The organism is Exiguobacterium sp. s133 (genome assembly GCF_018618595.1).
In the GTDB taxonomy this organism is placed as follows: domain Bacteria; phylum Bacillota; class Bacilli; order Exiguobacteriales; family Exiguobacteriaceae; genus Exiguobacterium_A; species Exiguobacterium_A oxidotolerans.
The window spans coordinates 461,112-518,782 of sequence record NZ_JACSMK010000001.1 but is presented as its reverse complement, the minus strand read 5'-3'; the positions used below and the strand labels follow the sequence as shown (position 1 = coordinate 518,782).

52 protein-coding genes and 1 other annotated feature (2 of these 53 cut by a window edge) are annotated in these 57,671 nt (G+C 45.7%); of the genes, 43 read left to right on the top strand and 9 right to left on the bottom strand.

The annotated features are described in order from the left end of the window. On the top strand, positions 1 to 1,126 hold the 3' portion of the coding sequence (locus KNP96_RS02565) for a DRTGG domain-containing protein (protein WP_029331154.1). Its footprint begins 185 nt before the window's first position; 1,126 of the gene's 1,311 nt are visible here — the last part of the coding sequence; its start codon lies beyond the left edge, outside the window; its stop codon occupies positions 1,124 to 1,126. A gap of 35 nt (positions 1,127 to 1,161) precedes the next feature. Here KNP96_RS02565 and KNP96_RS02560 read toward each other — a convergent pair whose 3' ends face one another. Next, positions 1,162 to 1,470, bottom strand: coding sequence for a YtpI family protein (locus tag KNP96_RS02560; RefSeq protein ID WP_088837614.1), 309 nt, complete (start codon positions 1,468 to 1,470; stop codon positions 1,162 to 1,164). Positions 1,471 to 1,537: 67 nt separating this feature from the next. Here KNP96_RS02560 and KNP96_RS02555 point away from each other — a divergent pair, with 67 nt between their 5' ends. Beyond that, positions 1,538 to 2,476 carry a DHH family phosphoesterase gene (locus KNP96_RS02555; protein WP_214768731.1) on the top strand — a complete coding sequence of 313 codons (939 nt, stop codon included), beginning with the start codon at positions 1,538 to 1,540 and terminating at the stop codon, positions 2,474 to 2,476. 58 nt (positions 2,477 to 2,534) lie between these two features. Here the strand turns inward: KNP96_RS02555 and KNP96_RS02550 are convergent, their stop codons facing one another. After that, complete coding sequence (locus KNP96_RS02550; RefSeq protein WP_088837612.1) at positions 2,535 to 2,729, bottom strand: YtzJ family protein; 195 nt, start codon at positions 2,727 to 2,729, stop codon at positions 2,535 to 2,537. 163 nt (positions 2,730 to 2,892) lie between these two features. Between KNP96_RS02550 and dnaE the strand changes: the two genes are divergently transcribed. From dnaE to KNP96_RS02495, 11 genes are all read left to right on the top strand, one after another. Next, positions 2,893 to 6,063: a DNA polymerase III subunit alpha gene (gene dnaE, locus KNP96_RS02545; protein WP_214768729.1), complete on the top strand. Its 3,171-nt coding sequence runs from the start codon at positions 2,893 to 2,895 to the stop codon at positions 6,061 to 6,063. Between the two features lie 101 nt (positions 6,064 to 6,164). Further along, positions 6,165 to 6,683, top strand: a complete 519-nt coding sequence (locus KNP96_RS02540; protein WP_214768727.1) for a FadR/GntR family transcriptional regulator — start codon at positions 6,165 to 6,167, stop codon at positions 6,681 to 6,683. Between the two features lie 21 nt (positions 6,684 to 6,704). Further along, positions 6,705 to 7,565, top strand: a complete 861-nt coding sequence (gene accD, locus KNP96_RS02535; RefSeq protein WP_088837609.1) for an acetyl-CoA carboxylase, carboxyltransferase subunit beta — start codon at positions 6,705 to 6,707, stop codon at positions 7,563 to 7,565. Then, the gene (gene accA / locus KNP96_RS02530) at positions 7,552 to 8,487 is read left to right on the top strand and encodes an acetyl-CoA carboxylase carboxyl transferase subunit alpha (RefSeq protein ID WP_029331147.1); all 936 of its coding nucleotides are present in this window, start codon (positions 7,552 to 7,554) and stop codon (positions 8,485 to 8,487) included. The genes accD and accA overlap by 14 nt, the downstream gene beginning before the upstream one ends. Before the next feature lie 147 nt (positions 8,488 to 8,634). Then, positions 8,635 to 9,603: a 6-phosphofructokinase gene (gene pfkA / locus KNP96_RS02525; protein ID WP_088837608.1), complete on the top strand. Its 969-nt coding sequence runs from the start codon at positions 8,635 to 8,637 to the stop codon at positions 9,601 to 9,603. Positions 9,604 to 9,688: 85 nt separating this feature from the next. Further along, a complete protein-coding gene (gene pyk / locus KNP96_RS02520) occupies positions 9,689 to 11,437 on the top strand; it encodes a pyruvate kinase (protein ID WP_088837607.1) in 1,749 nt (582 codons plus the stop codon). A gap of 57 nt (positions 11,438 to 11,494) precedes the next feature. Beyond that, complete coding sequence (locus tag KNP96_RS02515; RefSeq protein ID WP_029331144.1) at positions 11,495 to 11,965, top strand: DUF441 domain-containing protein; 471 nt, start codon at positions 11,495 to 11,497, stop codon at positions 11,963 to 11,965. Positions 11,966 to 12,179: 214 nt separating this feature from the next. Then, positions 12,180 to 13,292, top strand: a complete 1,113-nt coding sequence (gene citZ / locus KNP96_RS02510) for a citrate synthase (RefSeq protein ID WP_214768725.1) — start codon at positions 12,180 to 12,182, stop codon at positions 13,290 to 13,292. A gap of 66 nt (positions 13,293 to 13,358) precedes the next feature. Then, on the top strand, positions 13,359 to 14,633 hold the full coding sequence (gene icd, locus KNP96_RS02505) for an NADP-dependent isocitrate dehydrogenase (RefSeq protein ID WP_029331142.1): 1,275 nt from the start codon (positions 13,359 to 13,361) through the stop codon (positions 14,631 to 14,633). Positions 14,634 to 14,659: 26 nt separating this feature from the next. Continuing rightward, positions 14,660 to 15,592, top strand: a complete 933-nt coding sequence (gene mdh / locus KNP96_RS02500; protein WP_088837605.1) for a malate dehydrogenase — start codon at positions 14,660 to 14,662, stop codon at positions 15,590 to 15,592. Between the two features lie 317 nt (positions 15,593 to 15,909). Continuing rightward, entirely contained in the window at positions 15,910 to 17,049 is a 1,140-nt protein-coding gene (locus KNP96_RS02495) for a zinc-dependent alcohol dehydrogenase (RefSeq protein WP_214766562.1), read from the top strand. A gap of 243 nt (positions 17,050 to 17,292) precedes the next feature. On the opposite strand, the gene KNP96_RS02490 is transcribed toward KNP96_RS02495, so the two are convergent. Further along, on the bottom strand, positions 17,293 to 17,718 hold the full coding sequence (locus KNP96_RS02490; RefSeq protein WP_214768723.1) for a divergent PAP2 family protein: 426 nt from the start codon (positions 17,716 to 17,718) through the stop codon (positions 17,293 to 17,295). A gap of 223 nt (positions 17,719 to 17,941) precedes the next feature. On the opposite strand from KNP96_RS02490, the gene KNP96_RS02485 reads away from it, so the two are divergent. From KNP96_RS02485 to KNP96_RS02425, 13 genes are all read left to right on the top strand, one after another. Continuing rightward, positions 17,942 to 18,649: a response regulator transcription factor gene (locus tag KNP96_RS02485; RefSeq protein WP_029331139.1), complete on the top strand. Its 708-nt coding sequence runs from the start codon at positions 17,942 to 17,944 to the stop codon at positions 18,647 to 18,649. Beyond that, positions 18,646 to 20,379 carry a two-component system histidine kinase PnpS gene (pnpS, locus tag KNP96_RS02480; RefSeq protein WP_088837602.1) on the top strand — a complete coding sequence of 578 codons (1,734 nt, stop codon included), beginning with the start codon at positions 18,646 to 18,648 and terminating at the stop codon, positions 20,377 to 20,379. Before KNP96_RS02485 ends, pnpS begins: the two co-directional genes overlap by 4 nt. Before the next feature lie 213 nt (positions 20,380 to 20,592). Then, entirely contained in the window at positions 20,593 to 23,187 is a 2,595-nt protein-coding gene (gene polA, locus KNP96_RS02475; protein ID WP_088837601.1) for a DNA polymerase I, read from the top strand. A gap of 21 nt (positions 23,188 to 23,208) precedes the next feature. Further along, positions 23,209 to 24,039, top strand: coding sequence for a DNA-formamidopyrimidine glycosylase (gene mutM, locus KNP96_RS02470; protein WP_088837600.1), 831 nt, complete (start codon positions 23,209 to 23,211; stop codon positions 24,037 to 24,039). Continuing rightward, complete coding sequence (coaE, locus tag KNP96_RS02465; RefSeq protein ID WP_088837599.1) at positions 24,036 to 24,626, top strand: dephospho-CoA kinase; 591 nt, start codon at positions 24,036 to 24,038, stop codon at positions 24,624 to 24,626. The genes mutM and coaE overlap by 4 nt, the downstream gene beginning before the upstream one ends. 164 nt (positions 24,627 to 24,790) lie before the next feature. Then, positions 24,791 to 25,831: a glyceraldehyde-3-phosphate dehydrogenase gene (locus tag KNP96_RS02460; RefSeq protein ID WP_088837598.1), complete on the top strand. Its 1,041-nt coding sequence runs from the start codon at positions 24,791 to 24,793 to the stop codon at positions 25,829 to 25,831. 262 nt (positions 25,832 to 26,093) lie between these two features. Continuing rightward, positions 26,094 to 26,480, top strand: coding sequence for an adenosylmethionine decarboxylase (gene speD / locus KNP96_RS02455; RefSeq protein ID WP_029331133.1), 387 nt, complete (start codon positions 26,094 to 26,096; stop codon positions 26,478 to 26,480). A gap of 104 nt (positions 26,481 to 26,584) precedes the next feature. Further along, positions 26,585 to 26,953, top strand: coding sequence for a hypothetical protein (locus KNP96_RS02450; protein ID WP_088837597.1), 369 nt, complete (start codon positions 26,585 to 26,587; stop codon positions 26,951 to 26,953). Positions 26,954 to 26,966: 13 nt separating this feature from the next. Beyond that, positions 26,967 to 27,449, top strand: a complete 483-nt coding sequence (gene nrdR / locus KNP96_RS02445) for a transcriptional regulator NrdR (RefSeq protein ID WP_088837596.1) — start codon at positions 26,967 to 26,969, stop codon at positions 27,447 to 27,449. A 67-nt stretch (positions 27,450 to 27,516) separates the two neighbouring features. Beyond that, on the top strand, positions 27,517 to 28,872 hold the full coding sequence (locus KNP96_RS02440; RefSeq protein WP_088837595.1) for a replication initiation and membrane attachment family protein: 1,356 nt from the start codon (positions 27,517 to 27,519) through the stop codon (positions 28,870 to 28,872). Positions 28,873 to 28,884: 12 nt separating this feature from the next. Then, positions 28,885 to 29,802 (top strand): primosomal protein DnaI, encoded by a 918-nt coding sequence (gene dnaI / locus KNP96_RS02435; RefSeq protein ID WP_214766556.1) that lies wholly within the window; start codon positions 28,885 to 28,887, stop codon positions 29,800 to 29,802. A gap of 323 nt (positions 29,803 to 30,125) precedes the next feature. After that, complete coding sequence (gene thrS / locus KNP96_RS02430; protein WP_088837593.1) at positions 30,126 to 32,066, top strand: threonine--tRNA ligase; 1,941 nt, start codon at positions 30,126 to 30,128, stop codon at positions 32,064 to 32,066. A gap of 201 nt (positions 32,067 to 32,267) precedes the next feature. After that, positions 32,268 to 33,464, top strand: coding sequence for a glycoside hydrolase family protein (locus KNP96_RS02425; protein ID WP_251132185.1), 1,197 nt, complete (start codon positions 32,268 to 32,270; stop codon positions 33,462 to 33,464). 156 nt (positions 33,465 to 33,620) lie between these two features. Here the strand turns inward: KNP96_RS02425 and KNP96_RS02420 are convergent, their stop codons facing one another. Beyond that, the gene (locus KNP96_RS02420; protein ID WP_088837592.1) at positions 33,621 to 35,096 is read right to left on the bottom strand and encodes a catalase; all 1,476 of its coding nucleotides are present in this window, start codon (positions 35,094 to 35,096) and stop codon (positions 33,621 to 33,623) included. Between the two features lie 432 nt (positions 35,097 to 35,528). Between KNP96_RS02420 and infC the strand changes: the two genes are divergently transcribed. The 10 genes from infC to KNP96_RS02370 all read left to right on the top strand — a co-directional run bounded on the left by infC (position 35,529) and on the right by KNP96_RS02370 (position 45,159). Then, entirely contained in the window at positions 35,529 to 36,059 is a 531-nt protein-coding gene (infC, locus tag KNP96_RS02415; RefSeq protein ID WP_029331126.1) for a translation initiation factor IF-3, read from the top strand. 27 nt (positions 36,060 to 36,086) lie between these two features. Further along, a complete protein-coding gene (rpmI, locus tag KNP96_RS02410) occupies positions 36,087 to 36,281 on the top strand; it encodes a 50S ribosomal protein L35 (protein ID WP_012371058.1) in 195 nt (64 codons plus the stop codon). A 37-nt stretch (positions 36,282 to 36,318) separates the two neighbouring features. Further along, on the top strand, positions 36,319 to 36,678 hold the full coding sequence (gene rplT, locus KNP96_RS02405) for a 50S ribosomal protein L20 (protein WP_088837591.1): 360 nt from the start codon (positions 36,319 to 36,321) through the stop codon (positions 36,676 to 36,678). A 119-nt stretch (positions 36,679 to 36,797) separates the two neighbouring features. Then, positions 36,798 to 37,280, top strand: a complete 483-nt coding sequence (locus KNP96_RS02400) for a dUTP diphosphatase (RefSeq protein ID WP_214766554.1) — start codon at positions 36,798 to 36,800, stop codon at positions 37,278 to 37,280. Positions 37,281 to 37,292: 12 nt separating this feature from the next. After that, positions 37,293 to 38,375, top strand: coding sequence for a M42 family metallopeptidase (locus tag KNP96_RS02395; protein WP_159173066.1), 1,083 nt, complete (start codon positions 37,293 to 37,295; stop codon positions 38,373 to 38,375). A gap of 3 nt (positions 38,376 to 38,378) precedes the next feature. Beyond that, on the top strand, positions 38,379 to 39,134 hold the full coding sequence (locus tag KNP96_RS02390; protein ID WP_214766552.1) for a TrmH family RNA methyltransferase: 756 nt from the start codon (positions 38,379 to 38,381) through the stop codon (positions 39,132 to 39,134). Positions 39,135 to 39,178: 44 nt separating this feature from the next. Continuing rightward, positions 39,179 to 39,394, top strand: a binding site (T-box leader). 48 nt (positions 39,395 to 39,442) lie between these two features. Next, positions 39,443 to 40,465, top strand: coding sequence for a phenylalanine--tRNA ligase subunit alpha (gene pheS / locus KNP96_RS02385; protein WP_029331121.1), 1,023 nt, complete (start codon positions 39,443 to 39,445; stop codon positions 40,463 to 40,465). A 12-nt stretch (positions 40,466 to 40,477) separates the two neighbouring features. Beyond that, the gene (gene pheT, locus KNP96_RS02380; RefSeq protein ID WP_214768721.1) at positions 40,478 to 42,874 is read left to right on the top strand and encodes a phenylalanine--tRNA ligase subunit beta; all 2,397 of its coding nucleotides are present in this window, start codon (positions 40,478 to 40,480) and stop codon (positions 42,872 to 42,874) included. A gap of 163 nt (positions 42,875 to 43,037) precedes the next feature. Beyond that, positions 43,038 to 44,450 (top strand): ABC transporter permease, encoded by a 1,413-nt coding sequence (locus KNP96_RS02375; RefSeq protein ID WP_214768719.1) that lies wholly within the window; start codon positions 43,038 to 43,040, stop codon positions 44,448 to 44,450. A 4-nt stretch (positions 44,451 to 44,454) separates the two neighbouring features. Next, a complete protein-coding gene (locus tag KNP96_RS02370; protein ID WP_088837586.1) occupies positions 44,455 to 45,159 on the top strand; it encodes an ABC transporter ATP-binding protein in 705 nt (234 codons plus the stop codon). Positions 45,160 to 45,208: 49 nt separating this feature from the next. Here KNP96_RS02370 and KNP96_RS02365 read toward each other — a convergent pair whose 3' ends face one another. The 4 genes from KNP96_RS02365 to KNP96_RS02350 form a co-directional block, all read right to left on the bottom strand. Then, positions 45,209 to 46,390, bottom strand: coding sequence for an MFS transporter (locus tag KNP96_RS02365; RefSeq protein WP_088837585.1), 1,182 nt, complete (start codon positions 46,388 to 46,390; stop codon positions 45,209 to 45,211). After that, complete coding sequence (locus KNP96_RS02360; RefSeq protein ID WP_214768716.1) at positions 46,387 to 46,824, bottom strand: MarR family winged helix-turn-helix transcriptional regulator; 438 nt, start codon at positions 46,822 to 46,824, stop codon at positions 46,387 to 46,389. Before KNP96_RS02360 ends, KNP96_RS02365 begins: the two co-directional genes overlap by 4 nt. A gap of 78 nt (positions 46,825 to 46,902) precedes the next feature. After that, positions 46,903 to 48,288: a sensor histidine kinase gene (locus KNP96_RS02355; protein ID WP_214766544.1), complete on the bottom strand. Its 1,386-nt coding sequence runs from the start codon at positions 48,286 to 48,288 to the stop codon at positions 46,903 to 46,905. Beyond that, positions 48,272 to 48,934, bottom strand: coding sequence for a response regulator transcription factor (locus KNP96_RS02350; RefSeq protein WP_088837582.1), 663 nt, complete (start codon positions 48,932 to 48,934; stop codon positions 48,272 to 48,274). The genes KNP96_RS02355 and KNP96_RS02350 overlap by 17 nt, the downstream gene beginning before the upstream one ends. A 133-nt stretch (positions 48,935 to 49,067) precedes the next feature. Between KNP96_RS02350 and KNP96_RS02345 the strand changes: the two genes are divergently transcribed. Further along, positions 49,068 to 50,537, top strand: a complete 1,470-nt coding sequence (locus KNP96_RS02345; RefSeq protein WP_088837581.1) for a UDP-N-acetylmuramoyl-L-alanyl-D-glutamate--2,6-diaminopimelate ligase — start codon at positions 49,068 to 49,070, stop codon at positions 50,535 to 50,537. A 14-nt stretch (positions 50,538 to 50,551) separates the two neighbouring features. On the opposite strand, the gene rnhC is transcribed toward KNP96_RS02345, so the two are convergent. Beyond that, positions 50,552 to 51,478 carry a ribonuclease HIII gene (gene rnhC, locus KNP96_RS02340; protein WP_088837580.1) on the bottom strand — a complete coding sequence of 309 codons (927 nt, stop codon included), beginning with the start codon at positions 51,476 to 51,478 and terminating at the stop codon, positions 50,552 to 50,554. Positions 51,479 to 51,598: 120 nt separating this feature from the next. On the opposite strand from rnhC, the gene zapA reads away from it, so the two are divergent. The 6 genes from zapA to KNP96_RS02310 all read left to right on the top strand — a co-directional run. Beyond that, positions 51,599 to 51,835: a cell division protein ZapA gene (zapA, locus tag KNP96_RS02335; RefSeq protein WP_012371043.1), complete on the top strand. Its 237-nt coding sequence runs from the start codon at positions 51,599 to 51,601 to the stop codon at positions 51,833 to 51,835. A gap of 3 nt (positions 51,836 to 51,838) precedes the next feature. Continuing rightward, on the top strand, positions 51,839 to 52,387 hold the full coding sequence (locus KNP96_RS02330; protein ID WP_088837579.1) for a CvpA family protein: 549 nt from the start codon (positions 51,839 to 51,841) through the stop codon (positions 52,385 to 52,387). A 45-nt stretch (positions 52,388 to 52,432) separates the two neighbouring features. After that, positions 52,433 to 54,148: a DNA polymerase/3'-5' exonuclease PolX gene (gene polX / locus KNP96_RS02325; protein ID WP_088837578.1), complete on the top strand. Its 1,716-nt coding sequence runs from the start codon at positions 52,433 to 52,435 to the stop codon at positions 54,146 to 54,148. Then, the gene (locus KNP96_RS02320; protein ID WP_214768714.1) at positions 54,149 to 56,515 is read left to right on the top strand and encodes an endonuclease MutS2; all 2,367 of its coding nucleotides are present in this window, start codon (positions 54,149 to 54,151) and stop codon (positions 56,513 to 56,515) included. A 10-nt stretch (positions 56,516 to 56,525) separates the two neighbouring features. Continuing rightward, positions 56,526 to 56,933, top strand: a complete 408-nt coding sequence (locus KNP96_RS02315; RefSeq protein WP_029331108.1) for a DUF350 domain-containing protein — start codon at positions 56,526 to 56,528, stop codon at positions 56,931 to 56,933. Between the two features lie 188 nt (positions 56,934 to 57,121). Then, positions 57,122 to 57,671 carry the 5' portion of a YitT family protein gene (locus KNP96_RS02310; protein ID WP_034800851.1) on the top strand. Its footprint extends 344 nt past the window's final position, so 550 of the gene's 894 nt are visible here — the first part of the coding sequence; the start codon lies at positions 57,122 to 57,124; its stop codon lies off the right edge, out of view.

The window sequence follows — 57,671 nt, the reverse complement described above, 5'->3', positions numbered from 1 at the left end:
GAAAAAACAGAAAGAAAATATTGAAAAACTGACGTTTGCAGAAGTTGTCAACATCGTTGACGGACAAGTTCTCGGCGGACGGAACGGTCTACACAAGACGTTAACAAAATTCGTTATCGGTGCGATGAAGTTAGAGGCGATGATGCGATACATCGACGTCGATAGTCTCGTCATTATCGGTAACCGAGAGAAGGCGCATGAACTGGTTCTCGAGGCGGGAGCGGCAGTCTTAATCACAGGCGGTTTCGATACGACGGAAGATGCGAAGCGCTTGGCAGATGAAATGGAACTTCCTATCATTTCGACGTCGTACGATACGTTTACGGTTGCGACGATGATTAACCGGGCGATTTATGATCGCCTGATCAAAAAAGAGATTTTGCTCGTTTCCGATATTTTGATTCCGTTGCATGATACCTTTTATTTACAGACGAACGACCCGATTTCAAGATGGCATGAATTGAACGAACAGACGAAACACAATCGGTATCCTGTCATCGATGAACAGATGAAGGTCGTCGGCGTTGTCACGGCGAAAGACATCATTGACCGACCGCATGATTGGCCGGTTGAAAAAGTCATGACCCGCCATCCGATCACGGTCGGTATTCGGACGAGCGTAACGAACTCGGCGCACCAGATGGTTTGGGAAGGGATCGAAATGTTGCCGGTCATCGACCAGTACGGCAGGTTGCTAGGCATCATCAGTCGGCAAGATGTCTTGAAGGCACTCCAACTCGCAAATCGTCAGCCGCAAGTCGGCGAAACGTTTGATGATTTGATTACAGGGCAAATTAAGACGGCGGAAGATGATCGTGGGCAGTACCTGTCGCTTGAAGTCTCACCGCAGATGACGAATTTCATGGGGACGGCGTCGAGTGGCGTCCTGACGACGCTGCTTGTCGAGGGTGCGACACGGATGTTACGGCATATGAAGAAGGGTGACCTCGTCATCGAAAATGTCAGCATCTACTTCATCAAGCCGGTCCAGATTGAAAGTACGATTACGATTCGGGCAAATGTATTTGATGTTGGCCGGAAGTTCGGTAAAGTCGACGTCGAGATGTACCAAGGAACCCAAATTGTTGCGAAGGCACTTGTGACCTCACAATTGATCGACCGATAAATGACCAAATAAAAAAGACGGAGAATCCGTCTTTTTTACGATTGTTCCATTTCGCGAACAACATAAGGATAGATTTTTCGATAACGAATGAAACCTGCGATGAATGAGGCGAGACCAACTGCGATTAAAATCGAGCAGACGATTTTACCCGTCAACGTCGTTAATCCGTCGCCAGACAGAAATTGATTGGCTGCGAACAAGATGACGAATAGGCTGAGCCAAATGCTTGCTTGGGTGTTAAATAAAAATTTCCGATTCGTACTCTTCGTATGGAATGCACGACGCTTAGCGAGTAAATAGCCTCCTAGCGACAAGACGATTAACAAGATTAGAACGAATTGCATGGGGATGACCTTCCTTTCTTTTTCGTATCTGTTTGTATCATATCAATATTTAGAGGAGCTGTGCACTGTGAAAGAACAAATCAGACAATTGATTGAAGACGCATCGACGATTATTATTCATCGGCATGAACGACCGGATCCGGATGCGCTTGGAAGCCAGTTCGGGTTACGTGAAGTCTTGCAGCAACAATTTCCGGAGAAAAAAATCTACGCCGTCGGTAAGATGGCAGACTCCCTATCGTTCATGGGGAAGCTCGACGCAGTGGAACCGAAAATGTATGAAGAAGCACTCGTCGTCATTTTAGATACGGCGAATGAAGCACGAATCGACGGTCATGTTGCGATGACAGGGCGTCACGTCATTAAGATTGATCATCACCCGGACGAAGATGCTTATGCAAAAGTCCAACTCGTCGATCCGACCGTCAGTTCGACATCGGAATTACTTGTCCATCTGTTGAATGACTGGGGATATCCTATCCCAGCGGCAGCGGCGATTCAATTTTATGCAGGAATCGTCGGGGATACAGGACGCTTCCAATTTAGAGGGACGACGAGCAAAACGTTTGCCGTCGCAGCACAACTGCTTGATCTCGAAATCGATACAGATTGGCTCTATCGCAACATGTATCAAACGGAACTCGTTGCACTTCATTTGCAAGGATATGTCCTGCAACATATCCAGTTGACGGATGCAGGCGTCGGTTATGTCGTCTTGACGCAAGAGACGTTAAAACGTTTCGATGCGACGGTCGAACAAGCTTCGTTGCTCGTCAATAGTTTTGCCGGTCTTAAAGGAATGAAGAGTTGGGCGTTATTCCTCGAGACGGAAAAAGAGGTCCGCGTGCGTATTCGTTCAAAAGGACCCGTCATCAACGAAGTAGCGAAGGAGTTCCGGGGCGGTGGACATCCGATGGCGTCCGGCGCGACAATCGATCGCTTGTCAGAAGTGGATCAAGTCGTCGCCCGTCTCGACGCAGTCGCACGAGACTTCCGCTTCGAATGAAAAGAGGCTGCTCGCTATCATCCAAATTCGGATACATAGCGGACAGCCTTTTGTGATCTCAGTGCGTCGTTGTCTCTTCTTGCGGAATAAACCAAATTCCGCGTTCTGTATGGTCTTCGATGACATTGAGTTCTAACTCTTTAACAGACTTCCGAATGCGTTCGGCGATTTCTTCTGTTTCAGTAAAGGCAGTGACACCGAGTTTGAGTTGCTCGACTTTTTCACGGGCAATCTGGCTACGATTTAAAATCATCAGAAACACTCCTTCCTTCCGCGTCATGATATTTCTATACTTATTGTATCGAATATTGAGTAAGAAGGCGATAGTCAGGAGTCGCTAGATATGAATGTTCTGAAAACTTTTACCATGCAAAAACTTATAATGGATGAAAGAAGTAGAAAAGGAGGGAGGAAATATGATGCAATTGAACGTACGAACGGCCTACAGCCCATTGCAGAGTATGATTCGTCTATCACCGTATCTCGACGAGTTGAAGCGAAGGGGAGCCTCAACTGCGGCGATTTGCGAGACGACACTAACGGGGGTTCCGGCGTTCGTTTCTGAATGTCAAAAACGGGATTTGCTTCCGGTCGTCGGTTATGAACAAGACATGAAGGAAATCGATGAATTCAATATTTTATGGTACGCCAAAACAGGTCGGGGATTACAGATGTTATACCGATTAGCCAGTGGACAGGAAACAGAGGAGTGCAGCGAATTAATCGCAATCCTTGAGCCGAAACGTCAAGCGACAGAAGATGAAACGCGACTTCGGCGTCAAGTCGTGAATTGGATGGGGTATGCCAAAAATGCGACGGTCTATTTAGGTGTGAAAATGGCGCGCTCGACTGTCGAACGGGACAGCAGGGAGCGTTACCGGGTAGTTGCCCAAGAGTTAGGACTGGAAACCATCCCGATCGATCCTGTCCGCTACTTGCGTCGTGACGACGCAGATGCCTACCAGGCACTCCGAGCGATTGACGAAGGGACACCGTTTCAAGAACAAAAAGTGAATCGACAAGCACATCTCAAGTCGGATGAAGAATTACGCGAACATTTTACCGAGCACGAACAACGTCTCTTGAAACAGTGGGCGCAGACGCAAGAAACACTTACATTACCGAAACAGTCGAGACCGTTGCCACGTGTCGCGGATGACTCAATGGGGAAACTACGTCAGCTTGCACGCGACGGATTACTGGCACACGGTCTAGTTGATGAGACTGCGGAGGCGAGACTCCGTTACGAGCTCGACGTCATCGAAACAACTGGATTTGCTGACTACTTTTTAATCGTCGAGGATTTAGTACGGCATGCGAAAGCGGTCGGCATTCGTGTCGGTCCCGGGCGTGGGTCGGCTGCCGGGTCGCTCGTCAGTTATACATTAGGCATTACGACGGTTGATCCGTTGAAATATGGGTTGCTGTTCGAACGTTTCTTAAATCCGGAACGCATCACGATGCCGGATATCGATATCGATATTGAGGACGAACGCCGCGAGGAGCTACTGGATTATCTCGTTGACCGATATGGTCGAAGTCACGTCGGTCAAATCGGGACGTTGTCGACCCTTGGTGCAAAAGCATCACTTCGAGATGTCGCCCGTGTCCTCGAGTTTTCAAAAGATGAGACGGATGCTGCGGCGAAGCAAATCGCTAAAGAAACGACCTTACAAGGAATCGAACAAAAGCAAACCATCTACCGCTGGTTCTCCGGAAGTGAGAAGCGGCGCCAATTGTTACACCTCGCCCAAGAAATCGAAGGATTGCCAAGACAGCGGTCGATTCATGCAGCCGGTGTCGTCATCGGCTCGGAAGACTTGATTGAGACGACGCCGCTCGATACAGGATCGAGCGACCGGTTCGTCACCCAATATTTGATGAAAGCACTCGAACAACAAGGTCTCTTGAAAATCGATTTACTAGGACTCAGGAATTTGACGCGTCTTCGACAAATGGAACAGTTGATTCGGCGGGAACGTCCCGATTTTTCGATGGAAGAGCTTCCGGAAGAAGATTCGGCAACCCTGCGTTTATTTGCACGAGGGGATACGGATTATATCTTCCAGTTTGAATCGAACGGGATGAAGCAGACGTTACGTGAAGTCAAACCGACCCGTTTTGAAGATTTAGTCGCGACGATGTCACTCTTTCGGCCGGGGCCGATGAAATTCATCGATCTATATGCGAAACGAAAGGCGGGACAACCTTATCAAACGGTTCATCCGATTTTAGTGGAAGTACTAGAGACGACATACGGTGTCATCGTCTATCAAGAGCAAATCATGGAAATCACGCGTCGGGTCGCCGGATTTACACTGGCGCAAGCAGATTTATTACGTCGGGCGATATCGAAAAAAAATAGTGCGTCGGTCGAATCAGAGAAAGTGCGTTTTTTAGAAGGTGCCGTTCAGAATGGTCTTGCGCAAACGACTGCTGAGACACTGTATGATCAAATCGAACGTTTCGCGGGCTATGGCTTTAACCGGAGTCACGCAGTCGCCTATACGAAGATTAGTTATGCGTTAGGTTATATGAAAGCTCACTATCCACAAGTTTTTTCCCTTGTGTCGATCGATCAACCGGAACGACTTGTCCGGGCGATGCGGGACAAGCGTTTGCCAGCTTTACCACCTGATATTTGGATTTCAGACTATCGTTCGACTCTGGAAGGAAAAGGCATCCGACTCGGGATTCAAGTGTTACGTGGAATATCGGAACGCGATTTCAAAGCTTTGAAAGAAGCAGCGAAATCATCGCAGACAATCACGACGTTACTGACGACCGTCGGCTGGGGAAAAAAAGAACGCGCTAAAATCGAATTGTTACTCTATGGTGGAGCATTCGACCGTGCGACACATGGCGACCGGGGATTAGCGGAACAAGAAGTCCTTGATTACTTTACGATGGCTTCGAATACGTTGTTACCGGACGAATTAGCAAGCCTCGGTAAGCGGGCAACGACAAAAGCGGTCACACGTACTGCGACGGACTGGGCGCGGCTCGAACGTGAAGCACTTGGATTCTGGTTAACCTACTCACCTTTGATGACAGCGATGACACCCCAAGTCGAGACGACGCACTTTCATGATGTTTCAAGCGAGATGGAAGAATCCGTCTATCTTGTGTGTTATATCGAGCAGCTGCGGGAATTTAAGACGAAACGTGCACAATCAATGGGCGTCATGCAAGCCGTTGATGGGTATTCGAACGAAGAGGTCGTCATTTTCCCGAAACAGTACGACATGTATAAACGATCGTTGTATGTCGGAAACGTGTTGTTGATCGAAGTGAAGGTGCAAGACCGGGCAGGTGAACGGCAGTTCGTGTTAGAGCGGTTACGTCCGCTTGGTCAAGATGTCTTGTTCATCAAGTTACCTTCTAAAAATGAGCTGGCTCCTCTTGAACGTGTACTTGAAATCGCACCGGGTGACATTCCGGTCGTCGTCCGCTATGCTGACACGAACGAAACAAAGACGTTGCCGGGTTTATATGCGATTCGTCATGAAGAAGAGCTGTTCGCGCAATTACGGATTCAATTTGGTGAAGCGAACATCATCTTAAAAAATGTCCCCCGATCAAACTAGTAGTAGGTAATAAGATTTGTTATAATAAGGGGTAATTGGTCTGACCAATGCCACCTAATTTTATGTAATGACGGGTACGTCAGAAAGGTGGTGCCGTAAAAATGGAGAAAAAGCGAAACGCTTTTGAAATGAACATCGCGGCAATTAAATTGATGATTGAGCAGGATGGATTAGTTCCGGGAGATCGGATCCCATCTGAACGTGAGTTGGCTGATCGACTAGCAATCAGCCGACCGTCCGTCAGGGAAGCATTGCGAACGCTTGCTTATCTCGGAATCATCGAGACGAGACATGGTGGAGGAAGCTTTCTTTTAAATCGTGACGACCATACCTATATTCAAATCATTGCCCAATTTTTAGTGACCGGCGACTCGAAATTTGAAGATTTAGCAGGAACACTTCGCTTACTTGAACAATCTGCTATTGCCCAGTTGGACGATCATACGTTTCTGGAAGAACATCTCGATTCAGATACTGCGTTTCGAGAAACGTTGATCAATACGGTGAAAAATGATTTGTTCGAGCGGATTTGGAGACAAGTGAATGCATTTTATCAAAGTTTTGGTCAAGGGGAACTCTATACGCGAGCGGAACGGGAAGCACTCCTGAAACGCTCTTAGGAACTACAAGGGGGAACTAACGTGCAAGCATTTTTTCGAAAACCTAAAAAGTTCGTGACGTTGACGACGAAAGAGCAACGGGTCGACGTCCCAGTCGGACTGATGACGAAATGTCCAAAATGTAAATTAATCCAATATACGAAACAACTTGAAGCCAACTTGCGTGTCTGTACATGTGGATATCACCATCCTTTGACGGCGCAGGAACGGTTTTCGCAACTATTTGATGACGGTAGCATCACATATTTTGATCTTCCGAACGTAAAAGCAGACCCGCTTCAATTTCAAGATTATCCAGAAAAATTGAAGGGGGATCAAGTGCGGACAGGTCTTGAAGAAGCCATCGTCTGTGGTGTCGGGACGGTGGATGGTTATCCACTCGTTGCGTGTGTGATGGATGCACGCTTTCGGATGGGTTCGATGGGGGCGGCAGTTGGAGCAGCGATTGCAGAAGCAGTCCGGTATGCAACGAAACACCGATTGCCTGTAACGATTTTCTCTGCTTCAGGTGGGGCACGGATGCAAGAAGGCATGGTCAGTTTAATGCAGATGGCGAAGTCGAGTTTATTCCTGAAGCAACATTCGGATGCCGGACTCCTCTACATCTCATGCATGACTCATCCGACGACAGGTGGTGTCTCAGCTAGTTTTGCGATGCTTGGAGACTACAACATTGCAGAGCCGGGTGCGTTGATTGGATTTGCAGGACGACGGATCATCGAACAAACGATTCGAGAAAAATTGCCGGAAGATTTTCAGACGTCGGAATTTCTACTACAAGCGGGTCAACTCGATGATGTCGTATCACGACACGATTTGAAGACCTACTATAAACGAATTCTGATGATGCACGCGGAGGGAACAAATCATGCAACCATTTGATCAACCAGTCATCGCGTTACGCGAGAAAATATTAGAACTTCACGACATGGCGGAAACGCAAGGTCTCGATTTTAAAGAAGAGCTGAATTTGCTCGAAGAACGATTACGTCGATTAGAACTCGATATTTATGGGAATATGAAAGCGTGGAACCGTGTGCAGTTGGCACGTCATCCTGAACGACCGACGACGCTTGATTATGTCGAGCGGATTTGTGACGACTTCATCGAACTTCATGGCGACCGGCATGGATATGATGATGCTGCAATCGTTGGTGGAATCGCGATGCTGAACGGTCGGCCTGTAACAATCATCGGCCATCAGCGTGGTAAGGATACGAAGGAAAACATCCGCCGAAACTTTGGAATGCCTCATCCGGAAGGATATCGAAAAGCACTCCGACTCATGCAACAAGCCGTGAAGTTCAACCGTCCAATCATTACGTTCATCGATACGAAAGGGGCTTACCCGGGTCGTGCAGCGGAAGAGCGCGGCCAAAGCGAGGCGATCGCGAAAAATCTCTTTGAAATGGCTGGCATGGAAGTGCCGATCATCTCGATCGTCATTGGCGAAGGCGGTTCTGGTGGAGCGCTTGGTATCGGTGTATGTGATGAACTGTTGATGCTCGAAAACTCAACGTACTCTGTCATATCACCTGAAGGTGCAGCTGCTTTGCTTTGGAAAGATGCAAGTCTTGCAGAACAAGCGGCGGAATCAATGCGAATTACTGCACCCGATTTATTGCGTCTAGGGATTGCGGATGCAATCATTCCTGAAGTCATTGGTGGAGCACACTTAGATGTTTCATTACAGGCGGACAAATTAAAAGTTGTACTAGAACAGAAGCTTGCATATCTTACACAGTTAACATCAGAACAGCTGATTGAGAAGCGCACAGAAAAATATCACCGGATTGGCACATAAGGGGCATGTAATCGCTATCATGGTTGGGATTCCTTATTTCGTGATAGGCTGAACAAACTGTCTGTTCAAGTTTATGCAATCTGCCCTGTTGTAAAACAAGAAAACAACGTGCTATTTTAGATTCAGATTAATAGAGAGGTGATTAACGTGAGTTTAAAACGGATTGCTGTCTTAACAAGTGGTGGAGATGCACCCGGGATGAATGCTGCGGTGCGTGCTGTTACACGTAAAGCAATTTTTCATGGCCTAGAAGTATTTGGTGTCTACAATGGATATCAAGGTTTAATCAATGGAGATCTCGTCCAATTGAACCTTGGGTCAGTTGGGGACATTATTCAGCGTGGAGGAACATTCCTTCGTTCAGCTCGCTGTCCTGAGTTCCGCACAGAAGAAGGACGTGCGAAAGCAGTCGTCAACTTGAAGAAGTTCGAAATTGACGCACTTGTCGTCGTAGGTGGCGACGGGTCGTACCGTGGTGCTCAAAAACTGACGGGACTTGGTTTCCCGACAATCGGTCTTCCGGGAACGATTGATAATGATATTCCAGGAACGGATTATACGATTGGATTTGATACAGCGCTCAATACAGCGCTCGAAGCAATCGATAAAATCCGGGATACGGCATCTTCGCATGAACGAACATATGTCATCGAAGTAATGGGTCGTGATGCTGGAGATATCGCACTCTATGCTGGATTAGCAGGTGGGGCGGAGTCGATTCTTGTTCCAGAGCGTCCAGAAGATTTAAAAGAAGTCCTCGATCGTATTCAAAGTGGTGTCAATCGTGGTAAAAAACACTCGATCGTCATCGTCGCTGAAGGTGCAGGTCGGGCGCAAGATGTTGGGGATCAAATCGCGAAAGAAACAGGGCTTGATACACGCGTTACCGTGTTAGGTCATGTTCAACGTGGAGGAGCGCCAACAGCTGCTGACCGCGTACTTGCGAGCCGGATGGGCGCTTACGCAATCGACATTTTACTTGAAGGTAAACAGGGACGTGTTGTTGGCGTTCGGGGTGGTAAAATGATGGATCTTGATATTGACGAAGCATTAGATGAAAACAAACATGTACTCGATCTTGATATCTTAGAATTGTCGAAACAACTTTCAATCTAATATATCTTTAATACTCGAGGTCATTTTGGTTAGGTTTATTGGCACTGTTGACAAACGGCCAAACATTGTAGGAGGTTTATGGAATATGCGCAGAACTAAAATTGTATGTACGATTGGACCGGCGTCAGAAAAACGTCTTCCAGAAATGATTGAAGCAGGAATGAACGTCGCTCGTTTGAACTTCTCACACGGTGACTATGAAGAACACGGCGCACGAATCACGGATATCCGTCGCGCAGCTGAAGAAGCAAACAAATTAGTAACAATCCTTTTAGATACAAAAGGTCCTGAAATCCGGACGCATACGTTTGAAGAAGGAAAAGCGCTTCTCGTCCGTGGCAAACAAGTCATCGTCGTCAGCGGTGATGCAAATGAAATCGTCGGTACAGCAGATAAATTCTCTGTGACATATGACGGTTTGTATGATGATGTCGAAGTCGGTTCGATGATCATGTTAGACGATGGATTAATCGGACTTCGTGTTGCGGAGAAACTTGCGAACCGTGAACTTCTTTGTGACATCGAAAACGAAGGTATCATCAAAACGAAAAAAGGTGTTAACTTACCGAACGTAAAAGTTAACCTACCTGCTTTGACAGATAAAGATATCGCAGACATCGAGTTCGGAATCAAGAGTGACATCGATTTAATCGCTGCTTCATTCGTCCGTCGTGCGTCTGACGTTGTGGCGATTCGTCAATTACTTGAAAAACACAACGCGAGCCACATCAAAATCTTCCCGAAAATCGAAAACCAAGAAGGTTTCGACAACATCGAAGAAATCATCGCGATTTCAGACGGTTTGATGGTTGCACGTGGTGATCTTGGAATCGAGATTCCGACTGAAGAAGTAACACCAGCTCAAAAAGACCTCATCAAAATTTGTAATCACTATGGTAAACCAGTCATCACAGCAACACAGATGCTTGATTCGATGCAACGTTTCCCACGTCCGACACGTGCCGAAGCATCAGACGTCGCGAATGCGATTCTTGATGGAACGGATGCAATCATGCTTTCAGGCGAAACAGCAGCAGGGGATTACCCGATCGAGTCTGTTCAAATGATGCATACGATTGCGAAGCGGACAGAAAAAATGCTTGACTACAAAAAATTATTGAAAGATCGTCAAACGCGTAGTGAGCACACGGTGACGGATGCAATCGCTCAAGCGGTTACGCATACATCAATCAACTTGGACGCAAAAGCAATCTTGACGCCGACACAATCAGGCTACACGGCATCACGGATTTCAAAATACCGTCCAGAGGCGAACATCGTTGCGGTCACACCAAGCGCGCGTGTTGCGCGTCAGTTGAATATCGTCTGGGGTGTGTACCCAATCGTCGTTGATCATCTCTCGGACAACACGGATGATATGTTGACACTTGCTGCCGATACAGCAAAAGATGCTGGATTCGTCACAGACGGTGACCTCGTCGTCATCTCTGCTGGGATCCCTGCTCTGACTGCCGGTACAACGAACATGTTGAAAATTCATATCGTTGGTAAAGAAATCGCGAACGGTCGCGGAATCGGCGAACGTGGTGTCGTTGGCGAAGTCGTCATCGCGCACACAGCTGAAGAAGCAAACGCGAAAGCAAAAAAAGGTATGATTCTTGTTACGAACTCAACAGATCGTGACATGATGCCTGCAATCGAGTTAGCAGCTGCAATGATCACAGTAGATGGCGGATTGACAAGCCATGCTGGTATCGTAGGTCCTTCACTCGGCAAACCAGTCATCGTCGGTGTTGAAAATGCTTTGACAATCTTTACAGATGGTCAAATGATTTCAATCGATCCATTGACAGGGAAATTGTACAACGCATAATCAATGAAACGGATATGGCGAAAGCCATGTCCGTTTTTTCGAAACATGGGGGTCGTCATGGAAGCCTATCTCTTTTTAATTGGTCTCGTTTTAATCGGAGTCATTGCGCAAAATAAGTCACTCATTATCGCAGCTGCCTTCTTGTTAATCGTCAAAGCGATTGGATTAGATAGTCGCCTCTTCCCATCGTTGCAGGCGAAGGGGATCACCTGGGGCGTGACATTGATCACGGCTGCAATTCTCGTGCCGATTGCGGCAGGGGACATCGGGTTTAAGGAATTGTTAAACAGCATCCGGGGTCATATCGGAATCATTTCATTTTTAGCGGGAATATTCGTCGCAATCGTTGCTGCCCACGGGGTCGGTTTGATGAAGGAAGATCCACTCGTCACAACGGCACTGCTTGCCGGAACAATTCTTGCGGTCGGTTTATTCAGAGGTGTTCCCGTAGGTCCATTGATAGGAGCGGGAATCGCTGCACTCGTCATTGGAATGTGGGATGTTATATCAAAAGCATTTAGTGGCTAAGTGACTTAAATGAACGCAAACGAATTAATTTTTTGATAATAGTATGCAAGTTCGTTCACTTTTTGGTTAATTTTGTTTATACTAAGGACAGAAACAAGATGGTCTATTCAAGAACAAGCGATTCAGCAAGGGGATTTCTTGAGTAGACGTCTTTTTTTCAATACGGAAATGAAAGCGTTTTAAATTTCTGGGGGAAAAAAAGGGGGATTTTTACATGACTCAAACAAAAGGGTTAGAAGGAATCGTCGCGACAGCATCGAAGATTAGTTCGATTATCGATGGTCAGTTGACGTATGGTGGTTATACAATTGATGATTTGGCGGAGCACGCCTCATTTGAAGAAGTCGTCTTCTTACTTTGGAACGATCGTTTGCCAAAAGAAGATGAGTTAAAGCAACTTTCAGAAGCTTTAATTACTGAAGCAGAAGTTGCACCGGCTGTACTTGAGACGTTAAAAGTAGCTCCGAAAACAGCGAATGCGATGGCAGCCATCCGAACTGCTTTATCACAGCTTGCATTGTATGATGAGTCTGCTGAAGATATGTCGACAGAGGCGAACTACGCTAAAGCCATCAAACTCCAAGCACAAATCGCGACGCTCGTAACGGCGTACGCGCGTATCAAGAAGGGGTACGATCCGATTGCACCAAAATCCGGTCTTTCGTACGCTGCGAACTTCCTGTATATGTTGACAGGTGAAGAGCCGACAGAAGTTGCTGAAAAAGCATTCAACCAAGCGCTTGTGCTTCACGCCGACCATGAGTTGAACGCCTCGACGTTCACAGCACGTGTTTGTGTCGCGACACTTTCTGATGTCTATTCAGGTGTGACGGCAGCAATGGGTGCACTTAAAGGTCCACTTCATGGTGGAGCGAACGAAGCGGTCATGAAAATGTTGACTGAAATTGATTCGGTTGAAAAGGTTGACGAGTATGTTCATAATAAACTTAAGAACAAGGAAAAAATCATGGGCTTCGGTCACCGTGTTTATAAAGATGGTGATCCACGCGCGAAGCACCTTCAAGAGATGAGCCGTCAATTGACTGCTCAAATCGGGGAGCCGAAATGGTATGAGATGTCAGTTAAGGTTGACGAAATCGTCCAGTCGGAAAAAGGATTGAAACCAAATGTTGATTTCTATTCTGCTTCTACGTACCATGCACTTGGTCTTGAGACAGAATTGTTTACACCAATCTTTGCTGTTAGTCGGATGTCAGGTTGGTTAGCGCACATTTTAGAGCAATATAGTGACAATCGCCTCATTCGCCCACGCGCAGATTATATTGGTGAAACGCACCGGACATACGTGTCTATGAACGAACGTTAAGCGACGGAGAGGAGCAATCCTCTCCTGCTTTTTGACGTTAACTATTATTCAAGGGGGATTTTACACATGGCTACAATTCAAGGCGAAAACATCACGGTAACAAACGGAACATTGCACGTACCTAACGCTCCAATCATTCCTTTCATCATCGGTGATGGCACTGGACCTGATATCTGGAATGCCGCAGTTCGCGTATTTGACGCTGCAGTCGAAAAAGCATACAACGGCGAAAAGAAAATTGAATGGAAAGAAGTCTATGCAGGCGAAAAAGCATTCAATAAAACAGGTAGCTGGCTTCCGGAAGAAACGCTTGACCTAATCCGTGAGCACATCATCGCAATCAAAGGACCACTCACGACACCAGTCGGTGGTGGAATTCGTTCACTGAACGTTGCCCTTCGTCAAGAACTCGACTTGTACACATGTCTCCGTCCGGTACGTTATTTCACTGGTGTTCCGTCACCTGTTAAACGTCCTGAAGATACTGATATGGTCATCTTCCGTGAAAACACAGAAGACATCTACGCAGGAATCGAATATGCAGAAGGTAGCGAAGGTGCACAAAAATTACTTAACTTCCTCCAAACAGAAATGGGTGTCAACAAAATTCGCTTCCCAGAAACATCGGGTCTCGGAATTAAACCGATTTCAAAAGAAGGTACAGAACGCCTCGTCCGTGCTGCAATCGAATATGCACTCGAAAACAAACGTGCTTCATTGACGCTCGTTCATAAAGGAAACATCATGAAGTTCACAGAAGGTGCTTTCAAAAACTGGGGATACGAGCTTGCTGAGCGTGAATACGCAGAGCATGTCTTCACATGGAACCAGTATGACCGCATCAAAGAAGAAGAAGGTGCTGACGCAGCAAACAAAGCACAATCTGAAGCTGAAGCTGCTGGCAAATTAATCGTCAAAGATTCAATTGCAGATATCTTCTTACAACAAATTCTCACGCGTCCAAAAGAGTTTGATGTCGTTGCGACAATGAACTTAAACGGAGACTACATTTCAGATGCACTTGCAGCACAAGTCGGTGGAATCGGAATTGCTCCTGGAGCAAACATCAACTACATCACAGGACATGCAATCTTCGAAGCAACGCACGGTACTGCACCGAAGTATGCTGGTCTTGACAAAGTAAACCCATCGTCAGTCATTCTTTCAGGAGAAATGATGTTCCGTCACCTTGGCTGGAACGAAGCGGCTGATTTAATCATCAAGTCGATGGAAACATCAATCGAAGAAAAAGTGGTCACATATGACTTCGCACGTCTCATGGATGGCGCGACAGAAGTGAAATGTTCTGAATTCGCGGATGAACTCATCAAAAACATGTAATCTCGGATTAGAGGGGGTATGGGAAGATGAACAAGCGGAAGAAAATTTCAGTCATCGGTAGTGGATTTACGGGAGCGACGACAGCACTTTATCTTGCTCAAAAAGAGCTTGGAGATATCGTACTCGTCGATATGCCGCAACTGGAAGATCCGACAAAAGGCAAAGCACTTGATTTACAGGAAACGGCTCCGATTCAAGGATTTGATTCATGGATTCAAGGAACGTCTGACTACAAGGACATCAGTGACTCAGATATCGTCGTCATTACGGCAGGTATCGCCCGGAAACCGGGAATGAGTCGGGAAGACTTAGTCAGCACGAATGCAACTGTCATGAAATCGGTGACAAAAGAAATCGTTCGCCATGCACCGGAATCGATCATTATCGTGTTGACGAATCCGGTTGATGCGATGACGTATACAGTCTTTCAGGAGTCAGGATTTCCGAAAGAGCGGGTCATCGGTCAATCGGGTGTGCTCGATACGGCACGGTTCCGGACGTTCATCGCCATGGAGTTGAATGTTTCCGTCAAGGACGTCTCAGGATTTGTCCTCGGCGGACACGGGGATGACATGGTGCCTTTACTTCGCTATTCACAAGCCGGTGGTATTCCGGTCGAGAAACTCATTTCTGCCGACCGCCTCGCGGCAATCGTTGAACGGACACGTAAAGGGGGCGGAGAAATCGTTCAGTTACTTGGTAACGGTTCTGCCTACTATGCGCCAGCAGCAGCCATCGTTGAGATGGTAGAGGCAATCCTAAAAGATCAGCGACGGATTTTACCAGCCATCGCGTATCTTGAAGGAGAGTATGGCTATCACGATCTATACTTTGGGGTTCCGACGATCATCGGTGGGAATGGTCTTGAACAGATTATCGAGCTTGAATTGACAGAAGACGAACAACAATCGCTTGACCGTTCGGCGGAGACCGTTCGATCTGTCCTGACGATTTTATGAATGTGAAATTACAACACCACGCCTTTCTAGACAGTCTTGACTGTTTCGGGAAGGCGTGGTGTTTGCGTTAAAAGGAATGTAGCTGCTTAGTAGGAACGTAAAATTTTGAACGGAGGATGTCATATCGTTCCTCAATCAGAATAATTTCAGACTTTATAAATCGTTCGCATATATTGAGTATATGTACAATCAGGCATTAGAAATTTTAAGGAACATATCAAATGAATACAAGGAATCTGTATTAATATTTTTTTAGTAGGGTATAAATGGAAGGTACGTTCATTGCATATTATTTCTCAGTAAAGGGAGGAAACAACATGCGGGCTGTAACCTATCAAGGGGCAAAGAATATTGAAGTAAAAAATGTAGCAGATCCATCGATTGAAAAGAATGATGACATTATTGTTAAAATTACATCGACAGCAATATGCGGTTCAGATTTACACATTTATCAAGGAACGATGCCGGCAAAAAAAGACTATGTCATCGGTCATGAGCCAATGGGAATTGTTGAAGAAGTAGGTCCTGAAGTAACAAAGGTAAAACGAGGAGACAGAGTCGTTTTACCATTTAACGTTGCTTGTGGTCATTGTTTCTTTTGCGAGCATGATATGGAAAGTCAATGTGATAATTCGAATGGGAATCCTCACGTTGATACAGGTGGATACTTTGGATTTACGGAAACGTTTGGTGACCATCCCGGTGGTCAGGCGGAATATTTAAAAGTGCCTTACGGAAACTTCATGCCACTCGTTATTCCTGAATCATGTGAGTTAGAAGATGAGGCTCTACTCTTTTTATCCGATGTTATTCCAACTGCATATTGGAGTGTTGTGAATAGTGGAGTGAAAAAAGGTGATACCGTCGTAATTCTCGGATCCGGTCCGGTCGGATTAATGACTCAAAAATTTGCGTGGTTGCAGGGTGCGAAGCGAGTGATCGCTGTTGATCAACAAGTGTATCGCTTAAATCATGCGAAGATGACAAACCATGTCGAGACTGTAAATCTACAAGATCATCAAGAAACTGGACAGTATATAAAAGAGTTGACGCAAGGTGGAGCAGATGTTGTCATTGATTGTGTTGGACTGGATGGAAAAATGTCTTCGCTTGAAAAGGTTGAACAAAAAATTGGATTGCAGGGCGGAACGTTGAGTGCCATCAATATTGCAAAAGATGCAGTTCGTAAGTTCGGAACCGTTCAATTAACAGGTGTGTATGCAGAAAAATACAATCAGTTCCCGCTTGGCGATTTTTTCACGCGAAATATTACGTTGAAGATGGGACAGGCACCGGTTGTCCATTTGATGCCGGGGTTATTTCAAAAAATTATTAATCGGGAGTTCGACCCGACTGATATTATTACACACAAGGTTGGTATAGAAGACGCCGCACAAGCTTATAAAACCTTTAATAATCACGAAGACGGTTGCATTAAGGTGATACTAAAACCATAAGTACCCATTTTGATGGGCATTTCCAACAATCATTTTTTTGTGAGAGATATCCTCGCTTTTAGTCAGCTATTTAGGTTATAGAAAATTTGTTACGAAGATGGAGAATTTTCTATGGAAGATTGTCTTTCCGTTTTATCTAAAAACTGAGCACTCCTTCAGAAAGAAGGAGTGCTCAGTTTTTGTTTTAATGTTGAGTTTGGTATTCAATTTTTGAAGAATTCTCCAACATTCCTGTACTTTGAATTAAAAGAAAAGGACGGGCCATATGAAACCGACTGCTAAACCAAGCAACATGCCGACGAATACTTGGAATTCCGTGTGTCCGACTAATTCGTTTAATAGTGGCGTGTCATGACGGATTCCCTTGAAGTAGTCATTCAGTAGTTTTGCCTGTAACCCAACAGCCTGCCTGACGCCTGTCGCGTCATACATGATGATGACTGCAAAGATGGTCGCGAGAGCGAACAGCGACGAACCGAAGCCTTCTTGGAAGCCGATGACGACGGCGAGGGCGACGACGGTCGAACTATGTGAACTTGGCATGCCGCCTGACGCGAACATGATTTCAAGATCAAAAGTTTTATTCTTGATGACACCTGTGACGAGTTTTGCGGCTTGTGCGATAAACCATGCGGTAAATGCAGCGAGTAAAGGGCTATTCCATTCCATGTCTATTCCTCCAGATTCATTGACGATACAGTATTGTTTCCCGAATTGATGGGCTTTTACACGGAAATCTGACTTTCGACGTAGCTTGACCTTAAAGATTGTGTAAAGAAAGGTAAGAAAGATTTGTGATTCAGTAGGAAAAGTCGTTAAGATGAAGACAGAAGAAGTGGATTCCAATGAATTCCGCATTCGAAGATGAGATTTGCCGAGGAGGCCGACTGTTTTGAAAGATAAAATAATTGTTGTTGATGACGAACTCTCGATCGCTACACTTTTGAAATTCAATCTAGAACAAGCTGGCTTTATTGTAGAGACTGCCCACGATGGCATGTCCGGTTTAAAATTAGCGGAAAAGCAAGATGCCGCATTGATTGTACTCGATTTAATGCTACCGGAACTGGATGGACTTGAAGTCTGTAAACGACTTCGCCAACAAAAAATCAACACGCCAATCTTGATGTTGACGGCAAAAGATGACGAATTTGATAAAGTGCTGGGACTTGAGCTCGGAGCAGACGATTATTTGACGAAACCGTTTAGTCCGCGCGAAGTCGTAGCCCGTGTCAAGGCGATTCTTCGCCGAATGAATCAGCAAGTCGCGACGGAAGAAACGACGGATGGAACGATCTTAATCGGGGACGTCAAAATCGTTCCGGATAACTATGAAGCGTTCAAAGCAGAGGAACGCCTAGAGCTCACACCAAAAGAGTTCGAGTTGCTCGTTTACCTCGCTAAAAATAAAGGTCGGGTTTTGACACGTGATCAACTCCTATCTGCGATTTGGAACTATGATTTTGTCGGAGATACGCGAATTGTCGATGTGCATATCAGTCACGTACGTGAAAAGATTGAACCGAATACGAAAAAACCGATCTATATTAAAACAATCCGTGGGCTCGGATATAAGATGGAGGAGCCGAAAGTGGAATGAGCAAATACCGAAAACGATTCATACTAAAAATGTTGTCCTTCATCAGTCTTGTGCTGATTGCGCTTGGTTTTTTGTTAGGACAATCGTTTAAAGAGTTTTATGTGAATAACGAAAAAGAAAAGTTGATGGATGAAACATCACTCGTTGAAACGATTTTACAAGGTCGATCGTTAGAAGAGATGGCTGCGTATGTCGACCAATTGTACGCAGAATCGCATTTCGATATGATTTTATTTAACTCACGGGGAGAAATCATTGCTGGGACACCCGTTGATGTTACGAAATTAAATGTGCGGGCAATCAATTTCTCAGCGATTCCGGTGGATGGTACGTTCGAATCGAAGACCGATGATACGAGTCTCCAGTTTACGAAACCTGTCCAGACAGCTAGTGGAAATGAAGTGTACCTCAGCTTGATTCGTTATACGAAAGACTTAGATGTCATCTACTCACGCATTTGGACGGTGATCGTTCTTTCGCTCATCGTCTCCTTGTTTATGATTTTCTTTACCGTCTACAGCTCGACGAAACGGTTCTTACGTCCTGTAGCGGAAGCGACGGAAGTTTTGCGTGAACTATCGCACGGAAACTATAAATCCCGTGTCTATGAGTTAAATTCACCAGATGAATCAAGGGACTTAGGGAAGTCGATCAATTTACTCGCACGCAACTTAGAAAATGCTTCGTCCGGTGAAGCGATGCAACGCGCGCGACTTGAGTCGTTGATTGAATACATGGGTGCCGGTCTGATGTTGATTGATGAAAAAGGCTACGTTCTCCTCGTCAATCGGACGTATCGGGAAATGTTCAACATTCATGGTAAATCAAATGGTCAACTGTATTATCGTGTGTTGCCAAATGAGAAAATGAGTCAAGTCATTGAAGATGTTTACTTGACGGAAAAACCGAACCGGAAACAATCGAGTGTCCGCTTTGGAATCAATAGTCGGACGTTCATGGTCAGTGCGGCACCAATCTTCGGTAAGAATGGCCGTGTCCAAGGTACGACCGTCGTTTTCAATGACATCACGGAAATCAAGAAACTGGAGCAGATGCGGAAAGACTTCGTCGCAAATGTTAGCCACGAGTTAAAGACACCATTAACATCGATTAAAGGATTTGCGGAAACCTTGCTTGATGGTGCGCAAGACGTACCGGAAATCCGCGAACAATTTTTGAATATCATTCACGATGAGTCTGAGCGGATGCAGACATTAGTAGAGGACTTGTTGGAGTTATCGCGTCTTGAACAAGATAACTATCAACTTGAGACGACGATTGTCGATGTGACGAGTCTGATTAACGAGACAGAGGCGTTGCTGCATCATAAGGCGCAAGAAAAAGAGATGACGATCCATATCGAGACGGAAGAGGAAGTCTTCATCCGGGCAGACTTGAATCGGTTGAAACAAGTCGTCGTCAACCTAGTTGCCAATGCTTTGAATTATACGCCGAATGGTGGGAATGTCTGGGTCAGCTTAGAAGACGGGGAAGAGATGGTCACGCTCCAAATCAAGGATGACGGGATCGGAATACATCCGAAAGAAACGCAACGGATTTTCGAACGTTTCTATCGGATTGACAAAGCGAGAAGTCGTAATTCAGGTGGGACAGGGTTAGGTCTTGCCATCGTTAAACACATCATCGATTTGCATCATGGAACGATTGATGTCGAGTCGGAGGAGCAACAAGGAACGACCTTTACGATACGTTTACCGAAAAAAGGCTGAACTTCACCGTGAGTTCATATTCTCTTTACAGAGCGATTGTATGCTAAAGATACCTTCTTCATCATCTGTGGAACGACTGGTTCAGCTCCCATGTCGTACACCACAAGGCGATTGGCTTCACAGCCAATCGTCTTTTTTTATGGCGTTTTTAGCGAACAAATGTGTGTAGAGTGATACAATAAGAACAGAAATTCTTCCAAAGGAGCGGAGACGATGGAAAACAAACTTTTATTGATTGACGGAAACTCACTAACGTATCGTGCCTTTTTTGCCTTGCCGCCGATGACGGACGCACAAGGACGTAACACGAACGCCGCTTACGGCTTTACGATGATGTTACTTAAATTACTTGAAGAGGAGCAACCGACGCATATGTTAGTCGCGTTTGATGCTTCGAGCGAAACGTTCCGCCACGATGTGTACCAAGAATACAAGGGAAGTCGGGAAAAGACGCCGTCTGAACTACGGGAGCAGTTCCCGATTGTACGTGATATCTGTGAAGCGCTCGGTATTCAAATGATGGAGCTTCATCGTTATGAAGCAGATGATTTGATTGGAACCCTAGCGCGGACGATGCCGGCAGACCGGACACGGATTGTCACGGGTGATAAAGATTTACTTCAACTCGTCACCGATCAAGTCGAGGTATTGATCACGAAGCGCGGTATCACGGACGTTCAGTGTATGACGGAAGACTTGTTTGCCGAGACGTACGGTGGACTGAAGCCGATTCAAATGATTGATTTAAAAGGGCTGATGGGTGATAAATCGGATAACATTCCCGGGATTCCTGGCATCGGCGAAAAAACAGCGATTAAATTAATTTCTGCGTATGGTTCAGTCGAAGGACTGTATGAGCATGTCGAAGACTTAAAAGGAAAACAAAAAGAGAAGGTCATCGCGAACGAAGACCTTGCCCGGTTGTCGAAAGAACTTGCGACAATCAAACTCGATGTCCCGCTCGACGTCACGTTGCCTGATTTACAAATCAGTGATGTCGATACACAAGTACCGTATTCGTTATTCCAATCGCTCGGGTTTAAATCGTTAACGAATCGTTTTGCTCCTGTCATCAAGGAAGAGGACAAGGAACAATTGAACGTCGAGACGATTACGACACTTCCTTCAGACGTGCAGGATGCTGTCCTCGTCGTCGAGCAGTTGCGCGAAGACTATATGGAAGAAGACATCATCGGTTTTAGTATCGCGACACCGAATCAAATTTATGTCGCTTCTCGTGAATTGGTCGAGGATCCTGCTTTTCGCGAATGGATTGAGTCGGACCATCAAAAAATCTGTCTCGATGCGAAACAAGCTGCTTTTGCGTTACGGAAACATGGTTTAAAACTGCAAGCCTTCGATGACTTGTTACTCGCTGGATACTTATTGAACTTGAGCGGTGGGACGACACTTGCGTCGATTGCCGGTCATTATGCGATGATGGCGCCGAGTGAAGAAGCAGTCCTTGGAAAAGGTGCAAAGCGTAGCGTGCCGACAGACGAACTGTTGCATCCTTATTTGGCAGAAAAAGCACGGATGATTGAGCGGTTGTTCCCGAAAGTACAAGAAGAGCTCAAAGCGAACCAACAATTCGAATTGTATGAAACGCTCGAACGTCCTTTGTCAGGTGTGCTTGCTGAAATGGAGTGGACCGGCATCCGTGTTGATGTCGCGACGTTACAAGAGATGCAACATGATCTTGCAGGACGCTTAACGGATCTTGAGGAATTGATTTATGGTCAAGCGGGTGAAGCGTTCAATATCAACTCACCGAAACAACTTGGCGTCATCCTGTTCGAAAAACTCGAACTTCCTGCCTTTAAGAAAACGAAGACGGGTTATTCGACGGCAGCAGATGTCTTAGAGAAGTTAAGACCACTCCATCCGGTCATCGATCACATCATGCTATATCGTGAGCTGCAAAAACTCCAATCGACGTACGTCGAAGGTTTACAAAAAGTCATCAAAGAAGATGGGAAAATCCATACCCGGTTCGCTCAGACGATCGCCCAAACAGGACGACTCAGTTCCGTTAACCCGAACCTGCAAAATATTCCTGTCCGGATTGAAGAGGGACGTAAGATTCGTAAAGCGTTTGTTCCGAGTCAAGCCGGATGGTCACTGTACGCTGCCGACTATTCACAAATTGAGTTGCGTGTCATGGCGCATATGTCGGAAGATAAAACGCTGGTCGATGCATTCCTGCACGACGCTGACATTCATACGCAAACAGCGAGTAGTGTTTTTTCGGTCGATCCGGGTGATGTGACAGGAAACATGCGTCGCCAAGCGAAAGCTGTCAACTTCGGAATCATTTACGGTATCAGTGATTACGGACTCTCACAAAATTTGAACATCAGTCGAAAAGAAGCACAAGACTTCATCGATCGTTATTTTGAGTTGTTCCCGCAAATCAAGTTATTCATGGATGCTGCAATCGAGAAAGCACGCGCGAATGGATTCGTCGAGACATTGATGAACCGGCGTCGTAATATTCCGGACATCAATTCGAAGAACTTTAACTTACGTGGTTTTGCAGAACGGACGGCAATCAATACACCGATTCAAGGATCGGCGGCAGATATCATCAAAAAAGCGATGCTCGATGTCCATGCTGCGCTTGAAGCGTCACCACTCAAGGCGCGTTTATTGCTTCAAGTACATGATGAATTGATATTTGAAGCACCAGACGAAGAACTGGACGCTTTAAAAGCACTCGTCAAACAAGCGATGGAGCAGACGGTCGAATTGTCAGTGCCGTTACGCGTTGACGGGGATGCGGGGCATTCATGGTACGAAACGAAATAATCTGTTAGAGGAGGAGCTAGTGTGCCTGAATTACCTGAAGTCGAGACCGTCAGACGCAATCTGGAGCGGACGGTCTCTGGAAAAACGATTTCTTCTGTGAAGGTCTTCCATCCGAAGATGATCCGGGGAATGGAAGTTGCACCGTTTGTCGACGCTTTGAAGCAAGAGCGGATCGAACGGGTCGAACGGCGTGGGAAATTTCTTTTATTTGCATTTGAACAGTTTTATCTCGTCAGTCATTTACGAATGGAAGGGAAGTATTTTCCGTATCCCCAAGCGATTGAAAAAGATAAGCATACTCATGTCATCTTTCGATTCACAGACGGCTCAGAGTTGCATTATAACGACGTCCGAAAGTTCGGGACGATGGAGCTGCGGGAAAAAGCGACCGTGATGCAGGTCCCACCACTTGCCCAACTCGAGCGGGAACCGTTTGATCCGACGTTCACGGCGGAAGTCTTAGCCGAAAATCTAATTCGTAAAAAACGCAGCCCGATCAAGACAGCATTGCTCGATCAATCGATCTTTTTAGGACTTGGGAATATCTATGTCGATGAGACGTTGTTCGCGGCACGGATTCATCCGTTAACGAAAGCAGGGGCCTTGACGCTTGACGATATTTCGCGGATTCACGTCGCAGGTGTTGATGTCTTACAAAAAGCCGTCGAAAGTGGCGGCAGTACGATTCGGAGTTATGTCTCGCCATCCGGAAAAGGGGAGTTTCAACTGCAACTTGCTGTGTATGGTCAAACAGGTGTCCCGTGTCCGCGTTGCGGGACAGCGATTGAAAAAATCAAGGTTGGTGGACGTGGGACACACTTCTGCCCGAACTGTCAGCAGGTCGCGTTATGAGAATCGGTTTGACGGGAGGAATCGCGACGGGAAAGAGTACCGTCGCGACGTATCTACAAACGAATGGGATTCCGGTCATCGATGCTGATTTGATCGCGCGGGAAGTCATGGAACCGGATGGACTGGCTTATCAAGATGTGAAAGCGGCCTTTCCGGAAGCATTTGAAGATGGGATATTAATCAGAGCCAAGCTTGGTGAAATTATTTTTCACGATAGTGAAAAACGGAATTTACTGAATGAGTTGATGCATCCGAAGATTCGACAACAGATGCTCGCCCGGGCAGACGAATTGGAACAGCAAGAAGAATCTTTAGTGGTTTTTGATATCCCGCTTTTATTAGAAGGAGATTGGAAACAGCTTGTCGATCAAGTCGTGGTCGTCTATTGTAACGCTTATCTACAATTGGATCGCTTGATGGAACGCAATCAAATGTCACGGGAGGAAGCGCAATCACGTGTGCAATCTCAACTCGATATTGAACAGAAACGTCTCCTCGCCGACTATGTGTTGGTCAACGAAGGAACGGTCGAAGCGTTATACCGACAAATCGATCAGTGGTTAAAAACGTTACCTGTCACGCGTTGAGGTTTGGAGCGAAACAAAATTAAAGAAGCAGAAGTATCGTTTTGGGAGAAGTTGATGACTTCTCTCAACTTTTTTTTGGTTACATAATGAAATCGCTTACATTTCATGATATAGTTCTATCTGTAAACGGAGCATTATCCGTCACATTGAAGGGGGATCCGCACATGGGAGTCAAGGTGGCAGTTAACGGGTTTGGGCGTATTGGTCGAATGGTGTTCCGTCGATTAATCGCTGAGGGGAAAAGTCAGGTCGTCGCAATTAATGCAAGTTATCCACCGGAAACACTCGCGCACTTAATTAAGTACGATACGGTCCATGGAAAGTTTGAATACCCGGTCGAGATTGTCGAGGGTGGTTTGATGATTAATGAACAACTCGTGAGAATCGTCAGCGAACGTAATCCTGAGTTATTACCGTGGGGGGAACTTGAGATTGATGTCGTCGTCGAAGCAACAGGAAAGTTCAATTCGAAAGACGGCGCAAGTAAACATGTGTTGGCGGGAGCAAAAAAAGTCGTCATCACGGCACCGGCGAAAGGGGACATTCGGACAATCGTAATGGGGGTCAACGATGCGATGTACGATCATGAGAACGATCATGTCGTCTCGAATGCATCCTGTACGACGAATTGTCTTGCGCCTGTCGTTCAAGTCATCGATCGGGCATTCGGAATCGAGACGGGACTCGTCACGACGATTCATGCTTTTACGAATGATCAAAATAATATTGATAATCCACATAAGGATTTACGTCGGGCACGGGCTTGTGGATCATCGATTATTCCGACATCCACTGGTGCGGCACGTGCCATTTCGCTCGTTTTACCGCATCTCGAAGGGAAGTTGAACGGGCTTGCGCTCCGCATTCCGACACCGAACGTGTCGCTCGTTGACCTCGTCGTCGAAGTGAGTCGTGATACGACGGTCGCAGAAGTAAATGAAGCGTTCGTGAAAGCAGCTGATGGTGCGTTAGACGGGATTCTAGGGTTGACGATGGAACCGCTCGTTTCGATTGATTTTAACGGGGAAGTCCGTTCGACGGTCGTCGATGGCCTATCGACGATGGTCATGGGTGGACGCCAAGTGAAGGTGCTTGCTTGGTACGACAATGAATGGGGATATTCATGTCGTGTCGTCGATCTCGTTCAGATGATTGGAGCACATATTGAGGCAACAACGGTTGAAAAGGAATTAGAATTAAAATAATTTATATTTTTTAAACCGCTCTATACCAACAGATAGAGCGGTTTTTTAATAAATAGGCGCTGAAATTTAAAATTTATCCTTGTGTATCTTTTTGATACTCGCTATAATTCAAATCGTGAACTTCAATCGGTCTGGCAATCGCAGCTTAAAGGGTTAGGACCTCTCTGGACTAACTTTCCCCCGTGGGTGCGAAAGACTCAGGCGCAAAGTAAGTGATCATGACTATACTTTGAAGACCATTGAATGTAGGGGGGATCCACTAATGGATACTATGGGAAGACACATTATTGCAGAACTTTGGGATTGTAATCCTGAAAAATTAAACGACATGGAGTTTGTCGAACGACTCTTCGTTGACGCAGCACTTCAAGCAGGTGCAGAGGTACGCGAAGTCGCATTCCATAAGTTTGCTCCACACGGAGTAAGCGGCGTCGTCATCATTTCTGAATCGCATTTGACGATTCATAGCTTCCCAGAACACGGATATGCATCAGTTGATGTCTTTACGTGTGGGGATCGCATCGATCCAGCAATCGCAGCGAATTATATCGCTGACGCATTAGATGCAAAAATCCGTGAAAATGTCGAAATTCCGCGTGGCATGGGACCAGTTAAAGTTCCGGCAGCTACGATTCAGCACGTTAACTGACAAAAACACGAACTACCAGCCCTCGTCTTTATGGCGAGGGCTTTTTAATATGTCTGACGTCTGTTATTCTTAATAGTAGAAGAAAACAGAAAAGGTGATGGCGGATGGGATTTAAAGAACGTTTGCAAAAACAACTTGAAACGTCTGATACGCATAAAAACGAAAAATTACGAACGCACTATTATGCTGCGACTCCCGAGATGTTGTTTACAGGTCTTGAGACTGTCGTGGCGAAGCAACACGGAACCGTTAAACGAATTGATGTTGAACGAGGAGAATTATCTTTTCAAGGAACTGGGTTAGATGGACTAGCGACAGTCATCATGGTCGGTTCTGGTAGAACAGCTGTTGATCTATTTTTGCATCGCGAAGGATTACTTGGTCCGGACCTCGAGCAATGGATTGAAACAATCTATCAAGAATTAGATGCGACATACCGATTGAAAATGATTGGAACAAAAGAATTTACGTGAACGGAGGTGCGGCATGCGTTGTCCAGCCTGTAATTATAACGGGACGAAGGTTCTCGATTCGAGACCTGTGCAAGATTTTGGCTCGATTCGGCGCCGTCGTGAATGTGAATCATGTGGTTATCGTTTTACAACATTCGAGATGATTGAACAAACACCACTCATCATCGTGAAAAAGGATGGGACCCGTGACGAATTCAATCGTGATAAAATTTTACGTGGACTCGTCCGTGCATGTGAAAAACGTCCGATTTCAATTGAGCAACTCGAAACGGTCGTCAGTCGTGTCGAAAAAGCCTTACGGGCAACGGCACAACATGAAATTCCGAGTGAACAGGTCGGCCGGCTCGTCTTGAATGAACTCGCTTCTGTTGATGAAGTGGCTTACGTCCGTTTTGCGAGTGTCTATAAACAATTCAAAGACATCAATGTCTTTTTCCAAGAGTTATCTGAACTAATGGAACGCCATCAAGAAAATGAACGTGAAAATTTAACGTAATCGAGGAGAGGTCGTCTGTAGGTCAGAACGCACCTCTCTTTTTCTCACGAAAGAAGGGACGAAACAGATGTTGGAACGTGATGTATCGGGAACGGACTTATGTTTAATCATGAGTAATGGTGTCGTCGATCGTGAAGCTTATCAATCCCTCTATTATTTATATCAGCCGATCATCGGTGTAAAAGCTCTTGGTCTGTACCAAACGTTTTGGAGTGAGATGATTCCTGGTAAAACGAAATCACAATATATCTCACATGCAGAACTAGGAACATTGTTAGGATTTTCTGTTGATGAATTTAAAGAGGAGCTTTTTAAGCTCGAAGGAATTGGATTGATTCGAACATTTGAGGCGAAACAAGCTGCCTATCGTTATGTTTATCAAATTCGCGTCCCGTTAGCACCGAATACGTTCTTGAATGATGGTGTCTTATCAAGCTTACTGTTTTATCGTGTCGGAGAAATCCGCTTTCGAGCACTTCAAAATCGTTTTCGGACGGAGCAGCTACCGAAAAATGTCGTTGACCGGACGGTTCGTTTTGATCAAGTGTTTGATGTCAAAGCAGGACTTGCTTCTGCCCATCAACCAAAATCGTATGCGAAACAAGAACGTGCCGCCTATGAATTTGATTATTCATTCGACTTAGAAGAAATGAAGCGTCAGACCGATCGTTTTCTCCCGAGAAGCTTTTATACGAAATCGATTGACCAATTGTTGCTGAAGCTAGCTTACGTCACACAGTCGAATGAAACCTTGATGGCGGAACTGTTGAATGCCCGCTTCCGGCATGAAGCGTACCTACCAATGACGGACAGTGAGAAGCAAGAGCGCTGTAAACAGATGATGTTATCGGCGAAACAAAAGCTCAGTCGTGATAAAAAAGCGAAGGTCGCTGTCCTCGAAGAAGTCGAAGTCGGTGATTTAAGTGAAAGTGAGACGATGGAAGGGACTCATCCGAAGCACTATGTCGCGAAGTTACGTAAGGTGAAGTCACTTTCTGAACGGGATGAAGAATTGATTCAGCAATTGATCATCGATTATGAAATGTCGTCGGGAATCGTCAATGCTGCCTATTATTACGCACTTGTCATGAAAAAGGACAATCGCTTCAGTAAAAACTTTTTGCTGTCGATTGTCGACGATTGGAAACAGAAAGGTTACGCGACAGCAGCAGAAGCATTAGCGAAAACAAAAGACCAAGACGAATTAATCGCAAAGAAACAGGATCAAAAGCAAGAACGGTCACGCCAAACGGTTGGCGGCAGAAGAGGGCGTCCGAGTTCGACTGGACCGAATCCGAAATGGCTACAAGAAGAAAAAGAGAAACAACAAAAATATGAAGCGACTAAAAAAGCGAGTTTTGAATCCGAAGTACCGGATGATGCAGAGATGGAACGGATTCTGCGTGAACTAAAGGGGAAGTAAAGGAGTAGTGAGATGGAACATATCCAATCATCGATTGAAAAAATCTTGAATCGTCCAGGTGTCGCAGCATCCGTGCGCGCCATTCATGAGCGAGTCCTATCGCATCCAGGTGTCATCGTCTTTTTAAGGACACATCCTGAAATTGATCAACGGACGATTGAGCGAGGGATGTTAAAGCTCAATGAATATGCCGAGCAGATGGACGGTCATCAAGTGATTGAAAAAAAAGCCGTTATCGAAGGCTATCAGCCCGTGCTGCATTTAGAAAAAGGTCAAATCATGGTCGCTTATGAAAAAACGCAAGCACTCAAAGATCGTGAAAATGAACGGGCGCTCGAGAAAAAATTCAAAAGTTTGTTTTTACCGGATGAAGTACGGGACGCGAACTTCAGTGACTTTGATTTGACGACGACGGATCGAAAACTTGCCTTGCGGGCAGCATCACAATTTTTGAATACGATTCGTTCGAAAGAGCAGGTCAAAGGACTGTATCTGCACGGGAGTTTCGGTGTCGGGAAAACGTACCTGCTCGCAGCAATCGGGAATGCGCTCAAAAAAGAGCGTGTTGCGACAATTCTTGTCCATGCGCCGGGATTTGTCTCGGAAGCGAAACGCCGAATCCGGTCTGATAGTTTTGATACGTTCCTCGAGAGTTTTCAGACGGTGCCCGTTTTATTGATTGACGACATCGGGGCGGAGTCGATCAGCCCGTGGGTCCGGGACGAACTGTTCGGGATCATCTTGCAGTACCGGATGATGCATCGCTTGCCGACATTGTTCAGTTCGAATTTATCCTATGATGAACTCGAGCTTCATTTCGGGATTACGAATGATCAAGGAGATAAATTGAAAGCGATGCGATTGATGGAACGCATCCGGACGACGACGAATCCAGTTGAATTTTTAGGTGAAAATCGCCGGCGTTATTAATTTTCCTTGTCAAAGAACTTCATCTTTCGCTATACTTAGTGCACAATCAGTATAGTGAATTGCAAAGATTGAGGATACGAAGGACGAACTGGACCAAACAAGCGAGAGAAGGATGGTGAAAGCTTCTCATGGACTCTATTCGTTTTCTTTACTCCCTCATAGCACAGACGGGGCTAATCCGTTTGCGTCTCACGCCCGTTATCGCGTGTTCGAGCCGGTACATGGAAACATGTTCGGGAACGAGGGTGGTACCACGAGATGAAGACTCGTCCCTTTTTAGAGGGATGGGTCTTTTTTTTATTTAATTTAAGGGGGAAACAGTCATGTCAACTATTGCTCTTACATTTCCAGACGGCGCGGTCAAAGAATTCGCAGCCGGTACAACTGCTGAAGAAGTCGCGGCTTCCATCAGTCCAGGACTCCGTAAAAAGGCATTTGCCGCAAAACTAGACGGTGAAGTCATCGACTACCGACGTCCGATTGAAAAAGACGGTGTCATCGAACTCGTCATGCCAGACTCAGAAGAAGGACTCGATTTGATTCGTCACTCGTCTGCGCACTTGATGGCGCAAGCGATCAAACGTCTTTTCCCGGATGAAACGATTCACCTTGGAATCGGACCGACAATTGAAAACGGCTTTTATTATGACATCGATATGGAACGTCGTTTGACAGAAGAAGATCTTCCGGTCATCGAAAAGATGATGAATAAAATTGCGGGAGAAAACTTGTCCATTGAACGAGAAGTCGTTTCGCGTGATGAAGCTTTAAACATCTATAAGGAACTGAATGACCCGCTTAAAATCGAATTGATTGAATCGATTCCAGCCGATCAAGATTTGACACTCTATCGCCAAGGCGAGTTCTTCGACTTATGCCGTGGTCCACACGTCCCGGCGACTGCGAAGCTGCAAGTCTTCAAATTGATGAGCATCGCAGGTGCTTACTGGCGTGGTGATTCAAAAAATAAAATGCTGCAACGGATTTACGGGACAGCCTGGGCAACAAAAGACCAACTGAAACAACACTTACACTTCTTGGCAGAAGCAAAAGAACGTGATCACCGGAAACTCGGAAAAGAACTTGATTTGTTCTTCACATCGCAAGACGTCGGTCAAGGGTTACCAATGTGGTTACCAAAAGGGGCGGCCATCCGTCGTACTGTCGAACGGTACATCGTCGATAAAGAGCTCGAACTGGGTTATGAACATGTCTACACACCTGTGCTCGGTTCAGTTGAGTTGTATAAGACGTCAGGTCACTGGGATCACTATCAAGATGACATGTTCCCGAAAATGGAGATGGATAATGAAGAACTCGTTCTTCGGCCGATGAACTGTCCGCACCACATGATGATTTATAAAAATGAGCCACGCTCATACCGTGACTTACCACTCCGTGTCGCAGAACTTGGTGGCATGCACCGCTATGAAATGTCAGGTGCACTGACGGGGCTACAACGCGTGCGTTACATGGTCCTAAACGACGGGCATACATTCGTCCGTCCGGATCAAATGAAAGATGAGTTTAAAGCCATCGTTCACTTGATTCAAGAAGTCTACGCGGACTTCGGGATTACCGATTATAAATTCCGTCTGTCTTACCGTGACCCGGCAGATAAGGAAAAGTATTTCGACAACGATGCGATTTGGGAAATGGCGCAACGTGAGTTGAAAGAAACGATGGATGAACTTGAACTGGAATATTTCGAAGCAGAAGGTGAAGCCGCGTTTTACGGTCCGAAGCTCGATGTTCAAGTCCGGACAGCACTCGGTAAGGATGAGACACTGTCGACAGTTCAGCTCGACTTCTTGTTACCGGAGCGCTTTGAATTGACGTATAAAGGAAATGACGGACAAGACCATCGTCCGGTCGTCTTGCACCGTGGTGTCGTTTCGACAATGGAACGTTTCGTTGCGTACTTGATCGAAGAATACAAAGGGGCATTCCCGACATGGCTCGCACCGGTCCAAGTCAAATTGATTCCGGTCTCACGGGCACAGGAAGACTATGCACGTGAAATTAAAGCGATGCTCTTGAAAAAAGGGATCCGGATTGAAACGGACTTCCGCGATGAGAAGCTCGGTTACCGCATCCGTGAAGCACAGATGAACAAAATCCCGGTCATGCTCGTACTCGGGGATAAAGAAGTGGAGTCACGGGAAGTCAACATCCGTCGTTATGGCTCGAAAGATTCAAGCAATGCCTCGCTTGAGCAATTCGTTGCTGATTTAGAAGCAGAGATTGCCAACCGTTCGAAGTAATCAATAATAAGCTGAATCGGTTAGCACGACACAAGTCAGCTTTCCTGTCCGTCACGGGCACGGGAAGGCTGGCTTTTTCTTGCATCCGGGAGGAATCGCAGCTTAACCCGATGGATTTTGGAGAAATTTTCGAGTCCACCCGTTTTGTATCTACAGAGTTTTTGAGAAACGACCGATACATGGATGAGAGGGGTGGAACGGTTGAAGAAATTAATTTTAGTGTGTCTTTGTGCGATGTCGTTTACCTTCATTGCGCCGGACATCGAACGAGTCGAAAGTATGAAAACATACCGGATTACACCTCGGACAGAGCCGATTGATTCTGTTTTACGAAAGTATTCGACATATAATGAAAAAACAAAAAACTATTATACGTTGCGGTCTTATTTAGAAAAAATTGAGGCGGAAGGCGGTGGGACACTGATCTTAGCGAAAGGAACGTATCTGTCGCCGATTCGTGTGGGGGTTCCATCGAATACAACGATTCGTCTAGAAGATGGTGTCATCATTAAAAAGACATTCGATACCGGGACGACGAAAATCGCAGCAACAACAAGTGTCTTCGACCTCGTTCCACCATCCGTTTTGCGTCTGAAGACAACGGTCGGAAAATATAACGGTTCGAATTATGTGACGATTGAAGGTCAGGGCAATGCACAAATCGATTTAAGTCATCTCGCTAGAGGCGCAGCCTTTGCGATTGCCCATAACGCGAATCTTTACATCGGTGGACTGACGATTCGTAACCAAAACGGTTCACACGCGATTGAGTTAGATGCAACGAATCATGCTGTGATAGAAAATATGGCATTCATCAATGCGACGATGATTAAAAATACGGGACCCAATGAATCAATTAATTTAGATACACCTGATCCGGTAACACAAGGATTTCGATGGAAGTGGTCTGCGCAGGATCGGACACCGAATCAAAATATTGTGATTCGAAACAATACGTTCAAAAACATAAATGTCGCAATCGGTACCCACCAGTACTCGCAAGACCGTCCGCATCAGAATATTCGAATTGAATACAATACGATTGATGGTACGAAAGATCACGCGATTTCGATGATGAATTGGGAGAAGGCGATCGTTCAAATGAATACAATCCGAAACGTTCATCGAGCAGATGGAAAGGCGATCGCGATTCTCGGACGCGGTGTCGTTGGTGGAATCATCAAAGGTAATAAGATTGAAAATACAGATCGTGCGATCCAGATGCAACCACATCAAAGTAATGGATTTAAACCCGTCTATAATCGATTTACGGATGCTGAAAAGCTGAATCTTCGTAAAAATAAAATCAAAGAAGTCAAAGTAGGGCAAGTCGTACTTTATTCAAAGTTGAATAATTTTTCAGTAGAGACATCAGAACGGTTCAATTTTGTCCCATGAAGCATATAAATTCCATATTGAAGCGAAACGTGACAAGTGATTGCTGCAAAAAGAAGAACTGGTCATCCTATGTAAAAGTCTTCTGTCAGTAGTGTTTCTATAATTAAAAACAGCCCACTCCCGATTCAGGAGTAGGCTGTTCGTTTATACGGCTTATTATTTTTGCATTTGTTGCAAGAACGGTTTGATGTCGACGTTCAATGCTTTCGATAACTTTTCACCGAGTGACGCATCGGCACGGTAGAAGTTACAGATTGCGAGTAAGACCGTGTTTTCGTGACGTACTTGTTGAAGGTCATTCACAAGGTTATTGAGAAGAGCCATCTGTTCTTCTTCCGTCATACGACGGTAGACTTCACCAGCTTGGCCGAAGTTATTCGTTTTCTCGATTTCGAGACGGCCATGAATGTCATCATGGAGTGGTTGTGTGTCTTCCGTATACTCAGGTGTTTGTTTCGGTTCATCTTGGTAACGGTTTGGTTCGTAGTTGACTGAACTTGTTTGCTGCTTAAACGGCATTGCACCATCACGCTGGTAGTTGTTGACTTGAGCGAACGGGCAGTTGATTGGAAGCTGTTGATAGTTCGGTCCAATCCGGTGACGCTGTGTATCGGAGTAAGAGAATAAACGGCCTTGAAGTAGTTTATCTTCAGATGGTAACATACCCGGTACAAGGACACCTGGGTTGAAACCGACTGATTCCGTTTCAGCAAAGTAGTTGTCGACGTTTTTGTTTAATGTCATCGTTCCGACGTGTTGGAATGGAATGACATCTTCGAACCAGTCTTTTGTAGCGTCAAGTGGGTCGAAGTCGAAGTTTTCGACATCAGCAGGATCGAGTACTTGGACGAAAAGATCCCATTCTGGGAAATCGCCATTTTCGATAGCTTGGAATGTATCGTTAGACGCATGATTAAAATCTTTTCCTTGTACTTCGGTTGCTTCGTCGGCAGATAAATTATGAACGCCTTCTTTTGGTACCCAACGTAACTTGATGTAGACCGTGTTACCGTGTGCGTTTACCCATTTGAATGAGTGAACAGAAGAACCACGCATTTTACGGTAGCTCGCTGGAATTCCTTCATCTGTGAAGAGGTGCATCAACATATTCGTTGATTCAGGGCGAAGTGTCATGAAATCCCAGTAACGATCAGGATCTTGGATGTTTGTCCGTGGATCCGGTTTTAATGAATGAACCATGTCCGGGAACTTCATTGCATCTCGAATGAAGAAGACCGGTAAGTTGTTACCGACGAAATCCCAGTTTCCTTCTTCTGTATAGAATTTAACAGAGAAGCCGCGTGGATCACGGAGTGTTTCAGGAGAGTGTGTACCATGAATGACGGTAGAGAAGCGGGCAAAGACAGGGACTTCCGTTCCTTCTTCTTGTAGGAAAGCCGCTTTTGTATATTTTTTCATCGAATTTTTTACTTTAAAGACACCGTGTGCGCCGAAGCCACGTGCGTGTACAACGCGTTCCGGTACGCGCTCACGGTCAAAGTGAGCAATTTTTTCGATTAATTGATAGTCTTCTAATAAAGTAGGTCCGCGACGTCCAGCTGTACGTGAGTTTTGGTTGTCCCCAATCGGCACACCCTGATTCGTCGTTAATTTCTTTTCGTTTTCATTCATTATTTTAACTCCCCCTTATGTAAGATTAAAACAATTATAAAACAATAATCATTCTAAATAAAGAAATAAGCACTATTCAAATAAATAATTTTTAGCACAAGATAAATTTACCCATTCATTTCTAATCAGAAACTTCTTGCTAAACGAACTTAGGATTGCTATTATAATCAAGTATGTGAGCAACGTGCTAATTGAACTGATAAAGCGGCTTGACATCACGGGAAAGTAAGTGCTATGATAGCAAAGTGAAATGACAACAAAGCAGAAGCATCCCGCTTCTCACCATGTACAGGTTGCTGTGCTGGTCCATCATGATGATATGTGATAGTAGAGTGTTCTCTGACTATTGTATTCTTTATGAGTGTGGGCGGGAAAAACTGCCGACGCTTTTTTTATAGCGTTTTATATCATTCATTTTTCGTGCTCTGCACGATGGAGGTGCTAACCATTAGCAAAGATCTGTTAATCAATGAAGGCATCCGCGCTCGAGAAGTTCGTCTTATCGGAGCGGATGGTGCACAACTTGGAGTCCAATCACGCACTGAGGCATTGCGTCTCGCTGAGGAAGCTGACCTTGACCTCGTCATGGTCGCACCACAAGCAACGCCGCCTGTATGTAAAATCATGGACTACGGTAAATACCGTTTCGAGTTGCAAAAGAAGGACAAAGAAACTCGGAAGAATCAGAAAGTGATTCAGATGAAAGAAGTCCGTCTCAGCCCAACAATCGAGGAGAATGACTTCCAAACGAAATTCCGTAATGCGAAGAAATTCTTGGAGAATGGTAACAAAGTGAAAGCGAGTATTCGCTTCCGCGGACGTGCCATCACTCACTCGGAAATCGGTAGACGTGTCCTTGAACGTCTCGCTACGGATTTAAGCGAGTTCGGTGTAGTTGAACAGAGACCGAAGATGGAAGGACGCAGCATGTTCTTAGTGCTTGCTCCAAAGAAAGAAGACTAATCGAATCGAAGTAGGAGGGAATCTCTCATGCCTAAAATGAAATCGCACCGCGGTGCTTCTAAGCGTTTCAAACGTACTGCTTCTGGCAAATTGAAACGTGGTCGTGCTTACACAAGCCACTTATTCGGTAACAAATCAACTAAAGCGAAACGTAAATTACGTAAAGCTAGCATGGTATCATCGGGTGACTTCAAACGCATCCGTCACATGATCGCGAAGTAATTTATTCAATCGTACACAGATTTAGGAGGGAATTTATATGCCACGCGTAAAAGGCGGATATACGACTCGTCAACGTCGTAAAAAACAACTCAAATTAGCTAAGGGCTATTACGGCTCGAAACATACACTCTTCAAGGTAGCGAAACAGCAAGTCATGAAATCTCTCATGTATGCTTACCGTGACCGTCGTCAAAAGAAACGTGACTTCCGTCGCCTCTGGATCACTCGGATCAATGCGGCTGCACGTATCAACGGTCTTTCTTATAGCCGCATGATGCATGGTCTCAAACTTGCGGGTATCGACATCAACCGTAAGATGCTTGCTGACCTCGCAGTTACAGATTCAGCTGCATTTGCTTCACTTGCTGACTCAGCAAAAGCAAAATTGAACGCTTAAGTTCTACAATTCGTCGGGGAATTTAATTCTCCGGCGTTTTTTTTTGAGGAATGCTAAAATAGGTGATAGGCAGAAGTTTATGTCTACGTTTTATTTTTTTGGATAGAAGGAGAATTAAGATGGACTGGTTGACACTTTTTGAGATGCAGGAACAGTTAGATAAACGAATCCAGTCAGAACATAATTTGACCGGGAATCAGTTTGATGAGCGGTTGCTTGCCCTATTAGTAGAGTTAGGCGAACTGGCGAATGAAACACGTTGCTTTAAATTCTGGTCGACAAAGGGACCATCAGCACAAGTTACGATTCTTGAGGAATATGTCGATGGCGTCCATTTCCTCCTATCGCTCGGTCTAGCTCTTGATTATAAGAAAGATCGATTCGTTGAAGGGGATTATTACTTGACTGCGACAGACGCGTTTTTAGATGTTTACAATAAAACAAATGTGTTCGCGATTTCAAGAACAGAACAAAGTTACGATGTTTTAATTGGTGCATACCTAGCATTAGGTGCTACACTTGGTTTTACACAAGAAATGATTTTCAAGGCTTATGTTTCAAAAAACGAGGCGAATCATGTTCGCCAAGACAACGGTTACTGAGGAGGAAATCAGATGAATGAACAATTACATATGTTGAAGCGTCTAACGGATGCAACAGGAGTACCCGGGAACGAGAAAGAAGTACGCCAGCTCATGCGGGAGTATCTAGAACCTCACGCTGAAGCATTCCATCAAGATGGGTTAGGTAGCTTATTCGCGGAACACAAAGGGGCAGAAGATGATGCGCCTCGTATTTTAATTGCCGGTCACATGGATGAAGTTGGATTCATGGTGACGAAGGTGGATGAAAAAGGGTTTCTCCGCTTCCAACCACTCGGTGGTTGGTGGGGACAAGTGCTTCTGGCACAGCGTATGAACATTGTGACATCATCTGGAGAAGTCATTCCAGGCGTAATCGGTGCGAAACCACCTCATGTTTTACCACCGGAAGCGCGCAATAAACCAGTCGATATTAAAGAAATGTTTATTGATATCGGTGCTACTTCAAAAGAAGAAGTCGAAGGTTGGGGAATCCGACCAGGAGATACGGTCGTTCCACATTGCGAATTTACTGTGATGAAAAATGAGAATTTCTTGATGGCAAAAGCTTGGGACAATCGGATTGGCTGCGCGATTGCGATTGAAGCCATCAAACGTTTAAAAGAAGAAGGACATCCGAACACGATTTTTGCAGGAGCAACGGTGCAAGAAGAAGTTGGGCTTCGTGGCGCGCAAACGGCTGCGAACTTGATTCATCCATCGATTGCATTTGCTGTTGACACAGGAATCCCTGGTGATACACCAGGAATGACGGATCGCGAAGCATTGTCAAAACTTGGAGAAGGTGTACAAGTCATCATGTTTGATGCGACGATGATCGCACACCGTGGATTAATCGATTTCGTCACAGGTGTCGCAAAAGAAGAAAACATTAAATATCAATTGGACCTAACACCGGGTGGTGGGACGGATGCTGCGAAATTCCATTTATCGAACACAGGAGTTCCTTCGCTCGCATTGACAGTACCAATCCGTTACTTGCATACGAACGTTTCCATTATGCATAAAGCAGATTTCGAAGCAGCAGTCGATTTAATCGTTGCCGTTACGAAACGTTTAGATACGCAAGCAGTCCAAGCGATTTACGAGGGGTAAACCATGAAACATATTTCTTCTACGAAGAATGAGATCGTCAAACAATGGAAAAAGCTTTTAACAAAAAAAGGACGTCTTCAGACAAAACGTTTCCTCATTGAAGGAGAGCACCTCGTTGAAGAGGCTGTTCGTGCTGGAATCATCAAAGAATTGATTGTCCGTGAAGATGTTCAAGTTCCGGGTTCTTGGAAGAAAAATGCGGCTGACTTGATCACAATTGACGAATCAGTTGCCAAAGTCTTGTCAGAAACAGAAACGACACAAGGGATTTTCGCAGTTTGTGAGATGAAAGAGCAAACAGAGCGCTTAGAGCGTGGCCGTTACCTGTTACTCGATCGTCTGCAAGACCCGGGTAATGTCGGAACGATGATTCGGACAGCCGATGCTGCTGGATTCGATGGTGTCATCATTGGTCACGGGACAGTTGATGTCTATAACAGCAAAGTCCTCCGTGCAACACAAGGTTCGATTTTCCACTTGCCGGTCATCATGATGTCGCTTGATGAAGCGATTCAAGACTTGCATGAATTGGGAGTGTTCGTTCTTGGAACGGCACTACGCAATGCCAATCCGTATACAGAAGTCGAAAATCTTGGTGCAATCGGACTCATCATCGGGAATGAAGCACAAGGTGTATCACCGGAATTGCTCGACCAATGTGATGGACGTGCTTACATTCCAATTCGCGGAAAAGCGGAATCACTCAATGCAGCCGTTGCAGCAGGAATTTTACTGTATCATTTTGCTCCGGTCGATTGAATCACTGAAGCGTTCATGCTAAAGTGAGTTACAGTAGAACATTTAATTAGACGTTGATGGAACAGAGTAGGTTAGAGAACGATTCGATTAGGGAGAAGAAGCCTTAGACTGCAAGCTTCTTTACGAATCCGCTAGCTGAATTCACTCCGGAGTCGCACGAGAGATCGTGACGGGAAGCGCCCGTTATCGCGCTACTTGAGGACTTGATGGATTCAAGTCGAACAAGGGTGGTACCACGATTGAATTAAATCGTCCCTTCGGCATTTGCTGAAGGGGCGTTTTTTATTTGAAAAAAAGGAGTGACGAGCATGCGGGAACAATTAGAGGCACTTCGCGACGAAGCGTTACAACTCGTGAATCAAGCCAGTACACAAAAAGAATTAAATGATGTCCGTGTCAAATATCTCGGAAAAAAAGGTCCGATCACAGAAGTATTACGTGGAATGGGAAAATTATCAGCAGAAGAACGTCCGGTCGTCGGTGAAATCGCAAATGCGGTTCGTGGTGTCATCCAAACAGAACTCGAGCAACGTTTAGTAGACGTCAAGCAACAAGAAATGGACGCAAAACTAGCGCTTGAAGCGATTGACGTGACACTTCCGGGTCGACCGAAAAAAGTCGGACAAGCGCATTTGCTTCAACAAGTCACGGACGAGATCGAGGACATCTTTGTTGGACTCGGTTATACGATTGCAGAAGGACCTGAAGTCGAACAAGATTTGTTCAACTTCGAAATGTTGAATCTGCCGAAAGATCATCCGGCACGCGATATGCAAGATTCATTTTATATCACGGATGAAATTTTGATGCGGACCCATACGTCACCTGTCCAAGCGCGGACGATGCTCGCTTCGAAAGGTGAACCGATTCGGATTCTTTGCCCAGGGAAAGTTTATCGTCGCGATGAAGACGATGCGACGCACTCACACCAATTCATGCAAGTGGAAGGACTCGTTGTCGGAGAGTCGATTTCAATGGCAGACTTAAAAGGCACGCTCGAAGCATTCGTGAAGCAAATGTTTGGGGAGGCACGTGAAATCCGGTTACGTCCTAGCTTCTTCCCGTTCACAGAACCATCCGTCGAAGTCGACGTCTCGTGTTTTAAATGTGGTGGAAAAGGGTGCAATATCTGTAAACAAACAGGCTGGATTGAAATTTTAGGTGCCGGGATGGTTCATCCGCACGTCCTTGAGATGGCAGAATATGATAGTACGAAAATGTCTGGATTTGCCTTCGGGATGGGGATTGAGCGAATCGCCATGTTGAAATATGGGGTCGATGATATTCGCCACTTCTATACGAATGACGTTCGCTTCAGCGAACAGTTTTAAGGGGGAAAACAGATGTTAGTCTCAAAACAATGGTTACAGCAGTTCGTTGACGTCAGTCAGAAAACCGGTGAGGAACTGGCGGATTTAATTACGAAGAGTGGGATCGAAGTCGAGGGCGTCGAAGTCCGTGACGCCGATTTGAACAATATCGTCGTCGGTCATGTATTAACAAAAGAAAAGCATCCGGAAGCGGATAAGCTAAACATCACGACGGTTGATATCGGACAAGAAGAACCGGTCCAAATCGTGTGTGGTGCACCAAACATTGAAGCAGGACAAGATGTCATCGTTGCCCGTGTCGGAGCACGCCTTCCGGGCATTAAAATTAAGCGAGCTAAACTGCGTGGAGTCGTTTCTGAAGGCATGATTTGTTCACTTGAAGAACTTGGCTTTGAGAAAAAGTATATTCGTGAAGATGAGCAAGCTGGCATTCATACATTCCGTGAGCCGGTCACACCAGGGCAAGACGTCTTAGAACTACTTGGTCTGCATGACGAAGTATTAGAACTCGGTTTGACACCGAACCGTTCTGATTGCCTAAGCATGTACGGTGTGGCGCATGAAGTAGCAGGTATCTTAAATACGACGGCTGTTTTCCCGGCAATCGACGTGACGGAAGCAACTGATAAAACAACACTTGCTGTCACACTTGAGTCGGAGGAATGTCCGTTTTATGCGGCGCGTGAAATCCAACATGTCGTCATCGGTGAGTCGCCACTTTGGCTCAAAAACCGCTTGATTGCGAACGGGATTCGTCCAATCAACAATGTCGTCGACGTGACGAACTTCGTCTTACTTGAAACAGGACAACCGCTTCATTCATTCGATGCTGAAAAACTGGGGCAGCAAATCGTCGTTCGTCAAGCGAAAGCAGGAGAGTCCTTCCAAACACTTGACGAAGTCGAACGGACACTCGATCCTTCGATGCTCGTCATCACAGATGGCGAAAAGCCCGTCGCACTTGCAGGTGTCATGGGTGGTGCAAATACAGAAGTCGACGCAACAACGACGTCCATCATTCTCGAATCGGCTTATTTCGCACCGACATCTGTCCGGAAGACGAGTCGTGTCCTTGGATTACGTTCGGACTCCAGTTCACGTTTTGAAAAAGGGGTCGACCCGCGTCGTGTCTTGTTAGCACTCGACCGGGCAGCGGCATTGATTGCTGAACTTGCTGGTGGAACAGTCCTTGCTGGAACGGTCGAAGCAGGTACACTTCAACTCGATGATCACTTAATCGAAGCGAGTGTCTCGTATATCAATCATCGTCTCGGAATGGAAATCGAAGGTACGGTCATGAAAGAGTTATTAGAACGCCTTGGACTCGAAGTTGAGTTATCAGGAGATGCACTAACAGTCAGTGTACCGACACGTCGCCAAGACTTGATGATTCCGGCTGATATCGCGGAAGAAGTCGCACGACTCTATGGGTATGATGCATTGACATCGAGCTTACCGCAAGAAGCGAGCCGCGGGTTCTTGCCGAAACGGAATCAACATCGCCGTCAAATCCGTCGTCTCTTACAGGGTGCCGGTTTATCGCAAGCCATCACGTACTCACTGACGAGTGAACAACGTGCGATGCAATTCAATGAACAAACAGATCTCCACCCCGTTAAGTTGGCGATGCCGATCAGCGAAGCACGTTCGACACTTCGGACATCATTGATTCCAGGGTTACTCGAAGTCGCGCAACACAATGTCGCACGTCAACATGCCGATCTCGCCTACTACGAACTGGGGAGCGTTTACCTCCAGCGTGATGCGTCACTTGAGACGTTGCCGATCGAACAAGAACTGGTCGCTGGAGTCGCTGTCGGACTAGCGGAACAACACCGTGCGCATGGCGCAATGGTCAAAACGGATTTCTTCGTTGTCAAAGGAATCGTCGAAACGTTAGCAGAGGCACTCAATGTCACGTTGACATATGAAGCGGCGGTCATCGATTCGATGCATCCAGGTCGGACGGCACGTGTGTTGATGGACGGTGAAGCGATTGGGTTCGTCGGACAAGTGCATCCAGCACTCTCGAAAGAGCAGTATGGCTTAAAAGAAGTCTACGTCTTTGAACTCGATGCCATGAAACTTCACTCGAAAGAGCCGGTCGTCTATCAAGAGATGTCCCGTTTCCCATCGATGACGCGTGACATCGCGATTGTCCTCAATCAAACGGTCACAGCAAGCGAAGTGGAGCAAGTGATCATGCAAGCAGCAGGTCCGCTTTTACAACATGTCACATTATTTGATGTCTACACGGGCGATAACGTCGGTGAAAACAAAAAATCATTCGCCTTCTCGCTCCGTTATCAAAATAAGGAACGGACTTTGGTCGATGAAGAAGTCACGGCATCACATGAGCATGTCGTAACGGCTTTAACAAAAGCGTTCGACGCAGAACTTCGTGCGTAACCGGTCAATTGAATCACATGAGTTAAAACGAGGATGACGTCACTGTCATTCTCGTTTTTTTGCGTTTCGGCCGTTTCTTCGTTCAAGATACAGTCGAACTACAGCTAGACTACAGATACGTTGCATAAGATGAGCTTAGAAGATTAAAGGAGGAACACGAAAAATGAATTTTTTGAAGCGGGCAGGAAAAAGTATTGTAGCGCGAAAGGGAAAGACGATGATCATGTTGATTATTTTGACGGTAATCGGATCACTCGTACTGTCAGGATTCGCGATTCAGAATGCTGCTAAATCGGCGGGAGAAGAGGCGAGAAAAGAGTTAGGGGCGACGGTGACACTACAAGTCGATCGACAAAAGCAAATGCAGGAACGACAAGCGTCAGGTGAACGTGGACGACCAGAAGAAGTAGCGATTGATACGACGGATGTTGAAGCAATCGAACAACTAGATGAAGTCAAGTCCGTCAACTACCTGGCACAAACGACGGCGACATCGAGTGATCTCACACCGATTGAGAGTGAATCAACGAACTCAGGTGGTGGGCGAGGGGGAGAGATGCCTGAAGGGATGACGATGCCAGATTTCTCTTTAAATGGTGTGACGAACATGGAACTACTTGATACATACACGAACGGTACGTTGAAAATCGTGGATGGAGAAGCATTGACTACCGATGCTAAAGAAAAAAGTGTTGTCATCGATGAAAACTTAGCGACTGAAAATGATCTCAAAGTCGGGGATACGTTTAAGTTGACATCGACAACGACCGAGGATTCCGTAACAGTGACGATCATTGGTTTATCGGCATCGACGGAAGCGACATCCGATGCGAATTTCCGAGCGGCAGGCTTCATGGACCCGATGAATCAGATGTACATTGCAAATGATACACTCGCGAGCTTCTCGACTGAAGAAGGAACGGTCAGTGTATCGAGTGTCGTCTACGCGCTAGAAGATCCATCTGAAATCAATACGTTCAAAAAAGATGCGATGGCGGTCTCACCACTCGACTGGGATACGTTCACACTGGATGCGAATGATGCTGCTTATCAAAAAATGGTTGGACCGATTGAACAAGTCGCGTCCTTCTCAAAATCTGTCGTCTATCTTGTTAGTATCGCAGGTGGTTTGATTTTAGCGCTGTTGATTTTATTATCCGTCAGGGAACGTCGAAAAGAAATGGGTATTTTACTGGCGATGGGTGAAAAACGCTCGAAATTAATGGGGCAATTACTAATTGAAACGTTTGCGATTGCGGCAATTGCTTTCCTTGTCACGTATGCGACAGGTGGCATGACATCACAATTCATGACAGATCAGCTTTTGAACCGCGAGGTGACGGAAGCGGCTAGTTCGGTCGCAACGCAGACTGGTTTTGGCGGTCCGGGTGGACGCGGCGGACAACAAGTGTTAGATAGCATTCCACAAATTACAGAGATGACAACGAAGATTGATTGGACGACGTTACTTCAAGTCATCGAAATTGGAAGTCTAATCGTCTTTTTATCTGTCTTGTTACCTTCACTTGCCTTACTACGGATGAATCCAAAAGAAATTCTATTACGGGAGGATTAATACTATGACGACTTTAGAAATGACGAACGTCACCTATGCCTATACATCAGGAAGCAAGCAACAACGGATCTTGAACGATGTCTCGATGCAGTTCGAGGCCGGACGGTTTTATGCAATTCTCGGTGAGTCAGGTTCCGGGAAAACGACGGCTCTCAGTCTGTTGAGTGGACTTGATTCACCGACAGAAGGACAGATTACGTATCAAGGTCGCGATATTCGAAAAATCGGATTGACGACGTATCGTTCACGACATGCTGCGACCGTTTTTCAATCGTTTAATTTATTGACGTATATGAACGCATTGGATAACGTGATTGTCGCACTCGAATTGAGTGGACAACGCATAAAAGGAAAAAAGAAACATGCCCAAAATCTCCTTGAACAGGTCGGAATCGACGAAGCCCATGCGACAAAAAATGTACTGCAGTTGAGTGGAGGTCAACAGCAACGTGTCGCCATCGCACGTGCCCTTGCGACGGAAGCCCCAATCATTCTTGCGGATGAGCCGACGGGAGCGCTCGATGAAAAAACTGCGACGGACATCATTCGGCTATTTCAAGAACTTGCTCACCGTTCTAACCGTTGCATCATCGCGGTGACGCACTCTGCGGAAGTCGCCCGCGCTGCCGATCATATCATTGAATTGAAGAAACAGCGTTTTATAGAGAAGAAACGTGTTACAGAAGGCGAGGTCGTTCCTGCACGTTGATCCGAAAAAGCTCTCGCGTCTTTAGACGGGAGAGTTTTCCTTGAGCGCTTTAAGAAGCAATATTTTGTTTAGTTGAAAGCAACGTTGATCGACGGAAATAACCGTATAAGAGTCCACTACTGACGACGATGAGGCTACACATCAAAAACATGTTCGAGTAACCCACTTTCGCGGCGATGCCTGACAAAAGAAAAGCACCGATTCCGAACCCGCTATCGTAAGCGAGAAAGAATGTCGAAATCGCCTTGCCTTTTTGTGCGGGAGCCGCATAGGTCAACATGACGGTTTGTAACCCTGGGAAAATCGAAGCGGAACCAATTCCGATGATGAGGGCGGCGGACAATAATCCGGGAAGTGTCGGGAACAGTCCGAGTACTAAAAAACCGACGGCGTATAAAACATACGATGGCACCAATACAGAGGCTGGTCCGCGTCGATCAAACCGCTTACCGGCAAAAGGACGAATGGCAACCATGCCGAGTGCAGCAAGGCCATAAAAGTAAGAGGCATAAGTGACATGGTCCATCGCATCTGCATACAGCGAAATGAACGCGGATGTACTTGAAATCGCAATACCAGCAAGAACAGTTGCAAGAAGCAAGACAGGACTTGATAAGAATAACGACTGCCGTAAACGAAATGGTGCGGAACTTGTAACGTGACTACTCGTTAATGGTAAACGCCAGATGAAACTAAACGAACAAATCGCAAGCAGGGCAATCGTTACGAAGTACCAGACGAGCGCATCGTGTGCAATCAACGTCAATCCGATGACCGGCCCGAGAACGGAAGCAAGGTTCATCGAGAGGACGAAATAGCCCATTCCTTCCCCTTGACGAGGTGTTGGAATCAGCGTGGTTACGCTTAGGCTTAGTGAAGAAGAAATCATTCCGAAACTAAACCCGTGTAAGACACGAATGATCAATAACAGACTGAATGATTCGAGCGGTAAGACGATGAGATATAAGCAACTGACAATCATGAAAAATGTAGCGGACAACAGTAACATTCGTTTGAGCTCATAACGATCGAGCCAATGTCCGATTAAAGGACGTGAACAAACCGTTGCTAAAATGAATGCCGTTACGACCCAACCGAGCGAACTTTGAGAAACATTGAACTGTTGTGCGGCCAGTAAAGGTAAGGAAGCATTCAGTAAATAAAAGGTGATGAACAACAGTAGATTGACGACGAGTGTCGTTACATAGTGACGGTGGAATAAACGATTCAAGAAGATTCCTCCTGTTCGACAGGACGGTGGGTCGCCAGCAGACGGGTCATCAAAATCTCTAAAGAATGTTGTTCTTCTTTTGATAGTTCACCTAGGAACAAGCGATGTGCTGCCTGGACTGCTTCATCGATACCATTGAAAGCAGCTCTTGCCTGTGGTGTCAATTCAACAAGGCGTTGTCGTCCGACGGATTTCCGAGAGATGAAGCCTAGTTCTTCTAAGCGAACGACCGTTTTCGTGACAGCTGGTTTTTCGATGATTAAGTATTTCGAGAGGGTGATTTGCGACACCGGTTCAAGTAAGGAGACTGCTTTTAACAATGACCATTGACCAGTGTGCAAAGAATGTTGGGCAAGGACGGCGTCGATATCTCGTTTGACGAGCCGTGCCACTTTTGAAAGTTGACCAAGAATATCTTCTTGTTGGGATGACATTAAAAAACCTCCTTTAAGTTAACTAGTTAACTTAAAGGAGTATAACGAATGAAGTTAGTGTTTGGCAAGGAGGAAATCTTAAACGATTGATTTGAACCGTGCTGCAAATTGAACCTGATTGGGACTTCCTTGAAGAGTAGCATCGATGTCTAGTCGTTCCATGATTTGATGAACGAGATAAAGTCCGAGCCCGCTGCCACCATGCATACGATTTCGGGATTGCTCAGAGCGTTCGAGAGGATTAAACCAGGCAGCGGTCTCACTCGAATCTTGGGTCGTCGGGAAATTTGTAATGCGCAACGTCAACTCGTCTCCTTGTTCGAACTCGATATGAATCGTTCCATTAACAGCGGTATAGGAAATCGCATTCATCAAGAGATTATGGAGTGCCCGTTCAAGTAACTGGGCATCGGTTTGAACAGTCAACTCGTTTTCTATGAGGACGATGTCGAGGTTGCGATCGACAATTAACTGATCGAACTGTTGCAATTGATGCTTGATTAATGTGAGTGGGTTAATTGGTGTGAGTTGAAGATTCATTTGCTCAACACGAGCGACTTCTAACAATTCGGCAATGAGTCGCTCCATATCTTCAATGACGTGCCCCGCCCGAGCTAGATAATGATCCCGGTCACGATAGGCACCGAGGTTTAACAGCATTCCTTCAATTTGACCTTTCACAATGGTGACGGGTGTTTTGAGTTCATGTGAGATGGCGAGGAATAATTGACGACGTTCCGCATCGCGCTTACGGTCTTTTTCGGACTCGAACCGCAATTGTTCGTTGGATGTTTGAAGCGACTCCATCGTGACTTCAAGTTTAGTCGCCAATTGGTTAATGTTTCGTGACAAATCACCCAGTTCATCGGCAGAAGTATGATGGGTTCGGACGGAAAAATTCAAGTTCGCCAGTTCTTTTGTTGCTTGATTAATTGTTAAGAGTGGGCGTGAGATGATGCGCGAATACAGATAGGCGGCAAGACCTGCTAGCAGAAGCAAGGGTAAGACGATATAGGGCGCTAATTTTAAAATAACGCTTTTCACTTCATCGATTGGCTGAATCATCTGATCGACATCTAAAATGACAGTTTGGTCTACTAATTGAAGCGGAATTGAATCTTGAATTATTCCAGCAGGAGAAGTATTGGCAGTTCGTCGAACCGGTCCACGTCCAAAACCAGGTGCGTATAACAATTGATCTTCTTCCGTCCATAAGGAAAAACGAATCCCTTTTGCCGTTAACTGATCGAGCAGCGGAAGGAGATTTTCGCTCGAGAGATGCGTGCTCTCTTCTTGAAGAGAAGCCATCGTCGCGTGAAATTGCTCTTCCCGATAACTTTGATAATAAGAAGGTAATGTCGCATATAAAAAACCAATCGTCGAAAGAACTGCCACAATCAACAAACTCATCGTCAGGAAAAAAAGTTTTCCCGTGATGCGTGGACGTTTAATTAGTCGCTTCAAGTTTATAGCCGACCCCTTTCACGGTTTGAATGTAAGGTAAATCAATTTTTTTACGTAAATTTTTAATATGTGTATCTAAAAAACGTGTATCTCCTAATGCATCGAATCCCCAAAGTTGTTGAATCAACTGTTCGCGCTCTAAGACTCGTCCAGGATTTTCAAGTAATAAATGAAGGATTTGAAATTCCTTGAGGGTCAACGTCGTTTGAATTCCTGAAATTAAAACGTTATAGCTTGACGGAAATAGGGTAATCTCTCGAAAAGAGAGTTGTTCTTCAGAGTTCGTTTGGATTCGTCTGATGATCGCTTCAATTCTTCGTAGTAAAATCCGAAGTGAGAAGGGTTTGGCGATGTAATCATCGATTCCAAGGTCAAATCCCTTCACTTGATTTTCCTCATCCTGCAAGGCTGTCAAAAAAATAATTGGTGTTTGTGATTGCTTTCGAATGTTGCGTGCGACTTCAAAACCATCAAAATAGGGCATCATGATATCTAAAATGATTAAATCGAATGAATCGGACTGATATAACTTTAATGCCTCCATCCCATTTGTGGCACAGGAAACGTTATATCCACTTGATTCAAGTAATTCCGTAAGCAGTTCACGAATATCGAATTCATCTTCTGCTATTAATATATGTGTCATAGTTTTCACCTCAACTTTAGTTGTAGCATACTTACCTGAAGTTTAACTGAAGATTACTGGAAGACTGTTTAGAAAATGCTAGAATGGATCAAAATCAAATTCGGATTTTGAACATAGAAGGGAAGCGAACACCATGAATCATCAACACAAATTACTGTCAGACTTGCTTTCGCCTTTCCAGTTAACGACTGAAGAAAACCCAGTGATTACAAGCATTGAAACGGACTCACGCAAAGTGAAGCCGGGGAGCCTGTTCATCTGCATTCGTGGTTATACGGTAGATGGGCATCAATATGTACAAGAAGCAAAAGATAACGGAGCGGTTGCGATTCTTGCTGAAAAACAAGTCGGGGTAGTAGGGATTCCAACGATTCTCTTACCGGATACGAAACAAGCAGCAGGAAAGATTGCTGATTTTTTTTATGACCATCCGAGTCAAAAGATGAGAGTCTACGGTATTACTGGAACAAATGGGAAAACGACGACGACGCAACTTTCTTACGACTTGTTTCGAGCTGCCGGAAGACGAACGGGAATGATCAGTACGGTAGGTGCTCTGATTGATGGGCAACGTTTTGAGACACCAAATACGACACCGGAAGCTGTCATCTTACATCGTTTATTACACGAAATGGTCAACAATGGCGTAACGGACTGCATGCTCGAAGTATCGTCACATGCGTTAGTTGAGGGACGTGTAGAAGGTGTATCCTTCCACGCAGCGGCGTTCACGAACCTTTCACATGACCACTTGGATTATCATCAATCGATGGAAGAGTATGCGGAAGCGAAAGGCATGTTGTTTCAACAAGTAGCGAGGAATGACGGGAAGGGACTCGTCTTAAATGAGGAAGACGCGGCGAGTCACGTCATGGAGCGGGCCGGGGCAAATGTTCCTGTCACGTGGTATTCGACAAAGATAGAATCGGAAGCATCAATTGTAGTCGAATGGCGAGAGGAATCGGTAAATGTTCGAATTGACGGAACGACTACTGAAGTCCCGATCGCGCTACTCGGAAACTTTAATGCGGCCAATTTAGCAGCCGCGATCGGATTGATGAAAACAGGCGAGGTCAACATGTATGAATTAATTCGACATATCCCGTCGCTTCGTTTACCCAAAGGGCGACTCGAGCGGCTATCGTTTGAAGGAACGGAAATTTATATCGATTATGCGCACACTCCAGACGGGTTAAGAAAATGTTTGGAAGCGCTATCCGTTTCGAATGAGGCATTATACGTCGTATTAAGTGCAGCGGGTGAACGTGACCGGACGAAACGTCAGGAAATGGGACGAATTGCAGCACAATATTGTGCAGGAATTATCGTCACGGTTCACGATACGAGACGAGAAGATCCAAGACAAATTATTGATGAACTGAGCGTGGATATTTCGTCTGATAAAATCATTTCTTGTCACGTAGATCGAAAAAATGCCTTGCTCGCGGCAGCTGAAATTGCGCTCGAAGGAAAACGCGTTGTAATTGTCGGAAAAGGACACGAAGAAATCGAGCGAATCGGGACTGAAGGTGTCCCGTTCAATGAAACGAAAATTCTTCTCGCGGAGTTAGGGCGTTTGAAAGGAAAAGAGTCAGCCATTTAAAAACCGACCACTCCTTAGGATGATGGTCGGTTTCGTTTTTCAGCTAATTGTGTCGCTTTTTTTGTATTAGCAAAATGAAATTTTGTCCAGTTCTTTAATTGATCTGGACCGTGTTTCAATAAAAGTGATGCAGCGACTTGATCGACCTTTGCACCTGCACCTTTCGGAATTTCTGTACCCGCTTGTTGACTGAGTACATCCATCTCTTTCAAAAAGATCGCGCGGGCGAGGATGGATGCTGCTGCGACAGCGACATGAAGTCCTTCTGCTTTCGTCGAAAAATAAACGTTCTCTTTGACTTGGTTTACTTCACCAGACAAGTGTTTATAATAGGTCGCTTTTTCTGCGAACTGATCGATTAGAATCGCTTTTGGAGTGGCTTCGAGCTTTTCGAGCAGACCACCTAGCGCTGAATTGTGTAGAAGTGCCGTCATCTTTCCTTGTGTCATCGTACGCTGCATCCGATTGTAGTCTGGATTATGAAGGATTCGGAATTCGTACGGAATGACGGCATGAAGGTCGCGGGCAATCTTTCGGATTTCGATGTCCGAGACATTTTTGGAATCACGCACACCAAGTTCTTGGACGAGCTCGATTTGTTGTGCATCTACATAGGCGGCAACGACGACGAGCGGACCAAAGAAGTCTCCTTTCCCGACTTCATCACTACCGATGACTGACCAAGTCGAGAAGTCTCTCGGAAGCAGTCCACTCGCAGTAGAAGGGGCTTTCTTTAAGAGCGGGGCTCCGTAACGGGCAGAAATCGCCTCAGCTTCTGTGCCTTGGAACATTACTTTTCCTGAATTATAGATGGTGACGACACAGGTTTTCGTGCGTGCAGCAAAGCGGGCATATGGTGGCGATGTGATACGAGAAGCTTGAAAATCAGAAATAACGACTTCTTGTTTATCCTTTGGTAATTTTAAAACGACGGTTCCCATAAATAGATCATCCTTTCAGACAACAAGCATACCATCCTCTAGACCGATGGTGGACTTCTTTTCCTATTTCAAAAATGATGGTACTATATGAAAGAAGCAAAGTATGAGGAGGACAGAATAATGGCTGATTCAGAAGGGCTGAACCGGACGACGATTCATATCGCAGGTAATGATTATACGATTGTCGGGACGGAGTCGCCAGAACACGTACGTGAAGTGGGTCTCCTCGTCGATACAAAAATTCGGGAAATTCGAGACCAAGCACCACAACTCGACGTTCGTCAAATTGCCGTTTTAGCGGCTCTCAATATTGGTAGTGATTACGTAAAAATCAAAAAGAATTTGGGTGAACTTTAAACTATGATTACCTTTGTTATTTTATTATTTCTCGCATTAGGAACGATGACAGGTGTCCGTCGAGGCGTTGTCTTGCAAGCAGGACATTTACTGAGTCTGTTGATCTCGTTCATCGTGGCACTCTCGTTTTATGATGAGTTAGCTGCAAAATTTAAATTATGGGTTCCATATCCATCAACACTCGACGATGCTGGAATTGATTTAACGATGTTTTCAATTCCGAGCTCAATTGGGTTAGATGAAGTATTTTATAAAGCATTTTGGTTCATCGTTCTGTTTTTCGGGACAAAAATCATTTTATCAATGATTTTATCGATGTTTGATTCCTTGACGAACATTCCAGTGTTAAAACAAGTGAAAGGTTTACTCGGCGGTATATTTGGATTCATCGAGATGTATATTTTCGTGTTCTTGATTCTATTTTTGGCAGCCTTTGCGCCAGTCCAATCGATTCAAGATGCCATTGCGAATTCGAGCTTGGCGACATTCATGATTCAACATACACCGTTATTAGCGGAATGGCTCATGACGAAAGTCGGTTTGATAAAATAACGCGCTCCCGTTAACTGGGGGCTTTTTTTGAGGGGAGAATTGACGATGCGAACGACTCAAGATGCGATTCGACATTTAGAACGGATTTCCGTTTATCTCGAAGTAAAAGGTGAAAACCCATTTAAAATCAATGCCTTTCGTAAGGCGGCAAGTATATTAGAAGCGGCAGAACACGATTTCATGGACATTGAAGATTTCACAGCGATGAAAGGGATTGGCAAAGGAACAGCGGCGGTCCTTGAAGAATTCCGGACGACAGGCACGAGTACGGCACTCTCGGAACTGGAACAAGAAGTGCCAGAAGGTCTGATTGCGCTACTGAAGATTCCAGGTCTCGGAGGTAAGAAACTCGCAAAATTACATGATGTCGGTGTCATCGATGCAGATTCCTTTGCCGAAAAACTGGAGGATGGTACAGTCGAAGCGATGCCGGGATTCGGGAAAAAGACAGTCGAAAAATACGTGAAGGCACTCGAAACCTTTGAAACACGACCGGAACGATTACCGTACGGTGTCATGCGAAAAATCGTAAGTGAACTCGAACAGACACTAACGGCATTTGAAGGAATCATCCGATTCGCAGTTGGCGGAAGTTTCCGTCGCGCGGAAGAGACGTGCAAGGATCTTGATTTTATTTTGTCGACAGATCAAGCAGAAGTCGTCAAAGGACAATTACTCGAGCTTGAGCAAATCGATGAAATCATCGCGGCAGGTGAGACGAAAGTATCGGTCGTCTTAAAACGCGATACGAACTATATCGCAGTCGACTTCCGCTTAGTCGACGACGCAGCATTCGCCTCGACGTTACATCACTTCACAGGGTCGAAAGATCATAATGTTCGGATGCGGCAACTCGCAAAAGAACGTGGTGAGAGTATTTCGGAATACGGTGTCGAGACGAAAGACGGTTTGTTCCAACCACAAACAGAGGATGAATTATTCGCGCGGTATGACTTGCCGTTCATCCCACCAGAGTTACGTAGCGGGCGCCACGAGTTTGAACAAGATTTGACGCGACTGATTACGGAAAAAGATATCCAAGCGGATGTCCATATGCATACGACGTGGTCGGACGGAACCTTATCAGTCGAAGAACTCGTCGATGCTTGTGCTGCGCGCGGTTACTCGTGGATGGCCATCACGGATCACAGCCAATACATGAAGTTCGTCAACGGATTGACGATAGATCGCTTACGCAAACAACGTGTTGAGATTGAAGCCGCGCGTAAGAAACATCCCGACATGACAATCTTATGTGGTGTCGAGATGGATATCTTGCCGGATGGATCACTTGATTATGAGGATGAGTTCTTGCAGGAAATGGACTACGTCATCGCCTCGATTCATTCGAAGTTTGATCAGACGGAAACTGAAATCATGCAACGGTTAGAAAATGCTTGTCGTAATCCTTATGTCTCACTCATTGCCCATCCGACAGGACGAATCATCGGTCGGCGCGAAGGTTATGCCGTCAATGTTGATCGCCTGATTGAACTGGCGGCAGAGACAGGGACAGCGCTTGAACTGAATGCGAACCCGGCACGTTTTGATTTAACGGCGGCTTCGCTCGCGAAAGCAAAGGCAGCGGGTGTTAAAATCATGATTAATACGGACACACACCGTCCAGAAATGTTAGAAGACATGAAACTTGGAGTCCTCCATGCACGTAAAGCATACTTGGAACCAACAGATGTCATCAATACGTGGACGGCGCAGGAGGCGCGTGCCTTCTTTGATCGAAAACGTTTAGGAGTGGATTAAATGAATGCTAACGCATTACGCGTCTTAGAATATGATAAATTGAAAGACTTACTCATCAAACAAACGGCTAGCTCGCTCGGAGCACAGTTCGTCAAAAATATGCAACCGTCAGAAGATTATGAACAAGTCAAAGCACTCTTAGCCGTGACGACGGAAGCGACGACGGTCTATCGTCTACGCGACCGTTATCCGTTCGGCGGTTTAACGGATGTGCGTAGTGAAGTCAAACGGTCTGAGATTGGTTCAATCCTCTCGACGAGTGAATTGTTGGCTGTAGCAGACGTCGTTTACTCCGGACGCCAAGTGAAAGCTTTTCAAGAACGGCTGCACGAGGACAATCCCGACTTACGATTGCCGGCACTCGACAGCCGAATCGAGCAAATTACAAAGCTCGTCGAAATCGAACAAGGGATTCGTCATGCGATTGATGACCAAGGCGTCGTCCAAGACTCTGCGAGTGACAAACTACGGTCGTTAAGAAGTCAGCTGCGCTCACTCGAAGGACAAGTCCGTTCGAAAATCGACGGTGTCTTACGCAGTAAATCGAAGATGTTGTCGGATGCCATCGTCACGATGCGAAACGACCGTTATTGTGTCCCGGTCAAACAAGAATACCGTCAAGCATTTGGCGGGATTGTCCACGATCAATCAGCGTCTGGTGCAACACTGTTCATCGAACCACAAGCCGTCGTTGCCGCAAATAACGAAATCCAAGAAGCGCGTCTCAAAGAACGTGCCGAAATCGAACGCATTTTAGCCCAGTTATCGGCACTTGTCGGTGCCGTCGGAGATTCATTACGGATTAATCTCGATGTGTTGGCAGAACTCGATTTCATCATGGCGAAAGCGTTGTATGGTCATCAAATCCGTGCCGTCGAGCCACGCTTGAATGAAGAACGGCGAATCGTCTTAAAAGAAGCGCGCCATCCGTTCATTGCGGATGAAGATGTCGTCCCGATCACCGTTTCCTTAGGTGGCGAATTTACATCACTCGTCATCACTGGACCAAACACCGGTGGGAAAACCGTCACGTTGAAGACGATTGGTCTTCTGCAACTGATGGTCCAGTCCGGATTATACGTGCCGGCAGCCGACGAAACGGAACTGAGTGTCTTTGATGCGATTTATGCAGATATCGGTGACGAACAATCGATTGAACAAAATCTCTCGACGTTTAGTTCACACATGACGAACATCGTCTCGATGATGGAGAAGATTGACTTCATGAGCCTCGTCCTATTTGATGAGCTCGGAGCAGGAACTGATCCGACGGAAGGGGCGGCACTCGCGATTGCGATTCTCGATGAAGTCAAGCGTCGCGGAGCACGTGTCGCCGCGACGACTCACTATTCGGAACTGAAAGCTTATGGTTATAATCGTGAAGGTGTCGTCAATGCCTCGATGGAATTTGATGTCGAATCACTCAGCCCGACCTATCGTTTACTGATTGGTGTCCCGGGTCGCTCGAATGCCTTTGAAATTTCGAAACGACTTGGCTTATCGGACATGGTGATTGAGGCAGCGCGTGGTCAAGTCGGAAGCGATGCTCAGTCTGTCGAAACGATGATTGGTCGACTCGAGGAAGCGAAACAACGTGCCGAATCACTCGAGCAAGAACTACAACAAGAAAAAGAGCGACTGACATTAGAGCGCGAACAGTTCGAACAGGAACAAGCTGAAATTTTTGAGGAGAAAAATGAAATTTTAGCGAAAGCAGAAGAAAAAGCGACACGAGCCGTCGAACGCGCTCAAAAAGAGGCGGAGGCTGTTATCAAACGCCTGAAAGAACTCCGTGATGCAGGTGCCGTCAAGGAACATGAATTGATTGAAGCCCGCAAGCAGCTCGAACAAGCAAAACCGACCTTACAAGATCAGCGGATTGCGAAAGTAAAAGCGAAACATGATAAAACGCCGACGTTTGCTAAAGGTGAAGAAGTCAAAGTGACGACCTTCAATCAAAAAGGCTACATCATCAATCAAAACTCAAACGGCGACTACACGGTTCAAGTCGGTATCATGAAAGTCAACGTCAAGCCCGGTGATCTCGCTAAAATCGGAGCAGCCAAACCAACCCAGAAGACAACGAAACGGTCAGGAAGTTCAAGTATCACAAAACAATCGTCTCCGTCAGCCGAACTCGATTTACGCGGTGTACGGGTAGAAGAAGGTCTATCGAAACTGGAACGTTTCATGGATCAGGCGTTATTGTCGAACTATGATCATATCCGTGTCATTCATGGACTCGGGACGGGTGCGATGCGTCAAGGTGTGCAGGAATACTTGCGTGGCAATCGTCACGTGAAGACGTCTCGACTCGGTGGTCAAGGTGAAGGTGGACATGGCGTGACAATCATCGAATTGAAATGAGGAAACGCGAATGAACATCTTTGAAAACGTCTACGTCTATACGACGGCGCTCTATTCAGTTGCGGGTCTCTTAATTATCATGGGTCTTGCACTGTTTGAGTTGACAACACGGTATCGGAACTGGGAACATATCAAGAGTGGAAACATCGCTGTTGCTCTAGCGACAGGCGGAAAAATCATCGGACTCGCAAACATCGTTCATTTCGCTGTCCAAAGTGAAGAACGTGTCGGGGCAATTTTTTTAGAGAGTGCCTTTGGATTTTTATTGTTAATCTCGACCTATTGGATTTTTGAGTTCTTGACACCTAATCTCCCAGTAGACCGAGAAATCGAAAAAGGAAACATCGCAGTCGGTATCATTGCGTGTGCTCTCTCGATTGGGATGTCATTCGTCATCGGTTCTGCGTTAGTGGGGTGAACTTGTGTTAGAACGGTTAGCAAAAATTATGTTTGGTGTCTCGATTGCTTTTTTAGTCGTCGGATTGTTATGGATCTTTATGAATTAAAAGAACTGGCTTTGCTAAGTGATCATTCCGTACTGAACTTCATTCAGTGCGGAATTTTTATGGAGTGAGGACTACTTTTCATATGAAGGAGGAACATTGAATGAATGTCAGAAAAACAACAACAAATGAAACGAGACGACGTGCATTCGAAGCCATGCAAGCCATCTCGTGGAAGGATATTTTTTGGATTATCGTTGGTTCCGCCATTTTATCATTTGGCGTCAATTACTTTACGATACCGAATGATTTATCTGAAGGTGGATTAATTGGGATTACGGTCATCTTCTATTACCTGTATGGCTGGGATCCGGGACTTGTTTCGCTCCTTGCGAACGCTATTCTCTTCATCATCGGCTACCGTTTCTTAAGTCGGAAAACGATGATTTACTCGGTCATCTCGGTTGCGGTGACATCCTTCGTCCTCTCGACGACGGCATCATTCACGACTTCGTCAGATAATCGTCTGATCGGGACGGTTTACGCAGGAATTTTGATCGGGGTCGGAATCGGTCTTGTTATCCGCGCAGGGGGGACGACAGGTGGTGGTGTCATCATCGCCCGTCTGATGAATAAATATTTGAACCTCGGGATTGCAGTCTCGATGTTTATCATCGATGTCATCGTTGTCGGAGCGTCCGGGTTCTTATTCG

Coding starts and splice junctions, on each gene's coding strand:
- KNP96_RS02320 (WP_214768714.1), top strand. CDS start 54,149: ATGAATGCTAACGCATTACGCGTCTTAGAATATGATAAATTGAAAGAC.
- KNP96_RS02360 (WP_214768716.1), bottom strand. CDS start 46,824: ATGTCATCCCAACAAGAAGATATTCTTGGTCAACTTTCAAAAGTGGCA.
- polA (WP_088837601.1), top strand. CDS start 20,593: ATGGAAAACAAACTTTTATTGATTGACGGAAACTCACTAACGTATCGT.
- dnaI (WP_214766556.1), top strand. CDS start 28,885: ATGGAACATATCCAATCATCGATTGAAAAAATCTTGAATCGTCCAGGT.
- KNP96_RS02330 (WP_088837579.1), top strand. CDS start 51,839: ATGATTACCTTTGTTATTTTATTATTTCTCGCATTAGGAACGATGACA.
- KNP96_RS02315 (WP_029331108.1), top strand. CDS start 56,526: ATGAACATCTTTGAAAACGTCTACGTCTATACGACGGCGCTCTATTCA.
- coaE (WP_088837599.1), top strand. CDS start 24,036: ATGAGAATCGGTTTGACGGGAGGAATCGCGACGGGAAAGAGTACCGTC.
- nrdR (WP_088837596.1), top strand. CDS start 26,967: ATGCGTTGTCCAGCCTGTAATTATAACGGGACGAAGGTTCTCGATTCG.
- rpmI (WP_012371058.1), top strand. CDS start 36,087: ATGCCTAAAATGAAATCGCACCGCGGTGCTTCTAAGCGTTTCAAACGT.
- KNP96_RS02345 (WP_088837581.1), top strand. CDS start 49,068: ATGAATCATCAACACAAATTACTGTCAGACTTGCTTTCGCCTTTCCAG.
- KNP96_RS02460 (WP_088837598.1), top strand. CDS start 24,791: ATGGGAGTCAAGGTGGCAGTTAACGGGTTTGGGCGTATTGGTCGAATG.
- KNP96_RS02495 (WP_214766562.1), top strand. CDS start 15,910: ATGCGGGCTGTAACCTATCAAGGGGCAAAGAATATTGAAGTAAAAAAT.
- KNP96_RS02515 (WP_029331144.1), top strand. CDS start 11,495: ATGGAAGCCTATCTCTTTTTAATTGGTCTCGTTTTAATCGGAGTCATT.
- KNP96_RS02450 (WP_088837597.1), top strand. CDS start 26,585: ATGGGATTTAAAGAACGTTTGCAAAAACAACTTGAAACGTCTGATACG.
- polX (WP_088837578.1), top strand. CDS start 52,433: ATGCGAACGACTCAAGATGCGATTCGACATTTAGAACGGATTTCCGTT.
- pheT (WP_214768721.1), top strand. CDS start 40,478: ATGTTAGTCTCAAAACAATGGTTACAGCAGTTCGTTGACGTCAGTCAG.
- KNP96_RS02400 (WP_214766554.1), top strand. CDS start 36,798: ATGGACTGGTTGACACTTTTTGAGATGCAGGAACAGTTAGATAAACGA.
- pheS (WP_029331121.1), top strand. CDS start 39,443: ATGCGGGAACAATTAGAGGCACTTCGCGACGAAGCGTTACAACTCGTG.
- KNP96_RS02395 (WP_159173066.1), top strand. CDS start 37,293: ATGAATGAACAATTACATATGTTGAAGCGTCTAACGGATGCAACAGGA.
- thrS (WP_088837593.1), top strand. CDS start 30,126: ATGTCAACTATTGCTCTTACATTTCCAGACGGCGCGGTCAAAGAATTC.
- icd (WP_029331142.1), top strand. CDS start 13,359: ATGGCTACAATTCAAGGCGAAAACATCACGGTAACAAACGGAACATTG.
- rplT (WP_088837591.1), top strand. CDS start 36,319: ATGCCACGCGTAAAAGGCGGATATACGACTCGTCAACGTCGTAAAAAA.
- pyk (WP_088837607.1), top strand. CDS start 9,689: ATGCGCAGAACTAAAATTGTATGTACGATTGGACCGGCGTCAGAAAAA.
- KNP96_RS02390 (WP_214766552.1), top strand. CDS start 38,379: ATGAAACATATTTCTTCTACGAAGAATGAGATCGTCAAACAATGGAAA.
- dnaE (WP_214768729.1), top strand. CDS start 2,893: ATGATGCAATTGAACGTACGAACGGCCTACAGCCCATTGCAGAGTATG.
- KNP96_RS02375 (WP_214768719.1), top strand. CDS start 43,038: ATGAATTTTTTGAAGCGGGCAGGAAAAAGTATTGTAGCGCGAAAGGGA.
- zapA (WP_012371043.1), top strand. CDS start 51,599: ATGGCTGATTCAGAAGGGCTGAACCGGACGACGATTCATATCGCAGGT.
- KNP96_RS02440 (WP_088837595.1), top strand. CDS start 27,517: ATGTTGGAACGTGATGTATCGGGAACGGACTTATGTTTAATCATGAGT.
- citZ (WP_214768725.1), top strand. CDS start 12,180: ATGACTCAAACAAAAGGGTTAGAAGGAATCGTCGCGACAGCATCGAAG.
- KNP96_RS02560 (WP_088837614.1), bottom strand. CDS start 1,470: ATGCAATTCGTTCTAATCTTGTTAATCGTCTTGTCGCTAGGAGGCTAT.
- infC (WP_029331126.1), top strand. CDS start 35,529: ATGGAGGTGCTAACCATTAGCAAAGATCTGTTAATCAATGAAGGCATC.
- KNP96_RS02350 (WP_088837582.1), bottom strand. CDS start 48,934: ATGACACATATATTAATAGCAGAAGATGAATTCGATATTCGTGAACTG.
- mdh (WP_088837605.1), top strand. CDS start 14,660: ATGAACAAGCGGAAGAAAATTTCAGTCATCGGTAGTGGATTTACGGGA.
- accA (WP_029331147.1), top strand. CDS start 7,552: ATGCAACCATTTGATCAACCAGTCATCGCGTTACGCGAGAAAATATTA.
- speD (WP_029331133.1), top strand. CDS start 26,094: ATGGATACTATGGGAAGACACATTATTGCAGAACTTTGGGATTGTAAT.
- rnhC (WP_088837580.1), bottom strand. CDS start 51,478: ATGGGAACCGTCGTTTTAAAATTACCAAAGGATAAACAAGAAGTCGTT.
- KNP96_RS02370 (WP_088837586.1), top strand. CDS start 44,455: ATGACGACTTTAGAAATGACGAACGTCACCTATGCCTATACATCAGGA.
- KNP96_RS02550 (WP_088837612.1), bottom strand. CDS start 2,729: ATGATTTTAAATCGTAGCCAGATTGCCCGTGAAAAAGTCGAGCAACTC.
- KNP96_RS02540 (WP_214768727.1), top strand. CDS start 6,165: ATGGAGAAAAAGCGAAACGCTTTTGAAATGAACATCGCGGCAATTAAA.
- KNP96_RS02420 (WP_088837592.1), bottom strand. CDS start 35,096: ATGAATGAAAACGAAAAGAAATTAACGACGAATCAGGGTGTGCCGATT.
- pnpS (WP_088837602.1), top strand. CDS start 18,646: ATGAGCAAATACCGAAAACGATTCATACTAAAAATGTTGTCCTTCATC.
- KNP96_RS02490 (WP_214768723.1), bottom strand. CDS start 17,718: ATGGAATGGAATAGCCCTTTACTCGCTGCATTTACCGCATGGTTTATC.